The following is a 57671-nucleotide window of genomic DNA, read 5'->3' on the forward strand; positions in this document are numbered from 1 at the left end:
CGGCGTTTTCTCCGGATCGTGCTCCAGGTTCGCGGGGAAGGGAAGGGCACGTGTCGTCCTTCCCGGATCAGCGCGGGGGGATCTCCTGCGCGTCGAGCGAATGGTGCAGTCGATTGAGTCGATAGTAAAATTTCCCCAATGCCATCAGCGATTCGTGGGTGCCGGATTCGATAATCCGACCCTTTTTGATCACAATGATCCGGTCGGCATGCCGGGCGGTCGAAAGCCGGTGTGCCACGACCACGGCGGTGCGACCCCGCATCAGGTTGGAAAGGGCTTCCTGTATCTTGAGCTCCGTTTCCGAATCGATGTAGGAAGTGGCCTCGTCCAGGAGAATCAGGTCCGGATTTCGCGCCAAAGCCCGGGCGATGGCCACCAGCTGACGCTCTCCGCTCGAGACGGATCCGCCGCCTTCGCTGAACCGTGTGTTCAGCCCTTCCGGGAGTCGGCGGATTAGCGGCATCAGGTTGGCGGCCTCGATCACCCGATCGAAATCCTTTTGGGAGATCCCGGGATCTCCCAAAAGGATATTGTCTCGAATACTTTCCGAAAACAGGAAGGGATCCTGGGGAACGAGCGCCATTTTGGCGCGAAGCGCCGAGGTCGACCATTCCTGAATCGCCTTTCCATTGATCCGGATTTCGCCGGATGTGGGATCATACAATCGAAGGATCAGGTGAATCAAAGACGTTTTACCCGATCCGGTCGGGCCGACAACGGCAAGGGTTTCGCCTTTTTCGATGGAAAGCGTAATCCCTCTCAGGACGGGCTCTCCCTCGATGTAGCTCAACCCGACGTTTTCGAAGGACAGGGATTCGAAGTTCATGGGCGGTTCGAGACGGCGGGGTTCACGGGATTGATCGAGGGTCTCGTGGGTGTTCATGATCAACAGAATCCGTTCAGCGGAAGACATGGCGTTCTGAAGAATGTTGTACTTTTCGGCAAGATCCCGGATCGGCCTGAAAAACATGCGCATATAGCTGATGAAGGCGACGAGTATCCCCAGGCTGATGTCATCGCCGATGACGCCCCTGCCGCCGTAATAGATCACGAGGGCCAGGGAAACGGTGCTGAAGAGCTCGATCAACGGCATGAACACGGCGAAGATATGGATCTGTTTTATGCCCGCCTGATAGAACTCCTGGTTCAATTTTTCGAAATCGCGGGCATTGTTTTCTTCTTCCCCGAACATCTGAATGACGGAGATGCCGGCGATGGTTTCGGAAAAGCGCGCATTGATCTCCGCCGTCTTGATGCGGAGGGTCCGGAATACGGTTCGGGCGATGCGGGAAAAGAAGAAGGCGGCAAAAAAAACAAAAGGGATGACGGCAAAACAGACCAGGGACAGCTGCCAATGAATGGCCAGCATCATGCCGGTGATACCCAGGAGAAGGAAAAGGTCCCTGAAGACAAATACAATGATGGAGGTAAAGAACTCGTGCATGTTCTGGATGTCGTTGGTGGCCCGGGTCACCAGCCGGGCCACGGGCGTTCGGTTGAAAAAGGACAGGGAAAGGCTTTGGATGTGTCGGAAGAGTTGCATTCTCAAATCGTGCATAATGCGCTGGCCGGCGATTTCCATGACGATTACCTGGGAAAAGTTGAGGCCGAATTCGATCAGGGTAAGGATCAAAAACGCCGCGGCCGCCAAGCCGACGCCGGTGAGATCGTTCATGCGGAGAGCCCGGATTTCCGCCTCGGACAGACGCTGGATATCGGAGACGGAGATTTCCGCCGACCGCTCCCGCACCTCGAATTTATCGGGATACCGGGCGACCACGGCGGCTGCCTCGGGTTCGGAGATGTCGAGGGCCAGGCGCCGGTCCGATTCGGTCGGGGAACCGTCCGCTCGAGGCGTGGCTCCGGGATCCTCCTGCCTGGAAACGGGGACGATGTAACGATCCACGGCGACCTTCGTGATATAGGGCATGCCAAGGTTTGTCGCGGTCAGGAGAAGCGCCAGAAAGGCAGCCAGGATGATCGCCTTCACATGGGGACGAATATACGGATAAAGCTCTCGGAACAGATCGGCATCGTATGCTTTTTCCAAGGTGCTTTCCGGGGCATAGCCGCGATCAGACGACATCGTCGACCTCCTGGATCTGTTGAAGCATGTACGTTCTGGCGTAGTATCCGTTTTGGGAAACCAACTCCCGGTGGCTCCCGGATTCGGTGATTCTGCCCTCTTGAAGGGTGATGATGTTGTCGGCGAATTGAACCGCCGAAATGCGATGGGAGGCAATGATCAGGGTTCGGTTTCCGACGAGGGCCCTCAGCGCCCGTAAAATAGCGTCTCCGGTCTCGGCGTCCACCTGACTGATGGGGTCGTCCAGCATCAGAATCGGTCGCTCTCGAAGAAATGCACGAGCCAGGGCCACGCGCTGCTTCTGTCCTCCCGAGAGGATCACCCCTTTTTCGCCCACGATAGTGTTTACTCCCCGGGGGAGCGTTCCAACGGTGTTTTCCAGAGCCGCCGTTCGAAGCGCCTTCAATAGCCTTTCGTCGGATACCGCGGCGCCGAAGGTGATGTTGTCCCGAAGCGTTCCGGCAAACAGAAACGGTTCCTGAGGAACGAAGGCGATCCCGGACCGGACATCCTCAAGCCTGAGATTCCGGATGTCGACACCGTCATATTCAACGCACCCTGCGGAGGTGTCCAGGATACGGGCGAAAAGAGCGATCAGCGTGCTTTTCCCGGCACCCGGCGGGCCGATGATTCCCAGGGTCGTTCCTTTCGGGATAGAAAGGGAGATGTCATCCAGAATCCAGGGGGACGCCTTGTCGTAACGGAATCGAATCCCGTTGCCCCGGATACCCCCGGATAGACCGGCGAAGGGACGGGCGCCGGGTCGGTTTCGGATCTCCGGACGGGTGTCGAGAATCGATCCGATGCGCTCCAGGGATGCCTTTCCCCGTTGAATCAGGTTGATCAGCCATCCGATGGCCATCATGGGCCATGTCAAGAGCCCGAGGTAGCTGATGAAAGCGACGAAATCACCGGGGGTGATCCGGTTGAAGATGGTCTGCCGCCCTCCCAGATAAAGCACCAGCGCGAGGGAGATGTTGGAGAAGAGGAGCATCATCGGGAAAAAGGCGCCGGTGATCCAGATCAATCGCACATTCCTGTCGATGTAATCTTTTGACACGGCCTCGACTGCTCCGGCGGATTCCGTTTCCCGGGTATAGGCCTTGATGATTCGGATGCCGGTGATGTGTTCCCGAATCCGTTCGGTAAGCAGCGCGTAGGTCCCTTGAACGGATTGGTAGGCGAGATGCATCTTTTTGCTGAAGATTCGGGTGCTGATAACGATGAGGGGCATGGGGATGATGGTAAACAAGGTCAGGCGGACATTGATATAGGCCATGAAGCCGATGGTGCTGGCCCCCAGCAGCACTGCATCCATCAGGGCCACCAGCCCCATGCCCACCGCCATCCGGATGTGATGGATGTCGTTGGTGGCATGGGCCATCAGATTGCCGGTCTGGGTTTTGTGAAAATAACCTGCCGAAAGCGTCTGGAGGTGGCGGAACAGACGGTTTCTGAGCCCCCTTTCGATCTCTCTGGAGAGCCCCATCAGAAAGTGACGCCAAAGGAAACGAAACCCGCCGATGATGACGGCGATCACCACAATCCAGAGGGCCTGGGTCATCAGGCCGTCGGGTGTTGCGGAGAGTGTCGCGAGACCGTCCACCGCCGCTTTGATGATTCGGGGAATCACCAACTGAAGGAGGTCCACCGTCATGAGGCAGAGGAGACCGACGGCAATGGAAAATCGTCGGTGGTACAGATAGGGCTTGATGAGGTCAAACGGTGATGATGTCACTGTCACGGCGCTCCGGATTGGCGGTTAAACACCTTATGCGCTCACTATACCTCCCCGAAGGGGCGAAGTAAACCTCGGGCGTATCCCCGGCACGATAATTGGACCATGGGGAATATTGCCGGGCATTTGTCGCATCCATTCATTGACTTTCAACCGATGGATTGGTATGGTTATTGGTTATGGAACCAGGAATAGTTGTTGAATTTATCGATCGTCAGAAGATCAATTGCGCCGTCGTGCTGGAAGCCGACAGACAAAAACTTCGATTGTTGGCTGAAAACAATCGTGAAATCAAAATGTCCGAAGGCCGATTGCTGCACGCGTCGAACCGAAGTCTGGATCTTTCCGGCGGAAGGGACCGGCTCGTCGCAGGGCTGAAAGAGACCGTCCGGCTTCGGGAAGCACTATCCGAGAAGGTCGATATCCAGGAGCTTTGGGAGGTGCTGAATGCGGAGCAGAATTGGATTCCGCTTCACACCATCACCGAACTCTGTTTCCCCGACGGTGCCGACGGTGATCATGAATCGGCGGTGATTCGGGCGTTTTTCAAAAACCGCCTTTACTTCAAATTCAACCAGGAGGGTTTCTACCCCTATTCGGCGGAGCAGTTGGTTCAACTCCGCGCTCAAGCCGCCGAGGCTCTCCGGAAACACCGACTGATCGAAAAAGGCGGAGAATGGCTCAAGCGGATTCTGGAGGGGTCGCTGCCGGATTGCGATCGGATGGAACTCTCGTCGGACGAAAAAGAGTTCATCAAGATTCTGACCTCATATTATTTATATGAGAAAGAAAGTGCCTACGCCGACCTCGGCAAAGCCATAACGGCTAAAGCGGGCATCGGCGATATCGAAAATCTATTTCAGGCTTTCGTCAAGCTCGGCGTCTGGAATTCCGATGAAAACCTGGATCTCTACCGATATGGTATCCATACCGATTTTCCCGAAGCGGTCATGACGCTCACCGCGTCCCTGCTGAAATCCTCTTTTCCCGCCCGAAGCCCGGCCCGACGGGATCTGGGCGACCTCAGGATGATCACCATTGACGGGCAGTCGACGCTTGATTTCGACGATGCGTTGAGCATCGAGGATCACGGGGATCACTATTTTCTCGGCGTTCATATCGCCGATGTGGGGCATTTCGTCGAAACGGACTGCGCTGTCGACCGGGAGGCCGTCATGCGGGGAAGCTCGATCTACATGCCCGACCGAAAGATTCCCATGCTGCCGCCCGAGCTGGCGGAAGGGCATTGCAGCCTGAAGGCCGGAGAGCTGCGGCCCGGCATCAGCACCGTCATCCGCTTGAGTCGAAATGCCGATATAGAAAGTTATGAGGTCTTTCCCAGCCTGATCCGGGTGACGGATCAGCTGACCTATTACGACGTCAATATGATCGCCGAGGAGAACAGGGATATTTCGATTCTGTTTCAGATCGCCAGAAAATTTCGTCAGAGGCGTCTGGCGGACGGTGCGGTTCATATTTCTCTCCCGGAGGTCAACGTATGGATCGACGAGACCGGTGAACTGATCGTCAACAAGACCAACCGGGAGAGCCCGGCCCGGCTGCTCGTATCGGAAATCATGATTATGGCCAACTGGTTGATGGCCGAATTTCTGGCGGAGAGAAAGCTACCGGCCGTATACAGATCACAACCCGATCCCCGGGAGCGGCTTTTCAATGAAAACGGCGGCACGCTTTTTCAGAACTGGATGCAGCGGAAATTTTTGAGCCGATTCATCCTGAGCCCCGAGCCCGAAAGACACTCAGGTCTCGGGTTGAGCGCTTATGTGACCGCGACGTCGCCCATCCGGAAATATTTCGATCTGGTGACCCAACGACAGATCCGATCGGTTTATGGATTGAACCCGGCATACACGACGACCGACATCGAAAAGACGATTCAGGCGCTTGAACAGCCTATGAGCGCCGTAATCCGGATCCAGAACCGACGCAAACGCTATTGGCTTTTGAAGTACCTCGAAAAACGAATCGGTCAGAAGGAGGAAGCCATTGTACTGGCCAGACGAAAAGGCTTCTACCTCGCCCTCATGACGGATTACATGATCGAATGCGCACTCCCCAACACCACGGGTCTCAATCTCAAGCCCGAGGACGTGATTCAGGTCACCATTCAACATGTTGATGCCAGGAAGGATATGCTTTCCGTATACATGGGCTGATCTCCGACAGCCTTAGACATACGGATGCGGTTGATCAAGCCTTCTGTCGCAGGAAAAATGTTTGCTGATGAGGAGGCGTATGTTTTCATCGGCACTTTTCAGAAAACTCTTCATTGCCTTCTGCCTCGCCACGCTGGGACTTTTCCTTCTTCTCTCTGCCGTTTTGATCATGGATGTCGGCGGCGTCGCCGCGTTTCCATGGCAACCGGAACGTTATGTCGTTCGGGCGTCCGCGGTTCTGCTCTTCGGCGTTCTTCTGATGGGGGTTTTGATCCGGTCCATCCTGAAACCCTTGATCAAGACCACCGACCAGGCCCGGCAATTTGTCCGAAACCGCCAACTATCCGAAAAATCCGAAAACCGTTATATCCCGGATGACGGCGAAATTGGGACGTTGGCGGCAGCCGTCTACGGCATGACGGCGGAACTGGCGGAGCAGGAGCGGACCATAGCGGAGCAAGCCGCAGCCCGGGAACGGCTTGTCGAGGAGATCGAGAGCCTGCGCAAAAGAACTCGGGATCTATTCCGGGAAAATGAGAGATTGAAGCGCCGTTTCGAGGTGATCCGTGACAAACAGGACTCTCTCAGGAGGAGCGAAGAGCGGTATCGGACGATGCTCGAGAACATCGAGGAATATTTCTATGAAGCCGATCTATCCGGGAACCTGCTTTTCTTCAACGATGCGCTGCATCGGATGCTCGGCTATGCCAAGGATAAGCTGGTCGGCATGAATTTCCGCGAGTTCATGGATCGCGGTACGGCGGAGAAGGCCTTCAGGATATTCCGCAAAGCATACGAAACCGGCCAGGCCCAGAAAGGCATTGGCTGGCGTCTCCTCCGAAAGGACGGTTCCGCCTGCCATATCGAGATTTCAGTGTCGCTGATCCGAAATCTTGCCGGTGAAATTATCGGATTCAGGGGTGTCGCCCGGAACGTCAGTGAGTTGATCTATCTTGTATATCACGACTCCCTGACCGGACTATATAATCGTAAAGCCTTTTTTGAGCGCATGCGCGAGACTCTGGCCATCGCCAAGCGGGATTGTAAGGAAAAGAATATCTTCTATCTCGACCTGGATGAGTTCAAGCGGGTCAATGACGATTATGGTCACCACATTGGAGACAAGGTGCTCAAAGAGGTTGCGGCGCGCCTGAAAGCGAGTCTCCGGGAAACCGATCATATCTGCCGTATCGGCGGGGACGAATTCGTCGTGATTCTCAACAATCTGAAGGACGAATCCCACCCGGAAGAGGCGGCCCGTCGGGTTCTAAAGGCTTTGTCGCGGCCATACCGTATCGAAGGTCACAATATCGATTTCATTACACCGAGCATCGGTATCAGCACCTATCCCAAGGACTCCGACAATGTCGAATCGTTGATCCGTTGTGCCGACATCGCCATGTTCAAAGCCAAACGAAAGAACGGCGGCGGATGCTACGCATTTTACGACAAAACAATGGAGGCGGATTGGCGTAACTCGGATCTTCATGAGCCGTGAGGCGGCGTCGTTCGCATGAAGGACAGCCGTCAGGAGCGCGCCCAACGCCTGTTTCCGGATTTTGCGTCACCCGTCGAGGCTTCGGCAGCCTTGCACACGAGCTCCAACGCATCGTAGCCTAGAAAACCGTTAACCTCCCGGGAAAGCGCTTCGCCCGCCCGGAGTTGAATGCTTTCGGACATCGCTATGATGGTATCCGACGACTCGGAAGCCACCAGGTGCAGATACGCCGGACAGGATCCCGGATGTTTCGCCAGGATATCCTTCAGTTTCAGCAGACCGTCGCGATCGATCCGGTCTATGTCCAGATTGATGTGAACGCCGGCCGTCCAGGTCTCCTCGGCCAACGCCATCGATACGATCCTGGCGGCGATGATTTTTGCCGTGTTGTCTTCTTTCTGGAGTCTTCCCTCGATCAGGACCGGGGTGTCCGCAACCAGTAATTCCACCGCGGATTCGTAGACCGACGAGAATACGGTGGTTTCGACAGACCCCGACATGTCTTCCGTGGTGACGAAGGCCATCAGGTCTCCCCGCTTGGTCCGGATGGTTTTGACCTCGCTGATAATGCCGCCGATGCGGACCGCCTCGCCGTCGGACCTGTCCTGCAAAGAGAGGGCGTCGGCGGTGGTGAATTTTTCGAGGGTCTTCTGGAACTGCTCGAGGGGATGACCGGTAATGTAGAATCCCAGGGATTCCTTTTCGAGGGTCAGCTGATACTTGCTGTCCCATACCGGAACGTCGGGCATGGGCGGTGCGTTGAAGGCCTGCCGTTCGATGTCGAGGGTGTCGAATAGCCCCATCTGGGGGCTTGCTTTTTCTTTCTGGACGCGCTGGCCGTATTCAAGGGCCTCTTCAAGGGCGCCCATCATCTGGGCCCTATGGGCGCCGGTGGTGTCGAAAGCGCCGCACTGGATGAGGCTCTCGAGCACCCGCTTGTTCACCTTTTTCAGATCGACCCGCTCACAGAACTCGTAAAGGGACGAAAACGTGCCGCCGTCCTTACGGGCTTCCAGGATGGCGTCGATGGCACCCTCTCCGACATTTTTGACGGCCACCAACCCGAACAGAATCTTATCGCCGTCCGCCGTGAAGCTCTTTCCGCTGGTATTGATGTCCGGCTGGAGGACCGGGATGTGGTGCCGGCGGCATTCCGCGATGAACTTGACGACGCTGTCGATGGACCCCATTTCACTGGTGAGAAGCGCGGCCATGAATTCCACGGGAAAATGCGCCTTGAGGTAGGCCGTCTGATAGGCGATCAATGCATAGGCGGCGCTGTGGGATTTATTGAACCCATATCCGCCGAACTTTTCCATCAGGTCAAAAATCTTGGTGACCTGCTCCTCGGGATAGTTGTTTTCGAGGGCGCCTTTGATGAAGCGCTCCCGATGCTGAGCCATGATCTCGGCAATCTTTTTTCCCATGGCCTTCCGGAGTCCGTCCGCTTCGGCCATGGAGTAGTTGGCAAGAGTCCCGGCGATCTTCATCACCTGCTCCTGGTAAAGGATGACGCCGTAGGTCTCCTCGAGAATGGGCGCCAATTCCGGAAGGAGGTATTCGACCTTCTGACGCCCGTGCTTTCGCTCGACAAAATCGTCCACCATCCCGCTGTCGAGGGGGCCGGGGCGATAAAGCGCCACCAGAGCGGTGACATCGTCGAAGCGGGCGGGCTTGAGCCGGGCTAACAGATCTTTCATGCCGGAGCTTTCCAGCTGAAACACGCCGGTGGTGTCTCCCCGGGAAAGGAGCTGATAGGTTTTCTCGTCTTCAAAATCCAGATCAAGCAGATCCGGCGGGGTTTTTCCGTTTTGGGCGATCAATTTGAGGGTGTTGTCGATGACCGTGAGGTTCCGAAGACCCAGAAAATCGAACTTGACCAGGCCGATCTGCTCGACCCGTTTCATGTCGAATTGGGTCACCACCTCGCCCTTTTTTCCCCGATACAGCGGCAGGTAGTCGGCCAACGGCTTATCCCCGATGACCACGCCGGCGGCATGGGTCGACGCGTGGCGGGGGAGTCCTTCCAATATCCTGCAGATCTGGATCAGCTCGGCGATGGCCGGCTGGTTTTCCGCCATTTCGGCCAGACGGGGCTCCTGCTCGAGAGCCTTGTCCAGGCTGATGTTGAGGACATCGGGCACCATCTTGGCAATGGCATCCACCTCCTTCAGCGGAATGTCCAGGGCGCGGCCGACATCCCGGATGACGGCGCGGGTTTTCAGTTTTCCGAAGGTGATGATCTGGGCGACGTATTCCCCCCCGCCGTAACGGTCCACGACGTACTTGAAAACCTGCTCCCGGCCGTTGATGCAAAAGTCCACATCGATATCCGGCATGCTGATCCGAGCCGGATTCAGGAACCGCTCGAAGATCAGGCCGTGCTCGATGGGATCGAGATCGGTGATGCCCATGGCGTATGCCACGATGCTGCCGGCCGCCGATCCTCTTCCCGGCCCCACCGGGATCCCGTTCTCCTTTGCGTAGCGGATAAAATCGGCGACGATAAGAAAGTATCCGGCAAATCCCATCTGTTTGATGATGCCGATCTCGTATTCGAGACGTTCCGTATAGACCTTTTCGTCGATATCCTCGTGTTTTCGTCGGATATGGGTCATCCGCCGGGTAAACCCGCTTCGGACCTCCGCTTCAAATATCTCGTCGGCGGACAGGTTTGACGATGTGTCGAATTTAGGGAAATGGTAGGTTTTGAAGTCGAATTCGATATGGCAGCGATTGGCGATTTCGACGGTGTTTTCGATGGCCCCGGGGAAGTGCCCCAGGGTTTTGGCCATCTCCGCCTGGGACTTGAAATAGAGCTGATCCGTGGCAAACTTGAATCGACCGGCGTCATGGACGGTTTTACCGGTTTGGATGCACAGCAGGACATCGTGGGCCCGGACGTCCTCCTTATCCAGATAGTGGCAGTCGTTGGTGGCGATGATCGGGATGGAGAGCCGTCGGCTCATGTCCAGAATGCCCTGGTTGACGATGTCCTGCTCGGGGATGCCGTTGCTCTGGACCTCGAGAAAGAAATGATTTTCTCCGAAGGTTTCCAGATAGAAGCGGGCGGCCTGGTCAGCCTCCTCTATCCGACCCTTTTTGAGAAGCATCGGGATCTCACCGTGAAGGCATGCGGAGGAGGCGATCAGCCCTTTGCTGTATTCACGGAGAATTTTCCGGTCGATGCGGGGCTTGTAGTAAAATCCCTGCAGTTGGGCAATGGAGGCCAGCTTGCACAGGTTTCGATACCCCTCCTGGTTTTCCGCGATGAGTACCAGATGCCGGGTCCCCTTGCTGTCCAGGGGCGTCTTGTCGGCCAGGTTTCGAGGGGCGACATAGCACTCGCAGCCGATAATGGGCTTGATGCCTGCCTTGACGGCCTTTTCGTAGAATTCCAGTGCACCGAACATGGTGCCGTGGTCGGTCACGGCCACGGTATCCATCCCGTAATCCTTTGCCCGCTGCATCAGTGCGTCGATTCGGATGGCGCCGTCCAGGAGGCTGTACTGGGTATGGAGATGAAGATGGACGAAACGGGGGTGTTGCTGTGTCATGACGGTGTCCGTTGGAAAAGGTTTGCTTTCGGGATTAATCCAGGCGATAGTTGGGCGCTTCCTTTGTAATGATAACGTCGTGGACATGACTTTCCCGCATACCGGCGGCACTGACTTTCATGAAGCGGGCGTTTTGCCGGAGCGATTCGATACTGTCGCAACCGAGGTATCCCATACCCGCCTTGAGGCCGCCGACAAGCTGGAACAGGATCTCCGAGAGCAGGCCGGTGTAGGGTACGCGACCGACAATGCCTTCAGGCACCAGCTTGTCCTCCTCGGCTTCCTCGCCCTGGTAGTATCGATCCTTGCTGCCTTGCCGCATGGCCTCTTCGGAGCCCATACCCCGGTATGCCTTGTAGCTTCGCCCCTGGAAAAAGACCATCTCCCCCGGGCTTTCCTTGGCACCCGCAAGAAGCCCCCCGGCCATGATGACGTGAGCCCCCGCCCCGATGGCCTTGGTGATGTCGCCGGAGAAGCGGATCCCGCCGTCCGCGATGAGCGGAACGCCGGTTTTTTCAGAGACCTCCCTGCAGTTCATGATGGCGGTGATCTGGGGAACGCCGACGCCGGCGACGATGCGGGTGGTGCAGATGGAACCCGGACCGATACCGATCTTGACGCCGTCGACGCCGGCGGAGATGAGGTCCTGAGCGGCCTCCCCGGTACCAACGTTTCCCGCGATCAGCTGGAGTTCCGGGAAGGTGCTTTTGAGGGTCTTGACGGCATCGATGACGTTTTTGCTGTGACCGTGGGAGGTGTCGATGAGAAGAATGTCCGCATCGGCCTTCAGCAGCGCTTCAGCCCGTTCGAGCATGTCCGGACCGACGCCCACGGCCGCTCCGACGCGGAGCCTTCCCCGGTCGTCCTTGCAGGCATTGGGATATTTTTTGATCTTTTCGATATCCTTTATGGTGATCATCCCTTTCAAACGGCCGTTCCTGTCGACCACCAGCAGCTTTTCGATCCGGTGTTTGTGGAGGGTTTTCTTGCACTCCTCCAGGGATATACCCTCGGATACCGTGACGAGGTTTTCGCTGGTCATCACCTCGGATACCTTCTTGCTGAAATCCGTTTCGAATCTCAGATCGCGGTTGGTGAGAATCCCCACCAACTGGTCGCCGCGGGTGACCGGAAGCCCGGATATCCGGTAGCGCTCCATGATTTTGAGCACATCGGCAATCACTTGATCCGGGTGGATGGTCACCGGGTCGATGATCATGCCGCTTTCGGATTTCTTGACTTTGTCGACTTCCCGGGCCTGGCTTTCGATGTCCAGATTGCGGTGAATGAATCCCAGGCCGCCTGCTCTTGCCATGCTGATGGCCATTCGAGATTCGGTCACCGTGTCCATCGCCGCGCTGACAATAGGAATGTTGAGGGAGAGTTTTCGGGTCAGGCGGGTCACGGTTTGGGTGCTTTTGGGCAGTACCGCCGAATATCTGGGGACCAGCAATACGTCGTCAAAGGAGTAAGCTTCCTCCGGGAAACGGTTGGTCATGACATGCCTCCAAGAATGAAAATAAACGTTTTACGCTGATTTTTAAAGGATGACGCCTCCGCAACAAGTCCGATATCCGCGCTGCCAGCATCCCTCGTCTTTACAACGTACGGGTAACTGATTCGTATTTTTCGGGATGTGCAAGCCTTGTTCTCGAGCTTCCTGCGGAACCGTCTGAAAATCGACCTTCGATGAAGGTATCAGAGATAAATTAAACGCAAATGATAACAGAGCGAACAGCCTTTCGCAATCTTTATTTTGTGTCGTCTTGACAGGACCTTGCCGATGAGATTAATATTATATTTTAAGTGTCGGTTTTCGTGATGGTCGAGACTGAAGACTGACAATTGGTGTCCGCCGAAGGCCGAAAAACGAGGCTTATTGTCTGAACAGCGAATGGATGTGGCCCATGCTTATTGAAATAAATCCGGAAAATCCCCAGGAACGTCTGATTAAAAAAGTCGTTGAGGCTCTGGAAAGGGGAGGTGTTATCGCCTATCCCACGGATACCTATTATGGTATCGGGTGCGATATCATGAACAAAAAGGCGATCCAGAAGATCTATCAGATCAAACAGAGAGACAAGCGGCAGCCCTTCAGCTTCATCTGCTCGAATCTCAAAAACATCAGCGACTACGCCAAGGTTTCGAACTACGCCTACAAAACCATGAAACGACTGCTGCCGGGACCCTACACCTTTATTCTGGAAGGTTCCAAACTCGTTCCCAAGATCATGCTGACCAACAGAAAGATGGCGGGCATCCGGGTGCCTGACCATCCTATTCCCGTTGCATTGGTCGAAGGTCTGGGCAACCCCATCATCTCCACCAGCGCGACGACGCCGGAAGGCGATATCTTTTACGATGCATCCCTCATTCACGATCACTTTGGTTCGAGAATCGACATTGTCATCGACGGCGGACCGGTTCCCGGCGTGCCGTCCAGCGTGATTTCGCTGCAAAACGACGAACCCGAGATCCTCCGGGAGGGGTTGGGGGACACTCGCATTTTTGAATGATCGGCGGGATGCCGCCGCCGGAAACGAAAGCGGGCAGTCTGAAGACTGCCCGCTTTTGTATCAAGAATGAAGGCCGATTAATTGGAATTGCGGTCTTCGTTCATCTTTTCCTGAAGATTTTCCCTGAGAATCTCGCCAAAGGTGGACGTGGCCGGCCCCATCTTATTGATGTAGTCGCTCAGGATGGACTGATCATCCTCCATGTCGAGGCGTTTGATCGACAAGCCGATCCGTCGTTCATCACTGTTGATGTTCATCACCTTGGCGGTGATCATGTCGCCGACATTGAACTTGTCGCCCGGATTCTTGATCTTCTCCTTGCTGATTTCCGATACGTGAACCAGGCCTTCTATGCCTTCCTCCAGTTCGACGAAGATGCCGAAGTCGGTGATGTTGGTCACCGTTCCGGTAATCTCCTTACCGACGTCGTAGCGCTCGCCCACCGTCTCCCATGGATCTGTCTGCATCTGTTTGATGCCCAGGGAAAAGCGTTCATTTTCTTTTTCGATGTCAAGAACGACCGCTTGGACGACATCCCCTTTTTTGTAGATTTCCGAGGGATGTTTGATGCGTTTTGTCCATGAAATGTCAGAAATGTGAACCAGCCCGTCAATGCCTTCATCGATGCCGATAAATAGACCGAAATCAGTGATGTTCTTGATTTTGCCTTCGATGGTGGTGCCGACAGGATACTTCTCGCTGATAACATCCCACGGGTTGGGAACGACCTGTTTCATGCCCAGAGAAATTCGGCGGCTTTCGGGCTTGATGTCCAGTACGACGGCGTCGACCTCTTCGCCAACGGATACGACCTTGGAGGGATGGCGCACCTTCCGGGTCCAGGACATTTCGGAGACGTGGATAAGTCCTTCGATACCTTCCTCCAGTTCCACGAAGGCACCGTAGTCGGTCAGGCTGACCACCTTACCGGTGATTCTGGAATTGACCGGATATTTCTGGGCTGCGGTGGACCAGGGATCGGGTGTCAGCTGCTTCATGCCGAGAGATACCCGCTCCTTCTCGAGATCGAGACTCAGAATTTTCACGGTGATCTCGTCACCGACGGAAAAGAGTTCCGAGGGATGTTTGACCCGCCCCCAGGAAATGTCGGTGATGTGCAGAAGGCCGTCCACACCGCCGAGATCCACGAAGACACCGTATTCGGTGATGTTTTTGACGATGCCGCCCATAACCTTGCCTTCCTCGATGGAGGCGAGGGTAGCGGCCCGTGCGGCTTCGCGCTCTTCTTCCAGAATGACGCGTCTGGACAAAACGATATTGCTGCGTTTTCGGTTATATTTAAGGATCTTGAACGTGAAGGACTGACCCACCATCTCATCCAGGTTCCGGATGGGACGCAGGTCGGCCTGGGATCCCGGCAGGAAGGCCTGAACCCCGATATCGACGGAGAAGCCGCCTTTTACGCGGTTGGTGATCACGCCGTCGACGGTTCCGCCGTCGTCGTAAGCCTTCTTGATTTCATCCCAAACCTTGATCTTCTCGGCTTTCTCCTTGGAGAGAACGACAACCTCTTCCTCATCGTCCCACCATTCCACCATGACCTCTACGGCGTCGCCGACCTTGGCCGCGACCTCCCCTTTTTCGTCCTTGAATTCATGGATCGGAATCTGTCCCTCGGATTTATAGCCGATATCGACAAGCACGTAATCTTTGTCTAAGGATATGATTTTACCCGTGACGACCTCACCTTCCTCGAATCGTTTGAAGCTTTCTTCATAGAGATCCATCAAACGTTCCATGCTGGTTTCGTCATCGGACAATTCGTTGAGATTCCCGGATACCTCCAGACCACTTTCAGGCGTGTCGTTTTCCATGTTTTCGACTTCCATGTTTTCGACTACCTCTGAATTTTGGGTTTGGTCGGTTCCATCATTTTTAATTTCGTTTTCCATTTAAAAAAATACCCCCTTGGCCTTATTTTAGTTATGCCTCCCTCAGGAGAACATAAACTCAAACAATATATACCATTATCTCTGTAATGACAACATTTATTTTCAAGAGTCGACGTTTGAAGAGTGGTGCCGTATGTGGGAAATCATCAATTCGACGACCTCGTGGACATCGAGTGCCGTTGAATCGATGACGACGGCGTCTTGGGCGGCTTTCAGGGGGGCGATGGACCGAGTGCTGTCGTTCTCGTCCCGAATTTTCATTTCCTTTTTGACACGCTCGAGGCTCAGAGCCTCTGTTTTGTGCCCCAGTTCAACGAAGCGTCTGGCAGCGCGTGTTTTCAGGTCGGCGACCAGAAAAAATTTGACGTCTGCATCGGGAAAGACGACGGTTCCCATATCCCGGCCTTCGAAAATGACCCCTTTGTCTTTCCCCAGCCGGCGCTGAAGGGTCAGGAGGTATCTTCGAACCACGGGCTTGGCCGAGATGCGGGATGCCGCCATGGCGATTTCGGGGGTGCGGATTTTGTCCGAGATATCGACACCGTTCAGGGAAAGCCGAGGGCCTGCAGGCGTTTTTGTACAGGTCAGCGCGATGGTTTTAAACAGGTTTTCCAGGTTCGTCTCTTCGTCCGGATCAATGCCGGCGTCCCGTGCGGCAAGGGCGATGCCCCGGTAGAGCGCGCCGGTGTCGACATAGGTATAGGAAAGGCGCTTGGCGAGGGCCCGGCTCACGGTTGTCTTTCCGGCGCCGGCGGGCCCGTCGATGGTGATCAAAAGAGATCGCACGACATCACCTCCGCTGGATTGTGAGAGGATCGCAAGGGGGCGACCCCCTTTTCAGTGCCGTTATCTCGATGCGGCCGCTCTGCCGCGGTCCATGGCTTCCATGTTCAGCGGTATAAACTTGCTTTTACCGGCGAACTCCGCCTTGACGCACTCCCTGAGACGCTCGAAGTCGACGACCTTGCTCCGACTGACGAAGGCGGAGAGGGCTACGATGTTTGCGGCTTTTATGCTGCCGAGCTCCTTGGCGATATCCGTCGCGGGCACGATCAGTTCATCGACGTCCGTGCGGTTGGATCGAATGGGAATCAGGGAACTGTTGACAAGGATAACCCCGTTGGGTTTGACCGTCGGTGCGAACTTTTCCAGAGACGGACGGTTCATTGCGATCAGATGCATGGGGTTTTTGATGATCGGAGAGCCGATGGGACGGTCGCTGATGACCACGGTACAGTAGGCCGTGCCGCCCCGCATTTCAGGGCCGTAGGACGGAATCCAGACCACCTCGTATCCTTCCTCCATGGCGGCATGGGCCAGTATTTTCCCAATCATCAGGATTCCCTGGCCCCCGAAACCGGCAAACATCACTTCGCTTTGCATATTATCTCCTGAGTTCATCAATGGTTATCGTCTGCTGTTTCGGACGGCTCTGGTGTCTTGTAGTCACCCAGTTTGTAGTAGGGGAGGAGGACGTCTTCGGCCCATTTCAAGGCTTCGACCGGTGTCATTCCCCAGTTGGTGGGGCATGTGCTCACAAGCTCGACGAGGCTGAAGCAGCGATTTTCCAACTGATAGCCAAAGGCCCGGCGAATCGCCTTTTTGGCCCGGTTGACGTATTTGGGTCCGATGACCGTCTGTCGGGAGATGTAGGCCGGCGTCTGAAGGGATGCCAGCAGCTCCGCGACCTTGATGGGCATCCCTGTCTCGCGGGGATCCCTTCCCAGCGGGCTTGTAGTCGTCCGCTGGCCCGGCATGGTCGTCGGGGCCATCTGGCCGCCGGTCATCCCGTAGACCGCATTGTTGACGAAGATGGTCGTGAATTTCTCGCCGCGATTGGCGGCATGGATGATTTCACCCATGCCGATGCTTGCCAGATCGCCGTCCCCCTGGTAAGTGAACACCATGAGATCCGGTCGGACCCGCTTGATTCCGGTGGCCATGGCCGGAGCGCGTCCGTGGGCCGCTTCCTGGAAATCACAGGCAAAATAGTTGTAGGCCAATACGGCACAACCCACTGGAGCGATACCCACCGTCCGTTTTCGAATTCCCAACTCATCGATGACCTCGGCCACCAGCCGGTGTATGATGCCGTGGGTGCAGCCGGGACAATAATGGGTGTGGTTTTCCGTGAGCGCTTCGGGTTTTTTAAAAGTCTTTCCCATTACAAATGCTCCTTTACGACATCCATGATTTCTTCGGGCGTGGGTACTTCTCCCCCGCATTTTCCGTACCATTTGACCGGCCGCCTTCCCTTGACGCATCGGTCGACGTCTTCCACCATCTGTCCCATGCTCATCTCGATGGAGAGTACCATACCACAGCTTTCACGGGACGCCGCGTCGAGAATCTCCTTTTCGGGAAACGGGAAGAGCGTCTTGGGGCGAATCATTCCCACCTCGATACCCTGCGCCTTGAGGTTGTCGATGGCCGTCCTGCAGACGCGGCTCATGGTGCCGTAGCTCACGATCAAAAGGCCGTAATCGCCTTCGGTGTTGTAGGCCTCGTAGCGGACCTCTTCGCAGCGCATCCGATCGTATTTGGATTTGAGCAACAGATTGTGGTCGTTGAGAGCCTTCGGATCGAGATAGAGGGATTTGACGAGGTTGCTTTTATCACTGTTGCGGGTGCTCATGCCGTTTGTGGCCCATGCATCCTTGTTGGATGGCTTTGTCGCCAGATGTTCCGGGAATTCAACCGGTTCCATCATCTGGCCGATAAGTCCGTCCCCCAGAATCATGACGGGGTTACGGTATTTTTCAGCCAGGGGAAACGCCTCCATCACCATTTCGACCGCTTCCTGGACGCTGGCCGGGGCCATGACGAGCATTCGGTAGTCACCGTGACCGCCGCCCTTGACGGCCTGGAAATAATCTCCCTGAGACGGCAGAATGCCGCCCAATCCCGGCCCGCCGCGGATGATATTGACGAAAACCACGGGGCACTGAGCGCCGGCGATGTAACTGATGGCTTCGCTCATCAGACTGATGCCCGGGCTGGACGAAGTCGTGAAAACCCTTTCACCGCAGCCGGATGCACCGAAGAGCATGTAACCGACAGCGACTTCGCTCTCTCCTTGAAGAAAAACCCCGCCGACTTCGGGCATTCGCTTGGAGAGATATTCGGCGACCTCCGACTGGGGCGTAATGGGATATGCGAAATAATTCAAGCACCCGGCCCGGATGGCGGCCTCTCCGATGGCTTCGTTTCCTTTCATGAGTACTTTACTCATATCTTCCTCCATTATTCTTTAGATTCGGCCGCTTCCGCCGTTTCGCTGATGGTAATGGCCACGTCGGGGCACATGGTGCAGCAGATGGCACAAAAGATGCAGTCCTCGGGACGTGCCTGGTAGGCAGGGAAATAGCCCTTTGAATTTACCTTGTCCGAAATTTCCAGGACGTTTTTGGGACAGAATTTTACGCACAATCCGCAGCCTTTGCAGCGATCTGCGTCGATTTCGTGACGATATGACATACCTCAAGACTCCTGTTTGCTGGATTAGGGGGACTCAAACCGCAGCGCACGCGCTGCAGCTATATTTTTAAACGGCCGGATCCTATCGTGGCGGCTGTCTTCCAGGGGGGAACAAGTTGCCTTAAAATGGGGAGAACTGGACAAGAAAAGCGGCTTAAATCAAGTTCGGGAATCAACGATTCCCGAGCGGTAATGAATTCCAGGGGGAGTCGGCTTTCCGTTGCATAGGTGTTCACGAAATCGTATCCATCGTAAATATCCTGAACAACGGTATCGTCAATGAGGTTGGCGTTGCCGATGATACCGTTGACGTTGAGTTTCGATGCGATTTCAATTTCTTTTTTGATTTTAAGACATCCCTCCAGTGTATGGGTAAACGGTCTGAAAGGATTGACCACCTGAAGCATCCGGATATTTTTCCCCCGCAACGGATCCGCCAATGCCGCGAGAACCGTCGCGCCGGCGTCGTCTCCACCTGCATCCAGAATGACAAGTTGGCCGGGGGCCTGGATCATTCCGGCAATGGCCGGCGTCAGGATGGGGAGATCCGCGTGAAAATATTCCGACGGTGGGAGGACAACATCGATGCCCAGGTCGTTAAGGGCGGTCTTGGCCTCACGCGTTCGAAAATAGGGATTGACAAGATCGAGATCTCCGATACGGACGTGACGACCGGACTGCCGTTGGTTGACGGCGAGATTGACGGCGACTTCGGTTTTTCCGCTGCCGTAGTTCCCGACGATGATGACGATGCCGCTGAGATGGATATTCAAATGCTTCACATTACGATTGGTATTGTTTCAGATGATGTCTTCAGCAAGATCTGCGCTCGGGCGCTGATCCATGCGCTGAAAAGACAGGACCACGCATGGGATGAACTCAGCGTGGTCGAACAATGTACTTGTATTTTATGGTATTGTCAAATAGATAATTCATTGAGGACCCATAAGCGTGTTTGAAAGATACCGGCCGTCCGACATCGGCGGAACATCACCAATCCATATGGCGATTTTGTCAAAGAAAGGAGAAATATGCTACGTACAGGTCTCGAGTGCTTTCTGGAATGCCCGCCGAGGTGGCTTGCCGGCGCTAGAATGGGGTTGCTCTGCAATCCCGCCTCCGTCGACGGTAAACTCCGGCACGCCCGACTATTGATCGACCGTCGGTTTCCAGGAAACCTGAAAGCCCTCTATTCGCCTCAGCACGGATTTTTCGCTGAAAAACAAGATAATATGATCGAGTCGGATCATATGATCGATCCGATGTTGAACATTCCCGTATTCAGCCTTTATGGTGAAACGCGAATTCCCACGGCCGGGATGTTGGACCCCATCGACGTTCTCCTGATCGATCTTCAGGATGTCGGCACCCGCGTTTATACCTTCATCTATACCATGTCCTACTGCATGGAGACGGCTGCGCGGCTGGGAAAGCGGGTGGTCGTGCTCGATCGACCCAACCCCGTGGGGGGTATGGCCGTCGAGGGGAACATCCTGTCTCCCGAATATGCATCCTTTGTCGGACGTTACCCCATCCCCATGCGCCATGGGCTGACCATCGGTGAAACGGCGCGCCTGTTCAACGAACATTTCGGGATTGGTTGCGATTTGACGGTCATTCCCATGGAAGGGTGGGAGCGTTGGATGCTCTACCGCGATACCGGGCTTCCCTGGGTGGCGCCTTCCCCGAACTTGCCGACACCCGAATCTGCGCTCGTCTATCCGGGTCAGGTTGTGTGGGAAGGAACCCATGTATCGGAAGGCCGGGGCACCACCCAGCCTTTCGAGTTGTTCGGCGCACCGTATTTCGATACGGAGCGGCTTTTCGATGTTCTGGGCGGCGCGCATCCCCCCGGAGCAGTGCTTCGACCCTGTCGGTTCGAGCCGACTGCCAGCAAATGGTCGGGCCGGGTGTGTCGCGGATTTCAGATTCACGTAACCGAACCCACTGCATACCGGCCTTACGATACAACCCTCAGGCTGCTTAGCGCCGTTTTGGCATGCCATGGGGACGACTTCGAATGGAAACCGCCGCCTTACGAGTATGAACATGAGCGTATGCCCATCGATCTCATCCTGGGAGATGGGAGGCTCCGACGCCGGATTGAACAGCAGGTCCCGACGGCGGATCTATCGCGGGAGTGGCAGGCGGATCTGACCGGTTATGTCGGCCTCAGCCGGGAAGTTCACCTTTACACCTGAAAACGAGGGTGCATACCGGATCAGCCCTATGCGGGAGAGCCAAAAAAAGCCCTCGGTGAATACTGCTCCGAGGGCTTGATCTAAATCATGATTATTTTTTGGGGGGAATTTATGCTTTTTTAAGGGATTCGATCTCTTTTTTCAGATCGTTGATTTCCTGTTTGTATTTTTCCGGATCGTCAACGTCGCCTTCCTTGACGTCTTCTTTTTCTTTTTTCCAGGAATCCTTCAGTTCGTCAAAACCGAGGTACAGGGCCAACCCACCGCCCAACAGAAGCATAATCGGGATGGAGCCGGCAAGAAGCTGAAGGAAAGCCGGAAACCAAACCGCGAGGCCAATGATACCCAAGACTGCAGCGACCGCTCCACCAATCAACGTTTTCATAAAAAATCATCCTCCTTACTTAGATAGAATTGAGTTCGACAATACGTATACTCATTTACCTATTCAGCACTTATTGGGACACGGGGTGGACCCTGCCTAAATTTCCAGATTTGCAGAGGATACCCATCGGATCCGGGAGGGCCCAAATTGGCCAAATGATTTAAACGTTTCCGAAATATCACAACGGATTAGGTAACGCAAGTTTAAATTGATACCGTGGGCCTTTTATTCGTGTCCGAGTGTACGCTATGCTGCAATTACCTAAAAACACTTAAGTTTATTGCGCCATTCATAAAATAAAATATTGCAAATCCAATACGATTCTGTTAGACTCCTAAAATTTTCATAAACTTACACCGACGGATGATAAGCCATGTTCAAATTGGTCAAATCTCGTATCCGGCGAATAAAGGCCGGGGGAGACGGTTGGATCGATCGGGTCTTGAAGGGAACATCCGATCACTACCGTTGTTTTTTCCCCAAGCGCAAAAGCGGCTGTTTAAAGGCCCTGTTCGAGATCATTTTTTCAGGTATCCGCGTGGACGAGTCTCAGATCAGCGTCATCAGGAAGATTCCTCAGGATGCCATCGTCATCTACGCCCACAAATACAAGAGTTATTTCGATTATCTTTTTTACCATACCCGTTACACGAAGGAAAACCTCCCGGTTCCGGAAATCGGCTTCGATTATCGTTTTTTTCTGTTGCAGCCCGTCTCCCGCAGCGTTCGGATTTTTCTGGCCCATACCCGGTACTTCTTTCAGAAACTGGCGCTTCAGAACCCGTATGACAGCGGATACATCCGACGCGAGCTGGCCGGCGGCCGATCGGGTTTACTGGCCCTGGTGGAGAAGGGGGGGTTTTATCTTCGTTTCGTCAAATCCAATCCCGATCCCCTCCGGTATCTTATCGAGATGCAGGCGACGCTGGACCGGCCGGTCTTCATTGTCCCGCAGCTCCTCTTCTTTGGGAAAAAGCCTCTTCGATCAACTCCGAGTTTCATGGACATGCTGTTCGGCTCTGAGGAGAATCCCGGGAGAATCCGTCGGATCTTCGCGATGTTGAAGAAGCCGGAAAGCATTTTCCTCGAGATATCCGAGCCCGTCAATCTCAAAGAATTTATGGCGCTTCCGGAGAACAGGGATCTAAGCCCGGGAAAACAGGCCCTCGCTCTCAGACAGAGGCTGTTGATTCAGATCAACCGGCATCGACAGAGCATCACGGGACCGGTATTGAAATCCCTCGAGGAATTAAAGGAGAATATCCTTACAAACGACCGGCTTCGAGCGTACATGGAGCATTATGCCGAAAACCGGAAAATACCGCTTTATAAAGTGTACAAGGAAGCGGACGGATATATCGACGAAATTGCCGCCAAATACAACATCAACATGATCCGGATATCCGCCATGGGCGTCAAATGGCTGATCAACGGCATGTTTGAAGGGGTTTCCGTCAATACGGAGGTGCTCAACCGCATCAAGGCCATGTCCCGACGGGGGCCGCTCGTTCTGGTGCCTTGCCACAAGAGCCACATCGACTATCTGATTCTTTCCTATATTCTTTTCCAGAACGACATGCCGTGTCCTCACATTGCTGCCGGAAAGAACCTTTCCTTCTGGCCCCTGGGGCCGATTTTTCGCAGCGGCGGCGCATTTTTCATCCGAAGGACCTTTAAGGGAGCGGTACTCTATTCAAAGGTTTTTTCAGAATATGTCTACAAAATTCTCGAAGAAGGGTTCAATATCGAGTTCTTCATCGAAGGCGGCAGAAGCCGGACGGGAAAACTTCTTCAGCCCAAACTGGGGCTTCTTTCCATTCTGTTGAGTGCATTCCGTGAAGGCGCCAACGAGGACTTGATTTTCGTACCCGTTTTCGTTGGATATGACCGGGTTCTCGAAGAGAGTGCCTATCTTCATGAACTCGAAGGCGGAGAGAAGAAACCCGAGAGCCTGCTTCAGGTGGTCAAGGCCAGAAAATTTCTCAAACGGCGCTACGGCCGAATCTACATTCGTTTTCACGACGGCATTTCACTTACCGATCTGCTCGCTCGCCAGGGAACCACGATTCAGGATATGACCGTCAAGGAACAGAATCGGTTTTGCCGGCAGTTGGGATACCAGCTGGTCAATTCCATAGACAAGGTGTCGGTCATCACCCCTCATGCGGTGGTGGCCGGGGCCATCCTCAACGGAGGGCGACAGCGATTCAGCCTGAACCACCTCATGGACGACGTCCAGACCTACATAAACTACCTCATGGCCCAGAAGGCGAGCCTGGCCGACACGCTTCTGATGGATCCCACACATGCCTTCGATTATGTCATCGATGCCTACATCCAGCGGAAATTCATCGAACCCCTGTCGGAGGACAAGGACACCGCCCCGGAAGAAAAGGGGTTTTCCATCAACGTGTCCAAGCGTCCGGCCCTCGAGTACTACAAGAACAATTGTGTGAACGCCTTCATTCCGGCGGCCTACACCGCCCTCAGTATTCTCGAAAAGGACGCCTTTCAATTTTCCGGCTCTGACATTTATGCCGGGTATCGGTTTCTCCAGGAATTTTTTATCAACGAGTTTTCTCACGACGCGGACAAGACCCCCGAGTTCTTTGTCCACAAGAACATCAAGGCGTTCATCGACGATGCGATTTTGAGCCCTCATCCCACCCTGCCCGACACCTATAACCTCACGTCCGCGGGATTCCGGAAGCTGAAGCTGTTCTCAGCCTTCCTGACGACTTATTTCGAGTCCTACTGGGTCACCCTGAACTTTTTCGCCCGGTATCCTAAAAATTTCATCGAGGCCAAGGATCGGATCAAGAAGGCGCAGTCCATGGCCAACCGCCTGTACAAAAAGAAGGAAATCGAACATCCGGAGGCAATTTCCATCATCAATTTCAAGAACGCCGTCGACTATTTTGTGGCTCACGGCATCCGGGGTGCTGAAGACGAAGAACCTATCGGGTTTTACATGAACCGGATTCGACGATACATGGATCTTCTGCATTCATGAAGGCCCTGGTGCTTGCCGCGGGATATGGAACCCGTCTTCTGCCGTATACCCGGACGGTCCCTAAACCGCTTTTCACGGTGGCGGGCGAACCGCTGATCGAGATTCTGATCCGACGACTTGCCGCAGCCGGATGTGAAGCGGTCGTCGTCAACACCCATCATCTGCACGAAAAGATCGCGGCGTTTATTTCCGAGAGGCGATTTCCCATTCCCGTCACGACCCGTTTCGAGCCTCAAATCCTCGGAACGGGAGGGGCTATCCGGAACGTCGCCGATTTCTGGGATCGCCGCCCTTTTATGGTAGTCAACAGCGACATTCTGACGGACATCGATTTTGGTGAGGTCTACCGACGCCATCTTGCCGCAAAAGATCCGGCAACCCTCGTACTTTATGACGATCCCGCCTTTAACACCGTGATGTTGTCGACGGAAGGGCGGATAACGGGCTTTGACGAATCTGAAGCCGGGGCAATGCCGGGAAGGCGACTCACATTCAGCGGCATTCAGGTGCTGAACCCGGAGGTGATCGATTATATTCCGAAGGGTTTTTCCAGCAGCATCGACGCCTATCGCCGTCTTTTGTCGGCGGATAAATCGATCCTTGGGCTGGTGGCATCGGAGGCGCGGTGGTCCGATCTCGGAACCCCGGAACGGTATCGTGAGGCTTGTATCGAGGTAATGGCGGAGAAGGTGTTCGGATTTGAAAAACGCGGGCGTGATACGGTCAGAAGACACCCTCTTTCGGGCGACGGATCCGATCGGCGGTGGTATCGTCTCGTTTCAGGGGGGCGATCAATGATTCTCGCGGATCACGGCATCCATGTCGGGTCGGCCCAGGGGGAAGCCGGGGCGTTCGAGGACATCGGCCGTCACCTCCACGGAAAAGGCGTCGCCGTGCCCCGCATCCAGCTTGCCGACCGGTTTTCCGGTCTGGTGCTGCTGGAAGACCTGGGAGACCGCCATCTTCAGGATGCGGTCCTGGAGGCTGCCGACACGTCCGTCGTCGCCGATCTTTACCGACAGGTGATCGATCGCCTGATTTCCTTGTGGCTTGAGGGAAAAGAGGGGTTCGATCCCAGTTGGACATGGCAGACCGAGCGATATGATCGGGAGATGATTCTGAAGGCCGAGTGCGGTTATTTCAGAGATGCATTTCTGCGGGGATATCTCGCCATGTCGCTTTCCGGCGACGCCTTCCGGGACGATTTCGAACGGATTGCGGAAGGGGCTTTGAATTACGGTGTCACGGCTTTCATGCACCGTGACATGCAGTCCCGGAATATTATGATGACCGACAGGGGACCGCACTTCATCGATTTTCAGGGGGGGCGTTTCGGTCCCATCCAGTACGATCTCGCCGCTCTTTTAATCGATCCTTACGTGGCGCTGCCCGAGGCGCTTCAGGAGCGGCTGATGGCCGAATGCGCCGACCGGCTGGAAGGAATGATCGGAATCGATCGCAGGGATTTCGTAACCGGCTACCGCCATTGTTGTATTGCCCGGAATCTCCAGATGCTGGGCGCGTTCGGTTTTTTGACCCGCGTCAAAAGGAAGAAGGGTTTCGAACCCTATATTCCCAGGGCAATTCAGACGCTCTGGCAGAATCTGACAAAAGGCGGTGTCGGGGAGTTTCCGGAGCTTTCCGCTCTGGCGCTTGACTTGAAACGCCGGATGGACGGTGAGCCGCGAGGCGGGAGGGAAAGAGAGATTTTAAGTCGCCGAAACAGCGGTCCGGAGGGGTGAGCGCATATGATTCCCTCCGGACCTTTTTAAGACTGCTCATCATTTGTCGTCATGGGGTGTCGTCATGGGTGCATCCCTGCTTTCCCGAAATCTCCATGACGGTTTCACCGCTCAACGGTGATCTGCGGGATGCCTTATCCTTCGTGTGGGTGCATGAGCTCCATGATGTTGTCATACATGAGCCACCAGATAAAAAACATGGATATAAAGGCGCACCATCCCGCGATGACCATATAAGGTTTGCCGACGGCGGCAGGTCCCAGGAGAAAGCCCAGCCCTAACGCGAGAACAAGTGCGAAGAGCGCGACAAATGCGCAAATGAGTTTCGTTCTTCCCATCTTGACGGCTGGAATGGCCAGAAAAGCGATCGGCACCAGGAGGGCAAACATATACCATGCGTTGCCTGCGGGATTTGCCAGACCCAGAACCTTGCCCTGGGTATTGAGGAGAAAAAAGCCAAGAAGCCAGCCGCCAAACAGCGCTACGATGCTGGCGAGATAGCTTTCCCCTTTGGCGATCAGCCACATGCCGGCAATAAACTCCAAAAGGCCCGCGAAAAACACGGCGTACATGGTTGCCCCTGCCGCGGCGTGGTCGATGGTCAGTTCTACTCCCAGCATCGCCAGAGAAAAGCCAAAGGCGCCCAGGGCAAATATGTTGGGGTTTCCTAATCGAGATTTCTCCATTTTTTCTCCTTTTCGAATTGATGTCGGTTTTAATGTGACAAGCAAGGCGCTATCCCGCTTCAGTCGTTGGCCTCCAGACGCCGTCATCCGTTTGTCATTACAAAAGTCGAAACATAAATCATAACCTCAACTTTCGAGTTTCATATGTCGGTGTCGGTTATCGTCATGAAAGTCGAAAGTTGAATCATAACCTGAAAGGTTACTTTCCGGTGCCGTACTTGAACGAAAGTTTCACGCGAGCCCTGTAGGCGGTAACCTTACCGTTTTCGAGTTTCATATCGAGTTTTGAGATCTCGGCGATTCTCAGGTCAACAAGACGCTCACTGCTGGTCTCGACGGCGTTTTTAGCGGCGTCTTCCCACGAAACGGTACTTGTTCCCACCAGTTCGATGATTTTATAGACACTGTCACTCATGTTTTTCCTCCGTTTTAAGTCGGTTTCCCGATGCACGATCCGGAACCTCTGACGGTTCATCTGCCTGCTTCAGGCAATGCATTTGGGGGTATCGGTGCAGTCCGGAAGACTGCACCTCGATTCGCGGCTAACCCTTGATGCTCCGCGGAAGGATCATCTGATGGTGTGGACAGATCGATTTTGGATTCTGATAGGCCGCACCCGTAAAGGCCACCAGATAATTTCGAAGGTCCTTCATGGCGACGATCTCGTCCACGAGACCGGTTTTAGCACAGAAGATCGGGCGGGATTTCTCGTGATACTCCCGGGCCATCTGGTTCATGCTCTCGATGACCGGATCCAGGGGCCTTCCCGCCTCTTTTTCCTTCACCAGTCGGCGCGCGTAAGTGGCAACGGCCGCAGTTTCGCCGTGCATGACGGATATCTCGGTGGCTACGGTTCCCAGGGTAAAGGCATTGTGCCGGTTGGCCGTCGGGCCTCCCATCACGTAGTGGGCCGCCGCGGATCCCTTTCTCAGAACGACGAGCATCATCGGAACATCCGTCTGTTGAATGGAATAGATCAGGGACTGTCCCAGTCCGAGTAGTTCCGCTTTTTCGGCCAGGTCTCCCACGTCGATACCGCTGGTATCCTGAAACCAGATGACGGGGACCCGATCCCGTCCGCACAAGGTCACGAATTCGTTCATCTTGATGAGGCCCTGGCGGTAGAGTTTTCCACCGATGCCCGGATAGTCGGCATATTCGGGATACTCTTTGCCCAGATACCCCTGCCGGTTTCCGATGCATCCGACGAGAAAGCCGTCTATTTTACACAGGCCGGTGTAGATCTCCGGGCCATAGCCGGGGCGAAACTCCATGTGCTCGCTGCCGTCCACCAGGCGTGCGAGGATCTCATCAAAATCATAGACTTTTTTAGGTTCAAGGGGCAGCAGCCGGTACAGCTCCTCCACTGAAAACCTGGGGTCTTTGGGCTCAGCAACGCGATAAAATCTCGGATGATAGGCGGGCATCTCCTTCATATAGGCCTTGAGGCCGTCCAGAACTCCCTGCTCTTCTTCGTACACATATCGAAAAAAGCCGGTTTCGTCGTAATGGATCTTTACGGATCCCGGCGGCTTGGATTTGAATTGTTTTGTCTTTTCGATCAGGATTTCGGCCGTCTCCTGGTCAAAATACCCCTTGGGGGCCATTCCGCTTACGATGCCGGCGCCCCCTACCGCGATGTTGCAGTTTTTGTGGGCGAAAAGAACCGCGGGGCTGATGCCCTGATATCCACCGCCTGCGGGGTTGGTTCCGTAGATTCCGGCCAGCACCGGCACGCCGAGCTGCGCCAGTTCGGCGTGTCTGAAAAACGGCGTGCCGGCCCCGCGGCGGTTGGCGTAAAATTTTTCCTGCTCGGGGAGTTTTGCGCCGCTGCAATTGACCAGCCAGACCAGCGGGATGTTCAATCGCTTGCTCAAATCGGTGGCCCGCAGGATATTTTCCGACTGCCCTGGCAGCCAGGCCCCGGCCATGACCTTGTTGTCAAACCCGATGATCACCGCCCATTTGCCGGAGATCTTGCCCAGGCCGTCTATCACATTGGTGGTCCCTTCATCGTTGGCCAGGGGATTGAAAAGCGTATGGAGGGGGTTCCAGGTCCCTGGATCCACGAGGTACTCCAGCCGCTGCCATACCGTCATCTCTCCCCTGGCATTGATTTTTTCAGTGGGAAAACCGGCATTCTTGACCTGATTGACCGCCTCGTTGATTTGTGCCTCGGCGTCTTCAATATTTTTGGTGTTGTCATCGCCGTCCCAGGTCATCCATCGGATACGCCCTTTTTTTAATTCGCTGCCCAGGTCCGTCATTTTTTCAAAGTAAGATTTCATGATTCTCTCTCCGTCCCAGTCGGTCCTAATGAATTTTGATCTATATCGTTTAAGATCGTTTAAGCTTCTTCAACTACGCCCAGCACGTCATCTTCTTCAACCGTGTCGCCGGCTTTGACCTTGACGGCCGTGATGGTGCCATTGCAGGGAATAAAAACCGGGGTTTCCATTTTCATGGCCTCGATCACCAATGCTTCATCATCTTCCTCTACCTTCATCCCGACTTCCATGCTGAGTCGAACAATCTTGCCCGCAAGGGGTGCTGTGATGTCTTGTGTCATGATTTCATTCTCCGTTTGATTGGATTCGTTTTTCGATAATTAGCGTTTCAACCGATCCGAGGGTCGGTCCCAAAATTTACAAGAAAACGACGTTTTCTTAGAAGGTCGTAAAGATAATCGGCAGCCGGCGACACACGTGAAACCGGAATCAGGATCCGAGCAGTGTCAGGAAAACGCCGGCGGCGATAACCGTGCCGATCACGCCGGCGACGTTTGGTCCCATGGCGTACATGAGCAGGTAGTTCTTCTTATCCGCCTCGGCCCCGACCTTGTGAACCACCCGCGCTGCCATGGGAACGGCGGAAACGCCAGCTGCACCCAGGAGGGGATTGATTTTATCCTTGGAAAACAGATTCATCAACTTGGCCAGGATGATGCCTGTCGCGGTGCTCACCATGAAGGCAAACAGTCCCAGGAAAAAGATGAAGATCACCTTGGGCTGGAGGAAGTTTTCGGCGGTCATGGTGGCGCCCACCGGCAGCCCCAGGAATATCGTCACGATATTGAGCAACTCGTTCTGGGCGGCGTGGGTAAGTCGCTCCACCACCTTTGCCTCCCGAAACAGATTTCCGATCATGAACATGGCGATCAAGGGCGCTGAAGCGGGGATGAGCAGGATAATCAGAATCGCCGAGACGATGGGGAAGAGAAGTTTTTCCAGGCGACTCACCTTCCGGCCTTTTGACATGCGAATGGTGCGCTCTTTCCGGGTAGTCATCAGCCTCATGATCGGCGGCTGAATGATGGGGACCAGCGCCATGTAGGAGTAAGCCGCAACCGCTGTGGTGCCGAGCATGTGTGGGGCCAGTTTCGACGCCAGAAAGATCGTTGTCGGGCCGTCGGCGCCGCCGATGATGCCGAGCGTAGCGGCCTCGTTCAAATTGAAAAAACCCGTGGCGTATGCGGCGAAAAAGGTCAGGTACACGCCGCCCTGGGCACCGGCGCCAAGAAAAATGAGCTTGGGATTGGCCAGCATGGGGCCGAAATCGGTGAGTGCCCCAAGCCCCAGAAAGATCAGGGGCGGAATGACTTCCCACTGGATGCCGTAATGGTAGAATCGCCAGAGCAATCCCTCGTGGGGCGCCATCAGGGCAGCCAACGGGAGATTGGCAAGAATGATCCCGAATCCGATCGGCAGGAGCAGCATCGGTTCGTAATCCTTGGCAATGGCAAGATAGATGAGAATAAAACCGATCAGCCACATGACCAGCATCCCAGGGGTCAAATAAAAAAATCCGGAGGTCTTGAACAGGGAAAACAGGTTTTCAGTCATTTCTCTTCCTTCTTGCTTACCAATTTGTCTGTCACGAGAGTCGTCACTCTTATACCGGCATACAATAGCGTCATGCCGATAAACACACCCCCGAGCCCGGCTATCATTACTCCCACAGCTTGTAACACCGTTTTTCTCCCTATAGTAGTGATTGCTGCATCGGCCGCTTCATGAAACATCCTTTTGGTTTTCCGGATTTCATCAATCCGCGGCCGAGTCAGGATAAAAGTTTGAATGCCCTGATTCAAATCCGCAATTTCTCCCGGTTAAAACCCATTGGGCCAGATTTGCCAACCCTGGGTCCGGATCCGGTCGCGGGCTTGAAGGTGAAACCCTCCACAGGTTTCAATTCATCGCCTGAAACCGCGTTATCCATTTACCGGTTGGCCTTTCTGACCCCCAGCTGATCCAGGGCGATGATCATCTTGCAGATATTGGCCGAACCCTCCACCATGTAATAGGTGGGTGCGTCGCGGTAGAAGCGGGCGACGGGGTACTCGGTGGAGTAGCCGTAGGCCCCGAGGATGCGCATGGCGTAATTGGCGCACTTGCTCACGGCTTCGCCGGCGGCATACTTGGCCATGGCCACGTCGAGGCCGTTGTTGAGCCGGCCCTCGTCCTTTGCCGCGGCAGCCTTGTAGGCCAGAAGACGGGCCGCCTCCACCTCGACGGCCATCTGGGCGATCATGTCCTGGTTCATCTGGAAATCGCCGATGGGCTTGCCGAACTGGCGGCGCTCGTTGCAGTACTTGATGGCGGCGTCCAGGCAGGCCTGGGCGAGCCCAACGCCGCCGGCGGCGGCTGAAAGCCGGGTGTGGTTGAGGGATCCGAAGACGATCCTGGCGCCGTCGCCGGGCTTGCCGAGGATGTTCTCCTTGGGCACCTTGACGTTGTCGAGGAAGAGCTCGCCGGTGGGGGAGGCGTGGGATCCCAGCTTCTCCAGGTTGGAGGTCTTGATGCCGGGGAAGTTTCTGGGTTCGATGACGAAGGCCGAAAGCCCCCGGGAGCCCGCCGCCTTGTCGGTGTAGGCATAGTAGATCAGCACGTCGGCCTGGGCCGCGTTGGAGATCCAGGTCTTGGAGCCGTTGAGGAGCCAGTGGTCCCCTTTGTCCTCGGCCGTGGAGGACATGGCCATGACGTCGGAGCCGGCGTCGGGCTCGGTGATGCCGAAGCCGCCCAGGAATTCGGCGCTGGAGAGCTTGGGGACGTATTTCTTCTTGAGGGCCTCGCTCCCGTAAGTCAGGATGGTATAGGCGCACCCCAGCACCTCCATGTTGAGCTGGACCCGGAGCGCGGAGGAGCCCCTTGCGATCTCCTCGGTGACGATCATGGCCGCGAGCCATCCCTGGTCCATGCCTTCGCCGCCGTACTCCTCGGGAATCACCGTCCCGAAGAAGCCCAGCTCGCCCATGGGTCGGACGGCCTCCTCGTATGGGAAGTGATTCTCGTTGTCCCACTGGTCGGCGAAGGGGACGATCTTCTTGTTGACGAAGTTGCGGACCTCTTTCTGCAGCATCTGTAGTTCTTTGGATAAGTTGAAATCCATATTTCCTCCTGATACAGTTTGTAACGGCCTGTCTTCCCGTTTTTCCGACACCGGAACAGCCTTGTCGGCGTCCGATTCTGTCATGAACCGGCGTCGGGGTGTCGGGATCGACAGGCCGATAGATTTTAATCCCTATTTGGACGCGAATTCCTTCAACATGAACCGCTTGATCTTTCCCGTAGCGGTTTTCGGTAACTCCTCCATGAAATCGATCCATCGGGGATACTTGTAATGGGCCAATTTGCTCTTCACGTATTCCTTGAGTTCCTTCTCCAGTTCGGGCGACGGCTCAAAACCTTTGTTCAATACGACAAAGGCCCGGGGTTTGATCAACTGATCCTTGTCCGGCGAACCGGTTACGCCGCATTCCAGCACGGCCGCGTGTTCCATAAGGCATGCCTCCACCTCGATGGGAGAAACCCAGATGCCGCCGGCTTTGAGCATGTCGTTGGATCGGCCGACGTAAAAGAAGAACCCTTCTTCATCCTCGAAAAATTTGTCGTCGGTGTTGATCCATGCCCCGAGCATAGTGCTTTTGGTTTTCTCGTGTTTGTTCCAGTAGTAAGCGGCGATGCTGTCACCCTTGATGAGCAGGGTGCCGATCTCGCCCTTGGGCAGATCAGCCAGGTTTTCGTCCACGATTCTCGCTTCGTATCCCGGAACGATCTTGCCCGTGGATCCGGGACGCATGGCGTCTCTGCGATTCGAGATGAAGATATGCGCAACTTCCGTCGAGCCGATGCCGTCCATAATGGGCACCCCGAACCGCTCCTTCCACCGTTTGAAGATTTCCGGCGGCAGCGCTTCACCGGCCGAAACACAGATCTTGACGGGCCCCAGAGTCCCCTCGTTGGTCAGCATCGCACCGAACAAGGTGGGAACGCCGAAAAATATGGTTGCGCCATGGGTGTTGATCACATCATACATGGCATCGGGGGTCGGTCTCCCCGGATGATAGATCGCGGTGGCGCCTACGCTGAAGGGGAAATAGAGCCCGTTTCCCAGTCCATAAGCGAAAAAAAGCTTGGCTGCGGAAAAACAGCGATCATCCTCCTGAACCTGGAGGACCTGTTTACCATAGGTCTCCGCGGCAAAAACCATATCGTGCTGCAGATGAACGGTGCCCTTGGGCTGTCCTGTGGAACCGGAACTGTACAGCCAGAAGCAGGCGTCGTCGGGCGTGGTGGGTGCCGCGTCCAGAAGAGGGGACTGGTCGGCGATCCAGGAGGTAAAATCGATATCGTCGGTTTTTCCGGTGCCGTTGACGACGATCACATGTTCCAGGAACTTCAGGTTTCCGCGGATGTCGGTAAGGTTTTCCAGTAATTCCGAATTGATGACCAGCACCCGGGCCCGGCTGTCGTTGAGAAAATACTGGTAATCCTTGGGCCGCATCAGGGTATTGAGATTGATGGGCACCGCACCGATCTTGATGGCACCGAAAAATGCCTGGGGATAGATTTCGGTATCCAGCAGCAGCAAGGCCACCCGCTCCTCCATGCGGACCCCCAGAGCCCGCAGACCATTGCCGATTCGGTTGACCCCTTCCTGGATCTGTCCGTAGGTCAGCTGACGATCCTCGCAAACAACCGCGACTTTGTCCTTACGGCCTTCACGAATGTTGCGATCCACAAAATAATCTGCCGCATTGAAATGTTCCGGTAACTTGATTTCAAACCCCATGTCTGGACTCCTTTGTTGGTTTATGAGCTGAAAAATATGGATTACATTTTTTCAAGCAGAGAGAAGACGGGGATGGAAGACAGACAGCATTTTGCGATCGTCTCATCGTTTCTCCCTGATGGTCGTCTCGATATTTGTGCCCGAGAGATTCAGCTTGCTCGGGAGGACTGCCGGCATATCAGGGAATAACGCAATGTATGTGCCAAAACATTGAATCAAATTTATTATTTGATAATATTTATAAAAAATTGATTTCATATGGTTTTGAAGTTTTTCAAGACCATCGTTAAATTTATTTTTTCGTATACCCATGAAAAATTCTTTCCATCGACGGAAAAGAATTTTCACCGCTTCTCGCAGGGCGAGGCGAGGTCGTACTTTCGGATCTTGCTGCGGAGCGTCGGCAAGGAAATGCCCAACAGGCTTGCGGCCTGGTTTCGATTCCAGCCGGCCTGGATCAGTACCTGCTGAATATGCTTACGCTCCATTTGGGTCAGCGCGGTTTGACCTTGGTTCGGTTCGGAGCTCCCGGTGTTGAGGACCAGGGCCTTTTCGATATCCTCCAGAAGGATGACATTCCCCCGGGATTGAACCGCCGCTGACAAGATCAGATTTTCGAGTTCCCGAACGTTCCCGGGCCAGGGGTGTGCCATGAGTCTCGGGATGACGCCCTCTTGAAACTTAAGAATCTCGAGTCTCATTTCCCGATTGGCTTTCAGCAGAAAGTGTCGTGCCAATTCGGGAATATCTTCGACACGTTCCCGGAGCGGCGGCACATTGATCGTTACGACCTTGAGCCGATAAAAGAGATCCCTCCGAAACAGGCCATCTCTGACCATGTCGGCCAGATTGCGATTGGTGGCGGCGATGATTCGGCCATTGGATCGATGCCATTTGTGGCCGCCGACGCGCATGAATTCCCGACGCTCCAGAAAGCCGAGAAATTTTCCCTGCAACCCCAGCGGCAATTCGCCGATTTCGTCTATAAACAGCGTGCCGTTGCCGGCCAGTTCGAGTTTCCCGATTTTGGTCTGGACGGCACCGGTAAAGGCCCCCCTCTCATGGCCGAACAACTCGCTTTCCAGCAGGGTTTCGACGACGGCAGAACAGTCCACCGTGATCATCGGTTCGTTGCAGGTGGGGCTGTTGTGATGGATCACCCGGGCGATCAATTCCTTGCCTGTCCCGGTTTCCCCCAGAATCAGAGCGGTAGCGCGGTTCTGGCACAATACGCCGATGGTTTTGAAGACCTCGCACATTTTCTCGCTCTTACCGATGATGGCACCGCCCGATGTCGATTCGGGTTTCGGTTCGGCATGCGTGCATTCCCGTTCGGCAACCAGTACGCTGAAGGCTTTCTCCACTGCCGCCTCGATCTCATCGGCATCCAGCGGCTTGAAGATGTAGTCGTAAGCACCATATTTCATGGCGGTGATGGTGGTTTCCATGTCATGGTGCGCAGTGATCATGATGACCTTAGGGGCCCGGGGCAGGGCGTTCAGGGTTTTCAGGACCTCGAATCCGCTGTGGTCCGGGAGGTGTACGTCCAGAATGACCACATCGGGTGAAAATGTCGTGCATGCCTCGAGACCCTGGGCGGCAGAAAGTGCCGTGCTCACGTCGTGGTCCTTTTCCGTGAGAAACATCTCCAGGGATTCCAGGATGGGGCGCTCATCGTCAATAATGAGTATTTTTGCCATGATTTCCTCTTGCAGGCAGAATCAGATAAAAAGCGGTCCCCCGTGATATTCGGCGATCGATATCTACGCTGCCTCCGTGTGCGGCGGCGACCCGTTTGACGTTGGTAAGGCCCAGACCGGTGCCCTGGCTTCTGGTGGTATAAAACGGTTCGAAGATCGCTTCGGCGATGTCGGCGTGAACACCCTTCCCATAATCGCGAACCCCGATAACCACCTCCGGTACCGGCCTTTCAGGCCGAAAAAGCGTGCTCAGTTTGATGGTTCCGTCTTCGGGGGAAGCCTCGATGGCGTTGAGCAGCAGATTGATCACCGCCTGCTGGATTTTTTCCGGATCCAGCACCACTTCGGTGATCCGGTCATCCAGGTTCAGGTGCACGATGAGCCGTTTTTCCCTGCAGTTGATTTCCAACAATTCGATACACCGCGAGATCAGGCTGTTCAGATCGCAGGGCTGGCGTTTGAGAGACATGGGCTTTGCAAAGTCCAGGAGTTCGTTCAGGATGTTTTCAAGCCGGTTGACCTCGCCTACCGAAATGTCGATGCGCCGCTGGTCGTTACCTTGAAGCATGTTGTTTTTTTTCAGGATTTGCAGATTGAGCTTTATGGCTGACAATGGATTGCGAATTTCGTGAGACAGCGACGCCGTGATCCGTCCGATGGTGGCCATACGCTCGGCATCTCTCACCCGTTTTTCCATTTTAACCCGCTGGGTGATGTCCCGACAAAGACCGATCGTCGAGCACCGATTCTGGAAACGGGTGTTTTTGATGGTGATTTCCGTGGGGAAGCATTTTTCGTCCTGTGTCAGCCGCATATACTCGAGAATTAAACCCTCGTGGTGAGGTTCTTCGCCATAGGCCTGAATGCCATCGAACTTGCCGCGGTCTTCATTGACGATAAACCGGACAAAAGGCTGGTGCAGGACATCTTCCATAGCATAGCCGTGCATCCGGCAGAAGGCCTTGTTGGCATAGACCACCCGGCCGTCATGAATAGCCATGTAGCCGTCCTGGATCTCCTCTACCAGGGTTTTGTAGTTCATCTCGGATTCGCGCAGCTCCGAGGTGCGCACCTCGACCTCGGCTTTCAATTGGGCCGCCAGATCCACCAGTTGCTTTTCATGAAGTTCCTGGAATCGATCGCTGAATCGGAAAATCGTATAGGCCAGGCAGCGATTCAGCGGGACAAGAACAGGGTAGAGATTCTCCCGACCGGATTCGGCACACACCATGGGCAGCACAACATCGCGGTAGAGCTCGAAGGCTTGCTGGACGTCCTGAAGCGCAAAGCCGGCCTTCAGGCGAAGACGGGTGATAAAATCGATGAAGTGATCGATGCAACGATAATCAGCGTCGGTGATGACCTTGAAATTGGCCTCGAAGGCCTGTCCCACCGTTTCGAGCAACTCGTACCTGGGACGCCGGGCATACGGGGAGTCGCCGCTCGCCAAAAGCCGATCCACCCATTGATGAATGATGGATGTCCGGTTGCACTTTAGAAAATCCGACCAGTCGAATGCTTGGGATGATACGCTTTTGACGGTATCATCGCTACCGGTTTCGGATTGCACACTCTTGATATGCCGAACCGGTCCAGGGTCGGTTGTGAGGGCTCACCCCTTCCCCAAAGCGTCGATCAGTTGTCGGGAGTTCATCACCCGAAGCAGGGGGTCGAGGGGCGTGCGGCGATAGCAGTTCAGGATCTGTTCGTGAACCTCCCTGGAAGCAGCGGCGGTGCAGTCCTCCAGCAGGACTGCTTTATAGTCGAAACACAGGGCGTCCATGGCAGTGGTCAGGACACAGACATTGGTGGAGACGCCGGCCACGGCGCACAGCGTGACGCCCCGCTGTTTCAGCAACTTATCCAGTTCTGTCCCGAAGAAGGCCGAGAACCTGGGTTTGGGGAGCCAGAGGTCTTCGGGGCTGCGATCCAGTTCGTCAGCGACTTCGGCGCCGGGGGTACCGGCCAGGGCGTGGGGTTTCATCCGTCCTTTGAAGATGAAGTCGTCCTCGTGAAAGGCATCGGTAGAGAAGACGATGGGCCAACCCTGTTTTCGAAACGCGGCGGTCAAGACGTTGATGGGTTCCACGATCTCCCGGGCGAAAGGGGTGACGGGGAAGCGGTTGGCCGCGTCGAAGGTGTCCTTGACCAGATCGATGATCAGAAGCGCCGGTTTTTCGGTGGTACCCTGTATCATAGGTTATCCCTTCATCGAAGCATGGCGACCGGCTGACGCGTCAGCCGGCCGCCGTGCCTCAGGAGGCCCGACGGCAGGAGAGGCCGCCGGGGGGGTATCGACGTTCATTCAGGCCGGCAGATGCCGGAGAGTCTATTCGGCCTTCTGAAATACATAGTTCAACTGCCCGTTGGGGAGCACGTTGGAGACGGCTTTCATAGACATGCCGATCTCCATCTCCTCGAGGGGGATGTCTGCGGCGATTCTGCCGAACACCTTGAAATCGCCGTAGTCGAGCAAAGCGATGGCATAGGGGAGATCGCCGTCAAAGCCCCTGGGGGCATATTCGAGACGGCTGTAGGATACCAGACGGCCGGTGCCCGAGACCTCGAACCACTCCATATCGCTCGACAGGCAGTCGCAGCAGTCGGCCCGGGGCGGGAAAAAGCGCCGGTTGCATTTTTTGCAGAGGGTTCCAGTGACCTTGCCGGCTTCCAGATGATCGATGAAGTCGTTGACTTTGGTGGTGTCGGTAAAGCTTACCGTACCGAATTTCTTGAAACGTACATCCGCTTCTTTTTTTGGGGTTGTCATGTAATTAGCCCTCCTATCGTCCCAGGATGGTGACGTTGCCGTAAAGTCCGACACCGCCGATATTATGCACCAGCCCGATTTCCGGATCCTTGACCTGCATGGGTCCGGCCTCACCCCTGAGCTGGAGGACGATGGTTCGGACCTGGGAGCCGCCCGTGGCCCCGATGGGATGACCCTTGGACAGGAGCCCGCCATCCACGTTGACGGGGATGCTGCCCTCCTTGTAGGTCTCCTTGCCTTGAATCAGCTCCTTGCCCTCGCCGGGCTTGGCGAAGCCGAGATTCTCGTAGGCCATCATCTCGGCGATGGTGAAACAGTCATGCACCTCGGCCACGTCGATCTCTTTCGGGCCGACGCCGGCCATCTTATAGGCCTGATCCGCGGCCTGACGGGCCACGGCAAGTCCGGCCAGATCGTCCCGACCGGTCATGTTCACCGACGCCGAGGCGGCGCCCACGCCCAGGACCCAGACCGGCTTTTTCGAAAAGGTTTTGGCGCGCTCTTCGCTGACGACGATGAGGCAGGAGCTCCCGTCGGCATTGGCGCAGCAGTCTCCAACCCGGAGCGGGCTGGCCACCGGCCCGGCCATGGTCTGTTCCGGGTCGGCGAACATCTCCTCGGTGACCGGCTTGCGGTACACGGCCCGGTCGTTGATCTGGCCGTAGGTGGCGGCCTTGACACGGATGGCGGCCAGATCCTCGGGACGCGTCCCGAATTTTTTCATGTGGGCCTGGGCATGCAGGGCGTAATAGGCCGGCATCATGGTGCCGAAGGGGCTTTCCCACTGAATGTCGGCGCCGCGGCCCATCCGCTCCTGCGATTCGGCCGAGGAGATCTCCGACATCTTCTGAAATCCCAGCACCGCCACGGCATGATGGAGCCCGGCGGCCACCAGCGAATAGGCGAGCTTCAAGCCGGTGCTGCTCGACGAACACAGCGTCTCCACATAAAAAGTCGGCTGAGGATTGAGACCGAGGTACTCGGCGAAAATGCCTGCCGGGGATCTTTGTTTGTCATACTCCGGCGCCGAACAGACCACCGAGGCGTCAATGTCGCCTGCGGTCATGCCGGCGTCGGTCATGGCTTCCTTGAAAGCTTCGAATGTCAATTCCCGGATCGATCCGGGATACTTGCGTACAAAGCGGCTCTGTCCCACGCCGATGATCGCGACTCTGCCCATACTGTCCTCTCTTGATGTCAGCCTGCCGGATGGTCCGGCAGGCCGGTTGGATTGAAGTTGGATTAAATGTACTGGCCGCCGTCGACCTTGATGACCTCGCCGGTGATGTGCCGGGCACGATCCGAGGCGAGAAAGGCGATGACGTTGGCCAGGTCTTCGGGTTGGCCCACCCGCTTCAGGACGATTTCCCCCATGGCCATGTCGACGATCTTGTCGCGGGCCTCGGACTCCCTCAGCATGGCGGTTTCGATCAGACCCGGTGCCACGGCGTTGACGTTGACCCCGAATCCGCCGAGCTCCTTGGCCACGGCTTTGGTATAGCCGATGATGCCCGCCTTGGAGGCCGAATAATTGGTTTGTCCGAACTTGCCCCGGAGCCCGTTGATGGAGGTCACGTTGATGATCTTCCCGGATTTCTGGTCCTTGAACAGGGGGGCCGCGTGGCGGGTGAAGTTGAAGTAGCCCTTGAGGTTGACCTCGATGACCCGGTCCCATTGTTCTTCCGTCATTTTCCAGCAGACGCCGTCCCAGTTCATCCCGGCGTTGTTGACCAGGATGTCAAGGCCGCCGAAGGCTTCCACGGTGGCTTTGACCACCGCTTCGGCCTGGGAAAAAGAGGCGATGTCGCATTGAATGCAAAGGGCTTTTCGCCCCATTGCGACAATCCGGTCCCGGACTTCCTCGGCCGCCTCCTTGTGCTTTCGATAGGTCAAACAGACATTGGCGCCTTCTTCGGCCAACATCAGGGAAGCAGCGGTGCCGATGCCCTGTGATCCTCCGGTGACGATGGCGTTTTTACCTTCCAGTAACATAGTGCCTCCTCGTTATTTCTTGGGTTTGGCCAGAACGGCGGCCATGAACTCATCGTCGAAGGCGTCCCCGTTGACCTGGCGTCTTCGGAATTCAATGAAGTCGATGGTGTCGCGACCCGTCAGTTTCTTGGTGTTGAAGGCGTTGAATCCCAGAAAGGCCTCGCCGTTCATGTTGGCGGCCAGCCAGTGGCGGTTGATGACCTTGGCCTGATCCCAGTAGAATTTCTTTTTCAGCCGGATGCCCTCGATGGTTTTGATGACGCAGCCCGGGAAGAGATTGGTGAAGGTCCAGAGAATATTGTCGATCTCCTTGTCGAGCCGCTCGAAGTCGGCGGACATCGATTTGATCTTGTCTTTGGCGGCTTTGGCCTCGTCGCCGGCCTTGAACTCCCCGTAGACCAGCTGCCCGCCGTCCAGGTATTTGTCGGTGATCACCAGGGGGTTGCAGATCCATTCGCCGTTCTCCTTGAGGACCGGCACGCATTTGGTGATGAGCCCAAGCCGGCTCATTTTGTAGGCGCTCCAGAGCTCGCACGAGACGCTGTTCCACATGGCCTGCTCCATGGGCAGCATCCAGGGAAGGAAATCGGTGCTCCCGCCGTCCGGCGCCGATCCGTGCCGTGCGCCGGCCTGTCCGAAAATGGCCAGGTCGCTGGACACGGTCAAATCGGTGGCCATCCCGATCTCCTGGCCGCCGCCCACCCGCATGCCGTTCACCCGGCAGATCGTCGGCTTCTTGCATGTGAGGATGGCGTCCACCATGGCGTTGAAGAGATCCATGTAAATACCGTATTCATTGGGGCGGCGGGCGTAATACTCCGCATACTCCTTGGTGTTCCCGCCGGTGCAGAAGGCCCTGTCCCCGACGGCGGTGAAGACGCAGGCCACGACGGAGGTGTCTGCCGAGGCCCGGTGAAAACCGGCGATCACGGCCTTGACCATTTCGGTGGTGTAGGAGTTGTACTGGTTGGGGTTGTTGAGGGTGACCCAGGCCGAGTAAAGTCCTTCAACGGCATTGCCCTGGGGATCGATGATCGGTTTCTTTTCGAAAATCACCCCGGGCGCTTCCTTCGAAAAAATATCTTCCCCCCACAGGTGGTGATCCTTTACACCGAATTCTCTCGGCAGCCATTTGATATCGCTCATGTCGTTAACCTCCTTGCAAGCCATCTTTTTGTGTATAGTCAGTTTCAGATACCGTCATCCTGTCAGTCGCCGTATCATACGACTGATTGTAGAATCTTTTTTCATCACCTGAAAGGCGATCCCGATCAGGTGATTTGCTCGAGCATTTGGGTTCGCAGCGAATCGCGGCGATTTGCAGGGCAGCAACCCGGGAAAGGCCGCTGATAATGCATAAGACAGTCAGGGCGGCGGGATCAGGGTTGGCGGCATCGAACCATCAGTGCAGGCACAGGCCCTTTTCCTTTTATCGGTTTTTCCACTCCGGTTTTCGCTTTTCTTCAAAGCTTTTGATGCCTTCCAGCGTATCTTCGGTCTTCATGAGGGTGTTGAGAAACAAATCGCTGACCCCGGCGATCCCCCGAGCCATATCCATGCCCAGATGTGCCTTGACGGCCTTTTTGTTCAGCCGCAGGATCAGCGGGCTGTTGTACCGGATCTCTCCGATCAGGGTGTTCAGGTCGGCCTCGAAATTCTCAGGCGCGGCAAGCTGGGAAACCAGCCCCATGGCGAAAGCCTGGGCTGCGGTGTAGCGCCTTCCCGTTGTGCAGATCTCGATAGCCTTGGCGGGTCCCACCAGTTGCGGGAGACGAAACGCCGCATAGGGAGGGAAAAAGCCCAATTTGATTTCCGGTTGGCCAAACACGGCTTTTTCCGACGCGACAATCAGGTCGCAGGCGATGGCCACTTCCATGCCGCCGCCGAGACAAGCGCCGTGAACCGCAGCGATGGTGGGAACTTCGATCCGGTCCAGGTTTTCAAAAATGCCGTTGAAGGTCTGGATCATGTCGTCCACCAACTCGGGTTTGTGATCGCCCACCTCGACGCCGGCACACCAGCTGGGACCTTCGCCGGAAAGCACAAGGCATTTGAGAGCGGCATCATCCGCGAGTTGCTTCAGCACAGTGTTGAGTTCCCTCATCATGGCGATATCGAGTACATTGTGCTTGGGTCTGGCCAGCTTGACGGTCGCCACGCCTTCGGTGTTTTCCAACTTCAGATAGTTCAAGGTCATTGATCGTTTTCCTCGGCTTCATTGTAGTTATAAAAAAGCTGTTATGTAACTGCACTGTTACAAGACTTGGTTTGTCCTTGTCAAGAAAAAAATTCTAGCGGCTCAAATTGTTTCTAATGACTGGAGCGCATTCAGCGTTTTTCCATCTGCCGCTCAACAGATGAAAATATCCGTGGGCACCTCACTGAGCATTTCGGCCCCTGTTTCGGTGACGACAAACATGCTTTCAATGCCTGCTGAAAATTGTTTTTCGAACACCATTTTGGGCTCGAGAGCGATGGTCATGCCTGGTGTCAGGACATCTTTTCTACCTTTAGCCACAAAGGGCGGTTCGACCAGTTCGACGCCCACGCCGTGTCCGATGAACTTTACCTTGTAGCCGGGCGGACCGAGATATTGATCCGCATATCCCAACTGATGGGCTCTGGAGACTGAAACCTCAAAGAGTTCGTCGACGCTGACACCAGGTTTTACCGCTTCAAGGACCGAATTGTGGATATCGACGACCGCACGGCACGCATCCTCGGCCGGTTTGGGCATGTCGCCGATGGCGAACATCCGGGTTTCGTCTGAATGGTAGCCGTTGATCACGATCCCCAGGTCGATCATGATGGGTTCTCCGGCCGCCAGAAGTTTGCCGGATGCACCGCACGGAAAGGCCGGAGAGGTACCCATGCCGCTTGCCGGGGCGTCCAGCAGGCCGACCATGCCGCCGCTTTCGCCCGACAATACGTGCCAGTTGTAAATTTCGCTCCGGTAGTCCCTGACCCGAAGCCCGGCGGCATGGCCGTGCTTTCTGGCGTAAGCCTCATAGATTCCGGAAAATTCGATTTCCGAAATTCCCGGTTGGATCACTGTCCTAATATAATTGAAGACGGCGGCGGATAGCCGGGTGGTTTTTTTCATCTGGGCGATTTCCCACCGGGATTTGACCATGCGTGTGTTCAGGATGAGGAGGGAGGCGTCCGCGCATTTTTCGGGGCCGAGAATTTTGCGGTAAAACCGGAACTCGTTTACCGGCATGACATCGAGTTCAAATCCGATCTGTTTGGCCGTGCCGCCATAAATATCGCTGATCAGGCCGGGGAGATTCCTGACGGAGTTGATTTCTATTTTGCGCGCTATGGCCGATTCCACTTCCGCCCTTGGCATGTATTTCCTGACGAACAACGTCGGGGCCGCTTCCGCCGGAATATACAAAACGGCATTCTGGGCAGTCCCCGAAAAATAGTACAGATCCTGATGCTGAACAATGAACACGGCATCCATGCCGGTTTTTTGCATAGCGGTTTGCAGGTTGGCGATCCGCTGATCGATTTCGCTCCTGGGAACTTTAAACGGGTTGATGGATTCAACGGAATTCATCTTGTCACTCCTTTTGCTTGATCCGTCCACACGATGCCGCCAGTTGAACCGGAGTATCATTATGGTTTTAATTGTGTTTACATTATAGCTACAACGTGATAGTGCTCCATTGCAAGAAAAAAATGTGTGAATATGCCCATATCGGGCTCAACTCGTTTGAATAACATGGTTATACGGGTAGAGACGTTTCCAGAGAGTACCGGCTTCCGGTATGTGTTGAACCAAACAAAAAGGTCTGGACCGCAACCATTCTAACAGACCCTGCATCAGCGTTTTCAGACGCCCGTGAGACATAGAAAGACAACGCATGGATTTAAATCAGTACTGCCCTGAAAAGGTTCTGGATGCTGCAAAGGCCATATCAAACATCAGGCAGGGAAGCCGGGTCTTTATCGGCACCGGCTGCGGTGAGCCTCAGCATCTGATCAAAACCATGGTACAGGATATGAATATGCAGGACATCATGGTATACCAGATGCTTTCCTCCACCCTGTCACAGTTTGTGGAAGATGAAACCTTCCTGAAGCGTTTCTCCCTCAAATTGTTTTTCATCAGTTGGGCCATGAGAAGGGCGGCTTCCGTGGGGAAGATCGACTACATCCCCACGTATCTTTCCCAGATCCCGAAGCTTTTTTACAGCGGCAGGATCGCGTTGGATGTGGCGTTGATTCAGGTCAGTCCTCCGGATGCGTTCGGGTATTGCAGCCTTGGCGTATCGGTCGACATCACTCTCGCCGGCATGACATCAGCCAAACTGGTCATCGCCCAGGTCAATTCCAGAATGCCCAATACATGGGGAGACAGTTTTGTCCATGTGGATGACATCGATTATTTTGTGCTGCATGACGAGCCTCTCGTCGAATCCGTTCGCATTCTCAACGAGAGTGAAACGGAAATCAGCCGCCGTATCGGGATGTATATCTCCCAGGTCGTTGACGACGGCGCCACGATCCAGATCGGCTTTGGCTATCTTCCCAATGCCGTCTTGAAATTCCTGGACAAGAAGAAAGACCTGGGTATCCACACCCAGGTGATCACGGACGGTCTGCTTTCGCTCCTGGAGAAAAAGGTCATCACCAACAAGAAAAAGACCTTTATCCCCGGAAGAATCGTGGCATCTCTGTGCATGGGATCACAAAAAATTTATGATTACGTTCACAACAATCCCATGTTCTATTTCCGATCGTCGGATTTTGTGAACAACCCGAAGGTCATCGCTCAGAACGACAATTTCATCTCCATCAGTTCGGCACTGCAGGTGGATCTGACCGGACAGGTATGTGCGGATTCGCTGGGAAATAAATTTTACAGCGGTATCGGCGACCAGGTGGATTTTCTGCGGGGGGCCGCCTTGTCGGACGACGGCTTCTCCATTATCGCGCTGCCGTCCACGGCGCACACTGAAAAGGGTACTGTTTCAAGGATTGTCGCCAGCCTCAGCGACGGCGCCGGTCTGGCGACAACGCGTGCGGACGTCGATATCGTCATTACGGAATACGGCATTGCCGAACTTCAGGGAAAAAGCATTTATCAGCGTGTCATGGAGCTCACCCAGATCGCCCATCCCCAATTCCGGAACGATCTGATCGAGGAAGCCAAATCCCGGGGCTATATCTTTCCGGATCAGCTTCCGCCGGCGGCCGAGGACCTTATTTTTCTTGAGGAATATAAGGAATCCATGGAGTTGAAAAACGGAAAAACAATTCTATTCCGTCCCCTGCTGCCGTCTGATGAGTTTGCATACCGGAATTTTTTCTACTCGCTTCGGAAAGAGACTATCTACAGGCGGTTTTTTTACGAGAAAAAAATTTTCTCCCATGAAATGATTCAGGGTCAATATGCAGGTGTGGATTATCGAAGAAACATGTTCCTCATCGGATTGGTCCAGAAAAAGCGCCATAAGCAGATTGTCGCCATCGGGACCTATCTGGATTCAGGGAACTCTCTGGCGGAGGTCGCCTTTGTCGTACGGGAAGACTACCAGGGTATGGGCATTGCCTCATTTCTACTGAAACAGCTTGAACGCATTGCCCGAAAGAACGGATTTACCATGTTTACCGCCACAACCCTTCGCGAGAATGCATCCATGTGCCATGTATTTAAAAAGCGGTATCCCAACGCAACATACAGCTATGAGAGCAGCGAGATTGAAATTGTAATGGATTTCAGTGACTCTGATAAAGAACCTACGTGAAATGGGAATGCAAGTATCAATTTGGCAGTTAAACAGCTGAACATACCGCATAGCGAATTTCAGGATGCTTCAGGTACTTCATCACTCGAGTCGGTAGTTTTGAAGCCTGCGCAGGCGTGATATCGCTTTTTTCTTCAATTGAGCTTTCGTTCTCGCCGATACGCTTGGATGGACACCAGCCTTGAGTCGCAGTTGAGATATTTATCCGGATACGCTTCATCAAATTATTTTTCTACCACCCTGGGGTGCTGTCCGAAAGCCCGCCTCAGCGGCCTCCGGTGCGTAAACCCCCATCGCTTCAGTTATTTATCAATCGGCCGTATGGGCATGTTGGTGGAAAAGCGCTCTTTGATCAGGTGTTGGACCGCGGCGTGGAGTGCATCCAAAGCGCGATAGACAATTTGAGCCGGTCAGGAATTTGTCGTAAATGGTCTTCTGAACCTCTTTTTCCTGATCCGGACTCAAGGTCCGGCAACTGCCGTGCCGGCGGCCGCGCTTTTCGATCTGGATCGCCTTTGCTCCCTCACGCTCATATTTTTTGCGTTACTCGCAAACGGTCATGAAATGAACCCCGACAATTTCTGCGATCTCTTTGTATTTTCTTCGGATTTACGAAGTCGAATTGCCTGATTTCCGATTAGCTGCCGTACTTCCGGCGCAAGTTTGCGTGCATCCATGTTTTCCATTTATTGCCATGGGCAATTGCCAGGTTAATAGTCTGCCATCGTTGTCGGTCAGAGCTACATGCAAGAGGCTGGCTGGCGTTATTGGCAAGACGCCATACTCTGCATGCAAAATGTCGGGTTAAATCTATAAAATTGGAATATTTTTCTTGACACGCAAATCAAGCCTTGGTAAATTCTCACTTAACGATAGCTTGTTATCGCAATAAGATAATTTATTGGGTCGGCCGCGGCCAGCATTCGGGTTCTTCGTTTTATCTATCGTGCCATTAATCGTTTGGAAACAAGTCTGTGCTGTCGGCATCGGCAATGGTTTTTCGGGCCACTGACTCCCAGGAAAAAATCCTGCAGATCCTGAACCGCATGTTTGGAGATCATCGTCGTACAAGGATGAGGTTCGGTTTGAGCATAAGAGTGTTAATCTGAAAGACTATATGCTTCCGTCAATCGATACGAAGCGCATGCTTAACTTTGGCAGAATACTTACAGGGGCTATAGAATGAAAAAACAGATCCTTTCAGGAAATGAGGCGGTCGCGCTGGGTGCATTCCAGGCCGGTGTAAAGGTGGCAAGCGGCTATCCAGGAACACCAAGCACAGAAATATTGCAGAATTTTGCTACCTATAAGGGTGTTTATGCAGAATGGGCTCCCAACGAAAAGGTGGCGCTTGAAGTGGCGATCGGATCCGCTATGACGGGCGTTCGAACACTGTTCACTACCAAGCATGTGGGACTGAACGTGGCTGCGGACCCATTGATGACCCTTGCCTATACCGGCATTCCCGGTGGTCTCCTGATAGTATGTGCGGATGACCCGGGTATGCACAGTTCCCAAAATGAGCAGGACAACCGCTTTTATGCCAAGTTCGCCAAAATCCCCATGCTGGAGCCCAGCGACAGCCAGGAGGCAAAGGAAATGGTCGAAGAAGGGCTGCGTCTGTCCGAGAAGTATGATTCCCCCACCATGTTGCGCATCACCACCCGGGTTTGTCATTCCAAGAGCATTGTCCAACTTGATGCGGAGATTCAAGCGGACATACCGGTTGCGGAAGGATTTAAGCGTGATCTGAAGAAATTCGTCATGATTCCGGCGTTTGCAAAATTGAGGCATCCCCTGGTCCTTGAAAGGGAAGAAAAACTGAAGGACATTGCCGAAACCACGGCGTTTAACAGAATCGAATGGAATGACAACAAGATTGGCATTATCACCAGTGGCATCGCTTATCAGTACGTAAGAGAAATCATGCCGGATGCTTCGATTCTGAAGTTGGGAATGACCTTTCCGTTGCCAATAAAGAAGATAAAAGAATTCGCCGGCAAGGTCGATCGCCTCTTTGTAGTGGAAGAACTGGAACCGTACATCGAAGATGAAATCCGAATCATGGGACTGGCCGTTGAAGGCAAGGCTTTTTTCCCCAGGTTGGATGAACTGTCTCCAGATGTCGTGGCCGCCGGCTTTGCAGAAGCCGGCGTATTGCCTTACGATCTTCCGCCAGACCGGGAAAAAGCACCGGGAGGTGATATGCCTCGGCCGCCGCTGCTCTGTGCCGGCTGTCCTCACAGAGGCTTGTTTTATGCCTTGAATAAAATGAAGGCCATCGTTCACAGCGATATTGGCTGCTACACCTTGAGTGTGTTGCCGCCCTTGCAAAGCATCGATTCCACACTTTGCATGGGGGCGAGCATCAGTATGGCCCACGGCACGGCAAAAGCCATGGCCATGGCCGGACTGGAAGACCAACGTCCGGTATTTGCCGCCATTGGCGACTCCACTTTCTTTCACTCCGGCATCACCAGCCTGATGGATGTCATCTACAATAAAGGTAACGTGAATGTGGTTATCCTGGACAACCGCATTACGGCCATGACCGGGGGACAGCAGAATCCCGGCACCGGGCGCACTCTTCAGATGCAGGAAACTTACGCCGTCGACATCATGGAGATTGTCCGTGCACTGGGATGCAAACGTGTGAGAGAGATCGATCCCTTTGACCTGGAAGGTACCATTGCTGCGTTGAAGGAGGAAATTGCCCATGACGGACCATCTGTGCTGGTCACCAAGCGTCCCTGTGTCCAACTGTTTCGCCAGGACCCGCAAGCCGTACGGGTTGTGGACACGGATGCCTGCATCGGCTGTAAACGCTGCCTCAAGCTTGGCTGTCCATCCATTTCCCAGGGAGATATCATTCCTGATGAAGCGGATAAAAAAGAACGTCGCTACTCGTACATCGATGCGGCGACCTGTTATGGATGTGGTCTTTGCGAGCAGGTGTGCACATCGAATGCAATTGTTTGCGTGCCAGAATGATATGGCCGGCGTTGACCCCTCCAAAAGGAGAAAAAAATGACTCGGGAAAATAAGAAAACAGTCAACGTTCTGGTGGTCGGTACCGGTGGCCAGGGCGTGATAACGGCCAGTGAGATTTTATCGGACGTGGCCATGCGCAGCGGATTTGACGCCAAGAAGAGTGAAATCCACGGCATGTCCCAGCGAGGCGGCGTGGTGACGAGCCATGTGCGCTATAGTGAAAATGTTGCCTCGCCCATGATTATGCAGGGCGAGGCGGACATTCTGCTTTCCTTTGAACTGTCGGAAGCGTTGCGGTGGCTCCATTTCTTGAGGCCCACCGGACGGGTGATCACCAGCCTGCAGAAAATAATACCGCCGGCTGTTTATGCCGGCATGGGAAGCTATCCTGAAGATGCCCAAGCCGTTATCAGACAGCGAACCGCCGATCCCGTTTTTGTGGATGCGCTGCCTATGGCCGAAGAACTCGGCAATCCCAGACTGGTGAACACCATTTTACTCGGCATCGCCTCAACCATGCTGGATCTCCCCCTCGATGCTTGGAAAGCAGTGATTGTCGAGCGTGTGCCGCCCAAATTTAAGGAATTGAATCTGGTGGCATTTGATAAAGGTCGCGACGTTGCATAGTCGCCATGGTAAATGTCGATATTTCCTAATTAACTGAAATGAAAATATTATTCTGTTTAATTAAATACGGTTTGCCTCGTGTTGAGAGCTTCTAAAACAGCGATGGGTTCAGAACCAATCAATTCTTAAAAAACAGTGGAAAGAGGCGTTGTGATGAAACTCAAACAAATTGTTATTTCGATCGAAAACTCGCCGACTCGTCTATACAATGTCATAAAGGCGATGGGTGATGCCGGCATCAATCTGCGAGCCCTGAATCTTGTCGACACGGGTGCGTTCGGCCAACTTCGTCTATTGGTATCCGATACTGCCAAAGCACGGCGAATACTGATGGAGATGAGCATTCCTGCATTTGTCAATGAGGTGGTTGCAACGGAAATACCTGACGAGCCGGGCAGTCTAGCGAATGTAATGCTGCCGCTGTTGAAGGCCGGCATACGAATTGAATTCATGTATGCCTATATAGGGTCATCTGCCGGAAGTGCCGTTATGATTTTTTGCTTTTCCGACAATGACAGGGCTATTGAGGTGCTGAAGGAAAACGGCATAAGAATTTTGGACGCGACGATATTTGATATCCGCGAATAGAATCGACAAGAACAACTCGAAGAGGTTTCCATGGGCAAAACGAATCAAAATCATCCTTGGCATTATGGCATTATCGGCGCCGGACCGGTTGGGTGCATTGTGGCGGCATTTCTTGCCCGAGGTGGGCACAAAGTAACCCTTTGCGACATTGTCCCCGAGCTGGTTGATACTGCCAGAGACAGGGGCGTTATTATTGAAGGCGCGGAACGCCTTGAACAGAAAATAACCCATACGTGCAATCATATTGAAGATTTGATCGCCGCTGAGCCGAATGCCATTTTTATCTGTGTCAAGGCCCAGGCATTGCCGCTCATCTCATCTGCACTGGGGGATATCTACAAGGAAGGAATTTTTGTCGTCAGTTGGCAAAACGGTATTGATACGGAATACGAAATCGCAAACGTGCTCGGCAAAAAGCCGGTAATGCGGGCAGTCGTAAACTGGGGATGTGGATTCCTGGGCCCGGCACATGTCACTATGGCATTTCATCATCCGCCTCACTATATTCAGGAACTCGATCCCGCAGCCGGGGATGCTGCCATACATATTGCCGATGATCTTTCAAACAGCGGACTTCACACCGAACATACGAACCAGGTGGTTCCCATGGTCTGGCGAAAGACCATTATGAATGCGTCCATGAACCCTGTATGCGCGGCAACCGGTCTGACCATGGCCCAGGCCATGGGCGATCCAATGACCTTCAGCGTCATTGATGCGTTAATCAAGGAATGCCTGGCCGTGGCGCGGGCCAATGAAATCCATGTGGGGTGGGATTACTACCAGAATGCATTGGACTACTTGAAAAATGCAGGTCACCATAAACCATCGATGTTGATGGATATCGAAGCCCACCGGCGAACCGAGATCAATTATATCAATGGAAAAATCGTGGAATACGGCGCGCAAGCCGGCATCCAGACACCCTACAACAACACCATGCGATCGTTGATCAAGGGTATAGAATTCAGCATGGAAGCTCGCAGGTAACCTGCGATCACCTCGAGGCCGTCGCAATCGTTGGCGGCGGGAATCTGTTGAGGGCCGGTTGTACAACCGGCGATACCGGCGGCAGATGAACACTTACCATCGGGTACTATGAGCAAAACATATTCAATAGAAAAGGCGGTCTATGCGGGCGTCGATGTGGGTGCCTCACACACCAAGGTTGCCCTGATCGATACTGCCGGACACCTCCGCGGTCATGGGGTCCGCAAATCGGGCGTGAATTTTTCGGCCACTGCCGAAATGTGTCTTGCCGACGCCTTGCAAATGGCCGACTGTACGGCGGACCAGGTGGCTCATACCGTATCCACGGGGTATGGGCGTCACAATGTAACTTTCGCATCCGGAACCCACACGGAAATCGGGTGCCATGCCAAGGGCTCCTATTTTTATTTCCCGGAAGCCATCACCGTGATCGACATCGGTGGACAGGATAATAAAATAATCAAACTGGATTCAAACGGCAGACGCATCAGTTTCAAGATGAACCGCAAATGCGCTGCCGGCACGGGTGCTTTTCTGGAAGAGATGGCAACCCGTCTTGATATTCCACTATCCGATATGGACGGATTGGCCAGAAAATCCACCGAAACCGTCAATATCGGCAGCTACTGCACCGTATTCAGTGCCACCGAAGTGCTGGAATATATCCGCCATGGTAAAAAAGTTCAGGATATCATCAAAGGGCTCTTTGTTTCCGTGATTCGGCGTGTTCTGGAGATGGATTCTCTGACGGAAAAGGTTGTCATGACTGGTGGGGTGGTGGCCCATAATCCTTACCTGATCGATTTAAGCGAAGAACAAATCGGGAGACGCGTATGGACGCCGCCGTTTCCGCAACTGGCCGGCGCCATCGGCGCCGCCCTGTATGCAAAAGCAACCCAAACAAGTGATAACGAGTGACTGACATGGCACACGAAACCAAACAGATCTTGAGACGTCTTAAATCCGCCAAGGACCTGAGCCGGTTCATGGCCGATTATTACTATGAGTTGAACGAAGCGGCTATTTCCGGAAAGCGGAAAATCGCCTGGTGCACGAGCGTGGGACCGGCGGAACTGCTGCGTGGCCTGGGGTACCTGATCTACTTCCCCGAGACCCACGCGGCCATGCTGGGCGCCACGCGAATGGCCACCGACCTGATTCCCACGGCCAACGCCATGGGATATTCCCCGGAGATCTGCTCATACCTGACGGCCGACATCGGTGCCTTCGTAAAAGGCATCACACCACTGTCCGCCGCATATAAAGGGATAACGTCTGTCCCCAAACCGGATGTCCTCGTCTACAATACCAACCAGTGTCGCGATGTTCTGGATTGGTTCAATTGGTATGGTGATAAATTCAATGTGCCGGTCGTCGGTATCGAATCCTACCGGTCCGTTGGCGAGATAACCGATTTCCACATCGACTCCATTGCCTCGCAAATTGAAAATCTGGTTGCACCGCTGGAGGAACTTGCCGGTTGCAAGCTCGATATGGATGCGTTTAAGCAGGCCGTGGCGCTGTCACGGGAATGCTCGGATCTTTGGGCACAATGTCTGGCAACGGCGTCTGCAAAACCCGCACCCCTGACGTTTTTTGATGGGACGACCCTGATGGGACCGGCTGTGGTGGGTCGCGGTACGCTGAAAGCCGTTGAAATGTACCGGCTGCTCCTGGACGAGCTTGAAGAACGGGTCAACGCCGGAGAAGGCGCCCTTGTCGGTGAGGAGAAATATCGCCTTTATTGGGACGGCATGCCGGTGTGGGGTCGATTGGGGATGCACTCGAAGATGTTTGCCGAATTGAATGCCAATGTCATTGCATCCACCTACTGCAGCAGCTGGATTTTTTCTGCGCTGGATCCGTCAGATCCGTTCAAGAGTATGGCTCGGGCGTACACGGAGCTGTTTATTGTCCGGAATGATGCCTACAAAGAAAGATATATCCAGGACAAATTGGATGTATTTGGTTGTGACGGCATTCTCTACCATAATGCCCGCACCTGCCCCAACAACACCAATTGCCTTTACGGTATGCCGCAGCGCCTTTTCAGGAAGACAGGCATTCCATTTGTCATCATGGACGGCGATTTAAACGACCTGAGGTGTCTTTCTGATGAACAGACCAAAACCAACGTCGAAGCATTTATCGAACAACTGGAAGAGATGAAATAAAATGGGGAGGTAAACCATGGCGCACTGGATGAATCTGGGACAGCATTTTAAGGTTAATGCAAAGAAGTATGCCAACAAATTGGTGTTGAAAGACCAAACACGCAGCTTTACCTATGCGGAAACCAATCGGCGTGTAAACCGACTGGCCCATTGTCTTATGGATCTCGGCCTGTCAAAGGGCGACAAAGTGGCCGTGTTTATGGACAACTGCATCGAAATAATCGAAGTCTACCTGGCCACGGCCAAAACCGGCATCATCATTGTCCCGATCAATTTTCGGCTGGTGGGCCGGGAGGTGGAATATATCGTAAACAACTCCGATGCCAAGGCCATGATTGTGGAAGCACAATTCGCTGAGATCATCGACCCGATTAAAAAAAATCTCGAGAAGATTGCACCTCAGAACTATGTGATTGTGGGCGGTGAAAGCGCCGGCTATCTGGAATACGAAAGGTTCATCTCAGGCCGTCCGGATAAAGAGCCGGATGTAAGCGTCAAGCCGGAGGACACGTGGATATTGATCTATACGTCCGGCACCACCGGCAAGCCCAAGGGGGTGATTCGCTCCCATGAATCTCACATCGCCTATTATTTGATCAACGGCTTGGAGATGGGGTTCAACGACCGCGATTATTGTTTGAACATCATGCCCCTTTGCCACATCAACTCTACCTTCTATACCTTTATCTTCCTTTATCTGGGCGGCTCTGTCTACGTTCACCCGGCCCTCTCCTTCAAGGCACCGGAACTGCTCAAGATTGTTGAAGAGGAAAAGATTACCTTTATTTCGCTCATACCGACCCATTACAACCTGATTTTAAATGTGGACGAGGGCAACCGCAGGAGAGATGTCAGCTCTATTCGAAAACTGCTCTGCTCCTCAGCGCCTGTTCGACAAAAGATGAAACGGGCTATCATGACCTTTTTCCCCAACGCCGAACTATATGAAGGATATGGCTCTACGGAAGCCGGATGTGTCACCGTGCTCAAGCCCGAGGATCAGATATCCAGAGCCGGTTCCATCGGTCAGGAAACCCTGGGCACCGATTTCGTAAAAATTTTGGATTTTGAAGGCAATGAAGTTGCCACCGGTGAGGTGGGAGAAATTTTTTCCCGGGGCCCCATGCTTTTTGACGAATACTATAAATTACCTGAGAAAACCCTCGAGTCGTTCAAAAACGGCTGGTTCTCCGCCGGGGATTTGGGCAGGAAGGACGAAGACGGATATTATTACATTGTAGACAGAAAAAACAACATGATCATTACCGGTGGGGAAAATGTCTACCCCAGCGAAGTGGAAGAGGTCGTGGGCAGCCATGAATGTGTATTCGACTGTGCCTGCATTGGTCTGCCGGATGAAAAGTGGGGAGAAAAAATCGTGGCCGTCGTAGCCCTCAAAGACGGTGTAGACGAAAAAGACATCAACGAGAAAGACATTCAAGACTGCTGTCGGGTAAAGCTCGCCAGCTATAAACGTCCTAAAGAGATAATCTTTATCAAAAGCGATGAAATGCCTCGAACGCCAACGGGTAAAATCCTGCATCGAAAACTTAAGGATCGGTATTTGGCATAATCTCCTGTAATAATATATTTTGTCGTTTATTTTTTTCTTCTTTCGTCATTTTTTGTTTTTAATACGCGGAATTCAACCGTAGGGCACCGGGTTGAGTACAGAACGGCTCAATGCCCATATTGATTCAGCATGTGCATAGACAGAGGTTTATTGTCAATCGTGGCGTTTCTTTTGTGAAACATTTAACAGGAGGTTAACCGTGAACTTCTCTAAATATGCCGCCATAAACGCTCGTCACCATTCCAACAAGATTTGCCTTATTGAGCGAACTCCCTCGATTGAAAAACGAAGGACGCTCACCTGGAAGCAGTTTAATGACGCCATCAACCGCGTTGCCAATTATCTGGCCAAGGAATGTGGCGTCAAAGACGGTGATAAGATCATGCACCTTCAAAACAACTCTCTTGAATGGCTGATTACCTATTTTGCCATCATTCGCCTGGGGGCAATCGTCGTGCCCCTGAATTTCAGGTTTGAAAGCGCCGATGTGTTGTATGCAGCGGAAGTTTGTAACCCCCAGGTTTTTCTCCTCGGCTCCGAGTTTTTAAAGGTGGTGCAGCCAATTCAGCAAAAACTTGAAACAATCCGAAAGTATATCTGCATCGGCGATACCGTTCCTGATGATATGATCGACTATGCAAAAGTAGATGCATACGATGATTCCTCGGATGCAATGGTCGATGTGGCGGACCATCATGATCTTGCCATGATGTTCACCTCGGGTACGACCGGAAAGCCCAAACCGGTAATGCACACCCATTTTTCCATGAAAAACACGGCTGCCGGAAACGGCATGTCCTATTTTGTCGAAAAAAATGACAACTATCTCATTTTTCTGCCGCTGTTTCACAGCGGTACCATGTTTTTATGGGCGCCGTTTTACGCCACTGGGGCAACGGGCACCATACTTCGGGAATTCAACAATGCAAGATATATCTTCGATGCTCTGGCGGAAGAAAAATGCACTGACACCCTTTTTGTCGTACCGATAGCCATCATGGCACTGAATGCCATTGACGACGGCACCATCAACCTGGCTGACTATGATTTATCGGCCTGGCGTTACATGGAAATCGGTGCTCAGCCCGTGCCCTTCGACATTATGAAAAAGCTGGTTGAGACCCTGCCCTGCGGCGTATCAAACATTTACGGCATTACGGAAGGTGGCGGCGGAGGCCTGTTCAATCTCTATCCTGAAGATGTTTTAAAAAAACCCGGCTCCATTGGGAAACCGACCTATGGCGTGGAGGCAAAGATTATTGATTGGGACGGCAGTGAACTGCCCAGCGGTTCGGTCGGTGAGTTGCTCTTTTCAACAGAACGTATGATGAAAGAATATCATGGTAATCCGGAAATGACCGCCGCCACCATTCAAGACGGATGGCTCCGGACGGGCGATCTGTTGAAAACCGATGAAGAAGGTTTTTACTACATTGTTGACCGAATGAAGGATATGATAACCAGCGGCGGAGAAAACATTTTTCCGGTGGAAATCGAAGATGCGCTCATGGATCACCCTGATATAGAAGATGTGGCCTGTATCGGATATCCGGATGATCGCCTGGTTGAAATCGTACTGGCGGTGGTTCAACTCAAAGCGGGCAAAAAAATGACTGAAGCGGAACTTATCGAGTATGCCAAATCAAAAATAGCGACTTACAAAGCGCCTCGCAAGGTTATTTTTGACGAAATTCCACGCAGCGCGACCGGAAAAGTGATGAAGCCGGTGCTCAGAGAAAAATATACTGGAAGACGAGAAGCCTTTAAACAGCTCGCTTAACCGGTGTGCGTCGCCGATAATCAGCAAGCCTGAGAAGGGGGCAAGTTGCTGATCCTCGAATCGAATAGTCGGAATTTTGTAGAATTTTGCGTGAATTTATGATTTGCTGGATTTCACTTGCGGCGGCCTCCTGAATGGTGATATTAATTATTGTAGCAAATAATCTATATCCACTATTTGCGGGCCTCCGCAAGCGCCATCTTCCTTTTCCCATCATAACTTTTGCAATCACAGGGTTTATCGACCTGTTTGAATATTGCTATCATCAAAAAAACGAATATCGGATCCTTGACGTTTTCGATCTCCACATGGGTGCAGCAGCGTGGGGATCCGGAAATGATCAAAAAAAATCATGAATCTTGATGCTGATATAAAGTACTATGTTGAGCTTCGGAGCAATCCTGATATGTTCCATTTGAGCCCTTTCCTCTTAACATTATATTGTTTTGTTGCAGATTCACACTATATCAAAGGCATGGGCTCTTTAAGTTTTTTTAGGTTCTATTTCGGTATGTTAAATAACTTCACTGCAAAGTTTGGCTAACCTCGAAAGTAGAGATCAAAAAAAGAAAGGAACGAATTATGGCACTCCGTAGAATTTTAGTATTGCTGCTTGTTTTAATCGTGGGATCAATTATGCTGGTTTCTCCATCGTCTGCAGAGGAAAAAT

At 53.9% G+C, this 57671-nt stretch carries 44 protein-coding genes (1 of these 44 running past the window's edge); 16 read left to right on the forward strand and 28 right to left on the reverse strand.

The features are described from left to right. Positions 1-67: 67 nt before the first annotated feature. Both AB7S84_RS04095 and AB7S84_RS04100 read right to left on the reverse strand, forming a co-directional pair. Positions 68-2086: an ABC transporter ATP-binding protein gene (locus tag AB7S84_RS04095; RefSeq protein ID WP_428153039.1), complete on the reverse strand. Its 2019-nt coding sequence runs from the start codon at positions 2084-2086 to the stop codon at positions 68-70. Further along, positions 2076-3824 (reverse strand): ABC transporter ATP-binding protein, encoded by a 1749-nt coding sequence (locus AB7S84_RS04100; protein ID WP_428153041.1) that lies wholly within the window; start codon positions 3822-3824, stop codon positions 2076-2078. Before AB7S84_RS04100 ends, AB7S84_RS04095 begins: the two co-directional genes overlap by 11 nt. A gap of 179 nt (positions 3825-4003) precedes the next feature. Here AB7S84_RS04100 and AB7S84_RS04105 point away from each other — a divergent pair, with 179 nt between their 5' ends. Then, complete coding sequence (locus tag AB7S84_RS04105) at positions 4004-6001, forward strand: ribonuclease catalytic domain-containing protein (RefSeq protein ID WP_020875787.1); 1998 nt, start codon at positions 4004-4006, stop codon at positions 5999-6001. A 79-nt stretch (positions 6002-6080) separates the two neighbouring features. Further along, entirely contained in the window at positions 6081-7499 is a 1419-nt protein-coding gene (locus AB7S84_RS04110) for a diguanylate cyclase domain-containing protein (RefSeq protein WP_428153044.1), read from the forward strand. 29 nt (positions 7500-7528) lie between these two features. On the opposite strand, the gene dnaE is transcribed toward AB7S84_RS04110, so the two are convergent. Both dnaE and guaB read right to left on the reverse strand, forming a co-directional pair. After that, positions 7529-11056, reverse strand: a complete 3528-nt coding sequence (dnaE, locus tag AB7S84_RS04115; RefSeq protein ID WP_428153047.1) for a DNA polymerase III subunit alpha — start codon at positions 11054-11056, stop codon at positions 7529-7531. Between the two features lie 34 nt (positions 11057-11090). After that, positions 11091-12554 carry an IMP dehydrogenase gene (gene guaB / locus AB7S84_RS04120; protein WP_020875790.1) on the reverse strand — a complete coding sequence of 488 codons (1464 nt, stop codon included), beginning with the start codon at positions 12552-12554 and terminating at the stop codon, positions 11091-11093. Between the two features lie 409 nt (positions 12555-12963). On the opposite strand from guaB, the gene AB7S84_RS04125 reads away from it, so the two are divergent. Next, a complete protein-coding gene (locus tag AB7S84_RS04125) occupies positions 12964-13572 on the forward strand; it encodes an L-threonylcarbamoyladenylate synthase (protein WP_020875791.1) in 609 nt (202 codons plus the stop codon). A 77-nt stretch (positions 13573-13649) separates the two neighbouring features. Here AB7S84_RS04125 and AB7S84_RS04130 read toward each other — a convergent pair whose 3' ends face one another. The 7 genes from AB7S84_RS04130 to AB7S84_RS04160 all read right to left on the reverse strand — a co-directional run bounded on the left by AB7S84_RS04130 (position 13650) and on the right by AB7S84_RS04160 (position 19744). Then, complete coding sequence (locus AB7S84_RS04130) at positions 13650-15422, reverse strand: 30S ribosomal protein S1 (RefSeq protein ID WP_144016576.1); 1773 nt, start codon at positions 15420-15422, stop codon at positions 13650-13652. 165 nt (positions 15423-15587) lie between these two features. Beyond that, entirely contained in the window at positions 15588-16271 is a 684-nt protein-coding gene (gene cmk / locus AB7S84_RS04135) for a (d)CMP kinase (protein ID WP_428153051.1), read from the reverse strand. A gap of 60 nt (positions 16272-16331) precedes the next feature. After that, entirely contained in the window at positions 16332-16868 is a 537-nt protein-coding gene (locus AB7S84_RS04140; RefSeq protein ID WP_020875794.1) for a 2-oxoacid:acceptor oxidoreductase family protein, read from the reverse strand. A 17-nt stretch (positions 16869-16885) separates the two neighbouring features. After that, entirely contained in the window at positions 16886-17650 is a 765-nt protein-coding gene (locus AB7S84_RS04145; protein ID WP_020875795.1) for a thiamine pyrophosphate-dependent enzyme, read from the reverse strand. After that, complete coding sequence (vorB, locus tag AB7S84_RS04150) at positions 17650-18717, reverse strand: 3-methyl-2-oxobutanoate dehydrogenase subunit VorB (RefSeq protein ID WP_020875796.1); 1068 nt, start codon at positions 18715-18717, stop codon at positions 17650-17652. The genes AB7S84_RS04145 and vorB overlap by 1 nt, the downstream gene beginning before the upstream one ends. A gap of 11 nt (positions 18718-18728) precedes the next feature. Next, positions 18729-18962 carry a 4Fe-4S dicluster domain-containing protein gene (locus AB7S84_RS04155; protein WP_020875797.1) on the reverse strand — a complete coding sequence of 78 codons (234 nt, stop codon included), beginning with the start codon at positions 18960-18962 and terminating at the stop codon, positions 18729-18731. Positions 18963-19021: 59 nt separating this feature from the next. Next, complete coding sequence (locus AB7S84_RS04160; protein WP_020875798.1) at positions 19022-19744, reverse strand: hypothetical protein; 723 nt, start codon at positions 19742-19744, stop codon at positions 19022-19024. Between the two features lie 249 nt (positions 19745-19993). Between AB7S84_RS04160 and AB7S84_RS04165 the strand changes: the two genes are divergently transcribed. Continuing rightward, on the forward strand, positions 19994-21163 hold the full coding sequence (locus AB7S84_RS04165; RefSeq protein WP_428153055.1) for an exo-beta-N-acetylmuramidase NamZ family protein: 1170 nt from the start codon (positions 19994-19996) through the stop codon (positions 21161-21163). A 109-nt stretch (positions 21164-21272) separates the two neighbouring features. On the opposite strand, the gene AB7S84_RS04170 is transcribed toward AB7S84_RS04165, so the two are convergent. Next, positions 21273-21548: a hypothetical protein gene (locus AB7S84_RS04170; RefSeq protein WP_020875800.1), complete on the reverse strand. Its 276-nt coding sequence runs from the start codon at positions 21546-21548 to the stop codon at positions 21273-21275. Positions 21549-21921: 373 nt separating this feature from the next. Between AB7S84_RS04170 and AB7S84_RS04175 the strand changes: the two genes are divergently transcribed. Together AB7S84_RS04175 and AB7S84_RS04180 are read left to right on the forward strand one after the other, a co-directional pair. Then, the gene (locus tag AB7S84_RS04175) at positions 21922-24561 is read left to right on the forward strand and encodes a 1-acyl-sn-glycerol-3-phosphate acyltransferase (RefSeq protein ID WP_020875801.1); all 2640 of its coding nucleotides are present in this window, start codon (positions 21922-21924) and stop codon (positions 24559-24561) included. Next, a complete protein-coding gene (locus tag AB7S84_RS04180; RefSeq protein ID WP_428153058.1) occupies positions 24558-26303 on the forward strand; it encodes a sugar phosphate nucleotidyltransferase in 1746 nt (581 codons plus the stop codon). The genes AB7S84_RS04175 and AB7S84_RS04180 overlap by 4 nt, the downstream gene beginning before the upstream one ends. A gap of 134 nt (positions 26304-26437) precedes the next feature. Here AB7S84_RS04180 and AB7S84_RS04185 read toward each other — a convergent pair whose 3' ends face one another. From AB7S84_RS04185 to AB7S84_RS04260, 16 genes are all read right to left on the reverse strand, one after another. Then, on the reverse strand, positions 26438-26989 hold the full coding sequence (locus AB7S84_RS04185) for a GPR1/FUN34/YaaH family transporter (RefSeq protein WP_020875803.1): 552 nt from the start codon (positions 26987-26989) through the stop codon (positions 26438-26440). Positions 26990-27188: 199 nt separating this feature from the next. Continuing rightward, positions 27189-27404 carry a dodecin family protein gene (locus AB7S84_RS04190; protein WP_020875804.1) on the reverse strand — a complete coding sequence of 72 codons (216 nt, stop codon included), beginning with the start codon at positions 27402-27404 and terminating at the stop codon, positions 27189-27191. Between the two features lie 127 nt (positions 27405-27531). Continuing rightward, positions 27532-29277, reverse strand: coding sequence for an acyl-CoA carboxylase subunit beta (locus tag AB7S84_RS04195; RefSeq protein WP_020875805.1), 1746 nt, complete (start codon positions 29275-29277; stop codon positions 27532-27534). A 59-nt stretch (positions 29278-29336) separates the two neighbouring features. Next, a complete protein-coding gene (locus AB7S84_RS04200; protein ID WP_020875806.1) occupies positions 29337-29558 on the reverse strand; it encodes an acetyl-CoA carboxylase biotin carboxyl carrier protein subunit in 222 nt (73 codons plus the stop codon). A gap of 148 nt (positions 29559-29706) precedes the next feature. Further along, positions 29707-30831, reverse strand: coding sequence for a sodium ion-translocating decarboxylase subunit beta (locus tag AB7S84_RS04205; protein WP_020875807.1), 1125 nt, complete (start codon positions 30829-30831; stop codon positions 29707-29709). A gap of 376 nt (positions 30832-31207) precedes the next feature. After that, a complete protein-coding gene (gene acd / locus AB7S84_RS04210; RefSeq protein WP_070962329.1) occupies positions 31208-32377 on the reverse strand; it encodes a glutaryl-CoA dehydrogenase Acd in 1170 nt (389 codons plus the stop codon). A 132-nt stretch (positions 32378-32509) separates the two neighbouring features. Beyond that, complete coding sequence (locus AB7S84_RS04215; RefSeq protein WP_020875281.1) at positions 32510-34060, reverse strand: benzoate-CoA ligase family protein; 1551 nt, start codon at positions 34058-34060, stop codon at positions 32510-32512. Positions 34061-34404: 344 nt separating this feature from the next. Continuing rightward, positions 34405-35760 (reverse strand): sigma-54-dependent transcriptional regulator, encoded by a 1356-nt coding sequence (locus AB7S84_RS04220; RefSeq protein WP_428153063.1) that lies wholly within the window; start codon positions 35758-35760, stop codon positions 34405-34407. Beyond that, on the reverse strand, positions 35738-37330 hold the full coding sequence (locus tag AB7S84_RS04225) for an ATP-binding protein (RefSeq protein ID WP_428153066.1): 1593 nt from the start codon (positions 37328-37330) through the stop codon (positions 35738-35740). Before AB7S84_RS04225 ends, AB7S84_RS04220 begins: the two co-directional genes overlap by 23 nt. A 42-nt stretch (positions 37331-37372) precedes the next feature. Next, positions 37373-37957 (reverse strand): cysteine hydrolase family protein, encoded by a 585-nt coding sequence (locus tag AB7S84_RS04230; protein ID WP_020875285.1) that lies wholly within the window; start codon positions 37955-37957, stop codon positions 37373-37375. 132 nt (positions 37958-38089) lie between these two features. After that, positions 38090-38530, reverse strand: a complete 441-nt coding sequence (locus AB7S84_RS04235) for a Zn-ribbon domain-containing OB-fold protein (protein WP_020875286.1) — start codon at positions 38528-38530, stop codon at positions 38090-38092. Between the two features lie 13 nt (positions 38531-38543). Next, positions 38544-39710, reverse strand: a complete 1167-nt coding sequence (locus tag AB7S84_RS04240; RefSeq protein WP_020875287.1) for a thiolase family protein — start codon at positions 39708-39710, stop codon at positions 38544-38546. A 62-nt stretch (positions 39711-39772) separates the two neighbouring features. Next, positions 39773-40522, reverse strand: coding sequence for an SDR family oxidoreductase (locus tag AB7S84_RS04245; RefSeq protein ID WP_020875288.1), 750 nt, complete (start codon positions 40520-40522; stop codon positions 39773-39775). A gap of 12 nt (positions 40523-40534) precedes the next feature. Next, positions 40535-41668 carry a 6-oxocyclohex-1-ene-1-carbonyl-CoA hydratase gene (gene oah / locus AB7S84_RS04250; protein ID WP_020875289.1) on the reverse strand — a complete coding sequence of 378 codons (1134 nt, stop codon included), beginning with the start codon at positions 41666-41668 and terminating at the stop codon, positions 40535-40537. A 283-nt stretch (positions 41669-41951) separates the two neighbouring features. Then, positions 41952-42719, reverse strand: coding sequence for an enoyl-CoA hydratase/isomerase family protein (locus AB7S84_RS04255; protein ID WP_428153071.1), 768 nt, complete (start codon positions 42717-42719; stop codon positions 41952-41954). A 153-nt stretch (positions 42720-42872) separates the two neighbouring features. Then, positions 42873-44084, reverse strand: coding sequence for a M24 family metallopeptidase (locus AB7S84_RS04260; RefSeq protein WP_020875291.1), 1212 nt, complete (start codon positions 44082-44084; stop codon positions 42873-42875). A 307-nt stretch (positions 44085-44391) separates the two neighbouring features. On the opposite strand from AB7S84_RS04260, the gene AB7S84_RS04265 reads away from it, so the two are divergent. From AB7S84_RS04265 to AB7S84_RS04310, 10 genes are all read left to right on the forward strand, one after another. Further along, complete coding sequence (locus tag AB7S84_RS04265) at positions 44392-46278, forward strand: bifunctional acetyl-CoA hydrolase/transferase family protein/GNAT family N-acetyltransferase (protein ID WP_020875292.1); 1887 nt, start codon at positions 44392-44394, stop codon at positions 46276-46278. A gap of 1182 nt (positions 46279-47460) precedes the next feature. Next, positions 47461-49269: an indolepyruvate ferredoxin oxidoreductase subunit alpha gene (gene iorA, locus AB7S84_RS04270; protein ID WP_020877907.1), complete on the forward strand. Its 1809-nt coding sequence runs from the start codon at positions 47461-47463 to the stop codon at positions 49267-49269. Between the two features lie 36 nt (positions 49270-49305). Beyond that, a complete protein-coding gene (locus AB7S84_RS04275; RefSeq protein ID WP_020877908.1) occupies positions 49306-49896 on the forward strand; it encodes an indolepyruvate oxidoreductase subunit beta in 591 nt (196 codons plus the stop codon). A 153-nt stretch (positions 49897-50049) separates the two neighbouring features. Then, positions 50050-50484: a hypothetical protein gene (locus tag AB7S84_RS04280; protein ID WP_020877909.1), complete on the forward strand. Its 435-nt coding sequence runs from the start codon at positions 50050-50052 to the stop codon at positions 50482-50484. A gap of 30 nt (positions 50485-50514) precedes the next feature. Then, positions 50515-51474: a ketopantoate reductase family protein gene (locus tag AB7S84_RS04285; protein WP_020877910.1), complete on the forward strand. Its 960-nt coding sequence runs from the start codon at positions 50515-50517 to the stop codon at positions 51472-51474. 108 nt (positions 51475-51582) lie between these two features. Beyond that, complete coding sequence (locus AB7S84_RS04290) at positions 51583-52392, forward strand: acyl-CoA dehydratase activase (protein ID WP_020877911.1); 810 nt, start codon at positions 51583-51585, stop codon at positions 52390-52392. A gap of 5 nt (positions 52393-52397) precedes the next feature. Then, positions 52398-53648: a 2-hydroxyacyl-CoA dehydratase subunit D gene (locus tag AB7S84_RS04295; protein ID WP_020877912.1), complete on the forward strand. Its 1251-nt coding sequence runs from the start codon at positions 52398-52400 to the stop codon at positions 53646-53648. A 16-nt stretch (positions 53649-53664) separates the two neighbouring features. After that, positions 53665-55221, forward strand: a complete 1557-nt coding sequence (locus AB7S84_RS04300; protein WP_020877913.1) for a class I adenylate-forming enzyme family protein — start codon at positions 53665-53667, stop codon at positions 55219-55221. A 199-nt stretch (positions 55222-55420) separates the two neighbouring features. Beyond that, complete coding sequence (locus AB7S84_RS04305) at positions 55421-57001, forward strand: class I adenylate-forming enzyme family protein (protein WP_020877914.1); 1581 nt, start codon at positions 55421-55423, stop codon at positions 56999-57001. A 582-nt stretch (positions 57002-57583) separates the two neighbouring features. Beyond that, positions 57584-57671 carry part of the coding region annotated (locus AB7S84_RS04310) for a TRAP transporter substrate-binding protein (RefSeq protein WP_428153078.1) on the forward strand (this coding region is incomplete at its 3' end). Its footprint extends 703 nt past the window's final position, so 88 of the 791 annotated nt are shown.

This window comes from Desulfococcus sp. (genome assembly GCF_050178255.1).
Lineage (GTDB): Bacteria > Desulfobacterota > Desulfobacteria > Desulfobacterales > Desulfococcaceae > Desulfococcus > Desulfococcus multivorans.

What these genes read in the sequence shown, in the direction of transcription:
- AB7S84_RS04095 (WP_428153039.1), bottom strand. Translation starts at nt 2,086, where the DNA reads ATGTCGTCTGATCGCGGCTATGCCCCGGAAAGCACCTTGGAAAAAGCA.
- AB7S84_RS04105 (WP_020875787.1), top strand. Translation starts at nt 4,004, where the DNA reads ATGGAACCAGGAATAGTTGTTGAATTTATCGATCGTCAGAAGATCAAT.
- AB7S84_RS04110 (WP_428153044.1), top strand. Translation starts at nt 6,081, where the DNA reads ATGTTTTCATCGGCACTTTTCAGAAAACTCTTCATTGCCTTCTGCCTC.
- dnaE (WP_428153047.1), bottom strand. Translation starts at nt 11,056, where the DNA reads ATGACACAGCAACACCCCCGTTTCGTCCATCTTCATCTCCATACCCAG.
- guaB (WP_020875790.1), bottom strand. Translation starts at nt 12,554, where the DNA reads ATGACCAACCGTTTCCCGGAGGAAGCTTACTCCTTTGACGACGTATTG.
- AB7S84_RS04125 (WP_020875791.1), top strand. Translation starts at nt 12,964, where the DNA reads ATGCTTATTGAAATAAATCCGGAAAATCCCCAGGAACGTCTGATTAAA.
- AB7S84_RS04130 (WP_144016576.1), bottom strand. Translation starts at nt 15,422, where the DNA reads ATGGAAGTCGAAAACATGGAAAACGACACGCCTGAAAGTGGTCTGGAG.
- AB7S84_RS04140 (WP_020875794.1), bottom strand. Translation starts at nt 16,868, where the DNA reads ATGCAAAGCGAAGTGATGTTTGCCGGTTTCGGGGGCCAGGGAATCCTG.
- AB7S84_RS04145 (WP_020875795.1), bottom strand. Translation starts at nt 17,650, where the DNA reads ATGGGAAAGACTTTTAAAAAACCCGAAGCGCTCACGGAAAACCACACC.
- vorB (WP_020875796.1), bottom strand. Translation starts at nt 18,717, where the DNA reads ATGAGTAAAGTACTCATGAAAGGAAACGAAGCCATCGGAGAGGCCGCC.
- AB7S84_RS04155 (WP_020875797.1), bottom strand. Translation starts at nt 18,962, where the DNA reads ATGTCATATCGTCACGAAATCGACGCAGATCGCTGCAAAGGCTGCGGA.
- AB7S84_RS04165 (WP_428153055.1), top strand. Translation starts at nt 19,994, where the DNA reads ATGCTACGTACAGGTCTCGAGTGCTTTCTGGAATGCCCGCCGAGGTGG.
- AB7S84_RS04170 (WP_020875800.1), bottom strand. Translation starts at nt 21,548, where the DNA reads ATGAAAACGTTGATTGGTGGAGCGGTCGCTGCAGTCTTGGGTATCATT.
- AB7S84_RS04175 (WP_020875801.1), top strand. Translation starts at nt 21,922, where the DNA reads ATGTTCAAATTGGTCAAATCTCGTATCCGGCGAATAAAGGCCGGGGGA.
- AB7S84_RS04180 (WP_428153058.1), top strand. Translation starts at nt 24,558, where the DNA reads ATGAAGGCCCTGGTGCTTGCCGCGGGATATGGAACCCGTCTTCTGCCG.
- AB7S84_RS04185 (WP_020875803.1), bottom strand. Translation starts at nt 26,989, where the DNA reads ATGGAGAAATCTCGATTAGGAAACCCCAACATATTTGCCCTGGGCGCC.
- AB7S84_RS04190 (WP_020875804.1), bottom strand. Translation starts at nt 27,404, where the DNA reads ATGAGTGACAGTGTCTATAAAATCATCGAACTGGTGGGAACAAGTACC.
- AB7S84_RS04195 (WP_020875805.1), bottom strand. Translation starts at nt 29,277, where the DNA reads ATGAAATCTTACTTTGAAAAAATGACGGACCTGGGCAGCGAATTAAAA.
- AB7S84_RS04200 (WP_020875806.1), bottom strand. Translation starts at nt 29,558, where the DNA reads ATGACACAAGACATCACAGCACCCCTTGCGGGCAAGATTGTTCGACTC.
- AB7S84_RS04205 (WP_020875807.1), bottom strand. Translation starts at nt 30,831, where the DNA reads ATGACTGAAAACCTGTTTTCCCTGTTCAAGACCTCCGGATTTTTTTAT.
- acd (WP_070962329.1), bottom strand. Translation starts at nt 32,377, where the DNA reads ATGGATTTCAACTTATCCAAAGAACTACAGATGCTGCAGAAAGAGGTC.
- AB7S84_RS04215 (WP_020875281.1), bottom strand. Translation starts at nt 34,060, where the DNA reads ATGGGGTTTGAAATCAAGTTACCGGAACATTTCAATGCGGCAGATTAT.
- AB7S84_RS04220 (WP_428153063.1), bottom strand. Translation starts at nt 35,760, where the DNA reads ATGGCAAAAATACTCATTATTGACGATGAGCGCCCCATCCTGGAATCC.
- AB7S84_RS04230 (WP_020875285.1), bottom strand. Translation starts at nt 37,957, where the DNA reads ATGATACAGGGTACCACCGAAAAACCGGCGCTTCTGATCATCGATCTG.
- AB7S84_RS04235 (WP_020875286.1), bottom strand. Translation starts at nt 38,530, where the DNA reads ATGACAACCCCAAAAAAAGAAGCGGATGTACGTTTCAAGAAATTCGGT.
- AB7S84_RS04240 (WP_020875287.1), bottom strand. Translation starts at nt 39,710, where the DNA reads ATGGGCAGAGTCGCGATCATCGGCGTGGGACAGAGCCGCTTTGTACGC.
- AB7S84_RS04245 (WP_020875288.1), bottom strand. Translation starts at nt 40,522, where the DNA reads ATGTTACTGGAAGGTAAAAACGCCATCGTCACCGGAGGATCACAGGGC.
- oah (WP_020875289.1), bottom strand. Translation starts at nt 41,668, where the DNA reads ATGAGCGATATCAAATGGCTGCCGAGAGAATTCGGTGTAAAGGATCAC.
- AB7S84_RS04255 (WP_428153071.1), bottom strand. Translation starts at nt 42,719, where the DNA reads ATGACCTTGAACTATCTGAAGTTGGAAAACACCGAAGGCGTGGCGACC.
- AB7S84_RS04260 (WP_020875291.1), bottom strand. Translation starts at nt 44,084, where the DNA reads ATGAATTCCGTTGAATCCATCAACCCGTTTAAAGTTCCCAGGAGCGAA.
- AB7S84_RS04265 (WP_020875292.1), top strand. Translation starts at nt 44,392, where the DNA reads ATGGATTTAAATCAGTACTGCCCTGAAAAGGTTCTGGATGCTGCAAAG.
- iorA (WP_020877907.1), top strand. Translation starts at nt 47,461, where the DNA reads ATGAAAAAACAGATCCTTTCAGGAAATGAGGCGGTCGCGCTGGGTGCA.
- AB7S84_RS04275 (WP_020877908.1), top strand. Translation starts at nt 49,306, where the DNA reads ATGACTCGGGAAAATAAGAAAACAGTCAACGTTCTGGTGGTCGGTACC.
- AB7S84_RS04280 (WP_020877909.1), top strand. Translation starts at nt 50,050, where the DNA reads ATGAAACTCAAACAAATTGTTATTTCGATCGAAAACTCGCCGACTCGT.
- AB7S84_RS04285 (WP_020877910.1), top strand. Translation starts at nt 50,515, where the DNA reads ATGGGCAAAACGAATCAAAATCATCCTTGGCATTATGGCATTATCGGC.
- AB7S84_RS04290 (WP_020877911.1), top strand. Translation starts at nt 51,583, where the DNA reads ATGAGCAAAACATATTCAATAGAAAAGGCGGTCTATGCGGGCGTCGAT.
- AB7S84_RS04295 (WP_020877912.1), top strand. Translation starts at nt 52,398, where the DNA reads ATGGCACACGAAACCAAACAGATCTTGAGACGTCTTAAATCCGCCAAG.
- AB7S84_RS04300 (WP_020877913.1), top strand. Translation starts at nt 53,665, where the DNA reads ATGGCGCACTGGATGAATCTGGGACAGCATTTTAAGGTTAATGCAAAG.